The sequence below is a fragment of the uncultured Pigmentiphaga sp. genome, from assembly GCF_937950555.1.
In the GTDB taxonomy this organism is placed as follows: Bacteria; Pseudomonadota; Gammaproteobacteria; order Burkholderiales; family Burkholderiaceae_B; genus Pigmentiphaga.
On record NZ_CALFCW010000048.1, the window covers coordinates 1 to 55,607 of the forward strand.

At 64.6% G+C, this 55,607-nt stretch carries 57 protein-coding genes, 1 tRNA gene and 1 pseudogene (1 of these 59 running past the window's edge); 6 read left to right on the plus strand and 53 right to left on the minus strand.

The window, feature by feature from the left end; genetic code table 11:
• Both Q0319_RS12820 and Q0319_RS12825 read left to right on the plus strand, forming a co-directional pair.
• Nucleotides 1-394, plus strand: a pseudogene (locus Q0319_RS12820) (hypothetical protein); the annotation flags it as partial.
• Between the two features lie 999 nt (nt 395-1,393).
• On the plus strand, nt 1,394-2,494 hold the full coding sequence (locus tag Q0319_RS12825; protein WP_299453110.1) for an Abi family protein: 1,101 nt from the start codon (nt 1,394-1,396) through the stop codon (nt 2,492-2,494).
• A 389-nt stretch (nt 2,495-2,883) separates the two neighbouring features.
• Here Q0319_RS12825 and Q0319_RS12830 read toward each other — a convergent pair.
• From Q0319_RS12830 to petA, 12 genes are all read right to left on the minus strand, one after another.
• Nucleotides 2,884-2,959 (minus strand) — tRNA-Thr (locus Q0319_RS12830).
• Nucleotides 2,960-3,005: 46 nt separating this feature from the next.
• Nucleotides 3,006-3,833: a rhodanese-like domain-containing protein gene (locus tag Q0319_RS12835; protein ID WP_299453111.1), complete on the minus strand. Its 828-nt coding sequence runs from the start codon at nt 3,831-3,833 to the stop codon at nt 3,006-3,008.
• An 11-nt stretch (nt 3,834-3,844) separates the two neighbouring features.
• Nucleotides 3,845-5,275 carry an MFS transporter gene (locus tag Q0319_RS12840; RefSeq protein WP_299453113.1) on the minus strand — a complete coding sequence of 477 codons (1,431 nt, stop codon included), beginning with the start codon at nt 5,273-5,275 and terminating at the stop codon, nt 3,845-3,847.
• A complete protein-coding gene (locus tag Q0319_RS12845) occupies nt 5,275-6,069 on the minus strand; it encodes an ATP-binding cassette domain-containing protein (protein WP_296467547.1) in 795 nt (264 codons plus the stop codon). The genes Q0319_RS12840 and Q0319_RS12845 overlap by 1 nt, the downstream gene beginning before the upstream one ends.
• Nucleotides 6,062-6,886 (minus strand): ABC transporter permease subunit, encoded by an 825-nt coding sequence (locus Q0319_RS12850; RefSeq protein WP_299453116.1) that lies wholly within the window; start codon nt 6,884-6,886, stop codon nt 6,062-6,064. Before Q0319_RS12850 ends, Q0319_RS12845 begins: the two co-directional genes overlap by 8 nt.
• The gene (locus Q0319_RS12855) at nt 6,879-7,907 is read right to left on the minus strand and encodes an ABC transporter substrate-binding protein (RefSeq protein WP_296467540.1); all 1,029 of its coding nucleotides are present in this window, start codon (nt 7,905-7,907) and stop codon (nt 6,879-6,881) included. Before Q0319_RS12855 ends, Q0319_RS12850 begins: the two co-directional genes overlap by 8 nt.
• Before the next feature lie 10 nt (nt 7,908-7,917).
• A complete protein-coding gene (locus tag Q0319_RS12860; RefSeq protein WP_296467537.1) occupies nt 7,918-8,835 on the minus strand; it encodes a TauD/TfdA family dioxygenase in 918 nt (305 codons plus the stop codon).
• A gap of 244 nt (nt 8,836-9,079) precedes the next feature.
• Nucleotides 9,080-9,604, minus strand: coding sequence for a ClpXP protease specificity-enhancing factor (locus Q0319_RS12865; protein WP_296467534.1), 525 nt, complete (start codon nt 9,602-9,604; stop codon nt 9,080-9,082).
• 88 nt (nt 9,605-9,692) lie between these two features.
• Nucleotides 9,693-10,304: a glutathione S-transferase N-terminal domain-containing protein gene (locus Q0319_RS12870; protein WP_296467531.1), complete on the minus strand. Its 612-nt coding sequence runs from the start codon at nt 10,302-10,304 to the stop codon at nt 9,693-9,695.
• An 84-nt stretch (nt 10,305-10,388) separates the two neighbouring features.
• The gene (locus Q0319_RS12875) at nt 10,389-11,219 is read right to left on the minus strand and encodes a cytochrome c1 (RefSeq protein WP_296467528.1); all 831 of its coding nucleotides are present in this window, start codon (nt 11,217-11,219) and stop codon (nt 10,389-10,391) included.
• 57 nt (nt 11,220-11,276) lie between these two features.
• Nucleotides 11,277-12,662, minus strand: coding sequence for a cytochrome bc complex cytochrome b subunit (locus Q0319_RS12880; protein WP_296467525.1), 1,386 nt, complete (start codon nt 12,660-12,662; stop codon nt 11,277-11,279).
• A gap of 118 nt (nt 12,663-12,780) precedes the next feature.
• Complete coding sequence (gene petA / locus Q0319_RS12885; RefSeq protein ID WP_296467521.1) at nt 12,781-13,389, minus strand: ubiquinol-cytochrome c reductase iron-sulfur subunit; 609 nt, start codon at nt 13,387-13,389, stop codon at nt 12,781-12,783.
• 224 nt (nt 13,390-13,613) lie between these two features.
• Here petA and mscL point away from each other — a divergent pair, with 224 nt between their 5' ends.
• Nucleotides 13,614-14,054, plus strand: a complete 441-nt coding sequence (mscL, locus tag Q0319_RS12890) for a large conductance mechanosensitive channel protein MscL (protein ID WP_296470151.1) — start codon at nt 13,614-13,616, stop codon at nt 14,052-14,054.
• A 100-nt stretch (nt 14,055-14,154) separates the two neighbouring features.
• Here mscL and Q0319_RS12895 read toward each other — a convergent pair whose 3' ends face one another.
• Nucleotides 14,155-14,979, minus strand: coding sequence for a Nif3-like dinuclear metal center hexameric protein (locus Q0319_RS12895; protein WP_296470149.1), 825 nt, complete (start codon nt 14,977-14,979; stop codon nt 14,155-14,157).
• Between the two features lie 37 nt (nt 14,980-15,016).
• On the opposite strand from Q0319_RS12895, the gene Q0319_RS12900 reads away from it, so the two are divergent.
• Entirely contained in the window at nt 15,017-16,192 is a 1,176-nt protein-coding gene (locus Q0319_RS12900) for a Do family serine endopeptidase (protein ID WP_296470145.1), read from the plus strand.
• Between the two features lie 9 nt (nt 16,193-16,201).
• On the opposite strand, the gene Q0319_RS12905 is transcribed toward Q0319_RS12900, so the two are convergent.
• The 28 genes from Q0319_RS12905 to Q0319_RS13040 all read right to left on the minus strand — a co-directional run bounded on the left by Q0319_RS12905 (nt 16,202) and on the right by Q0319_RS13040 (nt 44,601).
• The gene (locus Q0319_RS12905; RefSeq protein ID WP_296470142.1) at nt 16,202-16,945 is read right to left on the minus strand and encodes an ABC transporter ATP-binding protein; all 744 of its coding nucleotides are present in this window, start codon (nt 16,943-16,945) and stop codon (nt 16,202-16,204) included.
• Nucleotides 16,942-18,759, minus strand: coding sequence for a branched-chain amino acid ABC transporter ATP-binding protein/permease (locus Q0319_RS12910; RefSeq protein ID WP_299453200.1), 1,818 nt, complete (start codon nt 18,757-18,759; stop codon nt 16,942-16,944). Before Q0319_RS12910 ends, Q0319_RS12905 begins: the two co-directional genes overlap by 4 nt.
• Nucleotides 18,759-19,793, minus strand: coding sequence for a branched-chain amino acid ABC transporter permease (locus tag Q0319_RS12915; RefSeq protein ID WP_296468934.1), 1,035 nt, complete (start codon nt 19,791-19,793; stop codon nt 18,759-18,761). The genes Q0319_RS12910 and Q0319_RS12915 overlap by 1 nt, the downstream gene beginning before the upstream one ends.
• Nucleotides 19,794-20,066: 273 nt before the next feature.
• Nucleotides 20,067-21,215: an ABC transporter substrate-binding protein gene (locus Q0319_RS12920; protein WP_296468932.1), complete on the minus strand. Its 1,149-nt coding sequence runs from the start codon at nt 21,213-21,215 to the stop codon at nt 20,067-20,069.
• A gap of 80 nt (nt 21,216-21,295) precedes the next feature.
• Entirely contained in the window at nt 21,296-22,060 is a 765-nt protein-coding gene (gene tatC, locus Q0319_RS12925; protein WP_296468930.1) for a twin-arginine translocase subunit TatC, read from the minus strand.
• On the minus strand, nt 22,057-22,629 hold the full coding sequence (gene tatB / locus Q0319_RS12930) for a Sec-independent protein translocase protein TatB (protein WP_296468928.1): 573 nt from the start codon (nt 22,627-22,629) through the stop codon (nt 22,057-22,059). The genes tatC and tatB overlap by 4 nt, the downstream gene beginning before the upstream one ends.
• 209 nt (nt 22,630-22,838) lie before the next feature.
• Nucleotides 22,839-23,081, minus strand: a complete 243-nt coding sequence (tatA, locus tag Q0319_RS12935) for a Sec-independent protein translocase subunit TatA (protein WP_296468926.1) — start codon at nt 23,079-23,081, stop codon at nt 22,839-22,841.
• A 63-nt stretch (nt 23,082-23,144) separates the two neighbouring features.
• Entirely contained in the window at nt 23,145-23,498 is a 354-nt protein-coding gene (locus Q0319_RS12940; RefSeq protein ID WP_296468924.1) for a histidine triad nucleotide-binding protein, read from the minus strand.
• Nucleotides 23,495-23,842, minus strand: coding sequence for a phosphoribosyl-ATP diphosphatase (locus tag Q0319_RS12945; protein ID WP_296468922.1), 348 nt, complete (start codon nt 23,840-23,842; stop codon nt 23,495-23,497). The genes Q0319_RS12940 and Q0319_RS12945 overlap by 4 nt, the downstream gene beginning before the upstream one ends.
• Nucleotides 23,839-24,270 carry a phosphoribosyl-AMP cyclohydrolase gene (gene hisI, locus Q0319_RS12950; protein ID WP_296468921.1) on the minus strand — a complete coding sequence of 144 codons (432 nt, stop codon included), beginning with the start codon at nt 24,268-24,270 and terminating at the stop codon, nt 23,839-23,841. Before hisI ends, Q0319_RS12945 begins: the two co-directional genes overlap by 4 nt.
• The gene (gene hisF, locus Q0319_RS12955) at nt 24,267-25,046 is read right to left on the minus strand and encodes an imidazole glycerol phosphate synthase subunit HisF (RefSeq protein ID WP_296468919.1); all 780 of its coding nucleotides are present in this window, start codon (nt 25,044-25,046) and stop codon (nt 24,267-24,269) included. The genes hisI and hisF overlap by 4 nt, the downstream gene beginning before the upstream one ends.
• Before the next feature lie 352 nt (nt 25,047-25,398).
• Nucleotides 25,399-26,145 carry a 1-(5-phosphoribosyl)-5-[(5-phosphoribosylamino)methylideneamino]imidazole-4-carboxamide isomerase gene (gene hisA / locus Q0319_RS12960; RefSeq protein ID WP_296468917.1) on the minus strand — a complete coding sequence of 249 codons (747 nt, stop codon included), beginning with the start codon at nt 26,143-26,145 and terminating at the stop codon, nt 25,399-25,401.
• A gap of 83 nt (nt 26,146-26,228) precedes the next feature.
• Nucleotides 26,229-26,861 carry an imidazole glycerol phosphate synthase subunit HisH gene (gene hisH / locus Q0319_RS12965; protein WP_296468915.1) on the minus strand — a complete coding sequence of 211 codons (633 nt, stop codon included), beginning with the start codon at nt 26,859-26,861 and terminating at the stop codon, nt 26,229-26,231.
• Nucleotides 26,858-27,445, minus strand: coding sequence for an imidazoleglycerol-phosphate dehydratase HisB (hisB, locus tag Q0319_RS12970; protein WP_296468936.1), 588 nt, complete (start codon nt 27,443-27,445; stop codon nt 26,858-26,860). The genes hisH and hisB overlap by 4 nt, the downstream gene beginning before the upstream one ends.
• Nucleotides 27,446-27,486: 41 nt before the next feature.
• Nucleotides 27,487-28,824, minus strand: a complete 1,338-nt coding sequence (hisD, locus tag Q0319_RS12975) for a histidinol dehydrogenase (RefSeq protein ID WP_299453133.1) — start codon at nt 28,822-28,824, stop codon at nt 27,487-27,489.
• Nucleotides 28,825-28,951: 127 nt separating this feature from the next.
• Nucleotides 28,952-29,641 (minus strand): ATP phosphoribosyltransferase, encoded by a 690-nt coding sequence (gene hisG, locus Q0319_RS12980; protein WP_296470728.1) that lies wholly within the window; start codon nt 29,639-29,641, stop codon nt 28,952-28,954.
• Between the two features lie 37 nt (nt 29,642-29,678).
• Nucleotides 29,679-30,965 (minus strand): UDP-N-acetylglucosamine 1-carboxyvinyltransferase, encoded by a 1,287-nt coding sequence (gene murA / locus Q0319_RS12985; RefSeq protein WP_296470725.1) that lies wholly within the window; start codon nt 30,963-30,965, stop codon nt 29,679-29,681.
• Entirely contained in the window at nt 30,965-31,213 is a 249-nt protein-coding gene (locus tag Q0319_RS12990) for a BolA family protein (RefSeq protein WP_296470723.1), read from the minus strand. Before Q0319_RS12990 ends, murA begins: the two co-directional genes overlap by 1 nt.
• Before the next feature lie 17 nt (nt 31,214-31,230).
• Complete coding sequence (locus Q0319_RS12995; RefSeq protein ID WP_299453138.1) at nt 31,231-32,079, minus strand: ABC transporter permease; 849 nt, start codon at nt 32,077-32,079, stop codon at nt 31,231-31,233.
• A gap of 10 nt (nt 32,080-32,089) precedes the next feature.
• The gene (locus Q0319_RS13000; RefSeq protein WP_299453204.1) at nt 32,090-33,010 is read right to left on the minus strand and encodes an ABC transporter ATP-binding protein; all 921 of its coding nucleotides are present in this window, start codon (nt 33,008-33,010) and stop codon (nt 32,090-32,092) included.
• 243 nt (nt 33,011-33,253) lie between these two features.
• Nucleotides 33,254-33,931, minus strand: a complete 678-nt coding sequence (locus Q0319_RS13005; RefSeq protein WP_296467860.1) for an ABC transporter substrate-binding protein — start codon at nt 33,929-33,931, stop codon at nt 33,254-33,256.
• Nucleotides 33,932-33,936: 5 nt separating this feature from the next.
• Nucleotides 33,937-34,722: a VacJ family lipoprotein gene (locus tag Q0319_RS13010; RefSeq protein WP_296467862.1), complete on the minus strand. Its 786-nt coding sequence runs from the start codon at nt 34,720-34,722 to the stop codon at nt 33,937-33,939.
• A 21-nt stretch (nt 34,723-34,743) separates the two neighbouring features.
• Complete coding sequence (gene mlaD / locus Q0319_RS13015; protein WP_296467864.1) at nt 34,744-35,238, minus strand: outer membrane lipid asymmetry maintenance protein MlaD; 495 nt, start codon at nt 35,236-35,238, stop codon at nt 34,744-34,746.
• Nucleotides 35,239-35,327: 89 nt separating this feature from the next.
• Complete coding sequence (gene mlaE / locus Q0319_RS13020) at nt 35,328-36,113, minus strand: lipid asymmetry maintenance ABC transporter permease subunit MlaE (RefSeq protein WP_296467875.1); 786 nt, start codon at nt 36,111-36,113, stop codon at nt 35,328-35,330.
• Nucleotides 36,113-36,952, minus strand: coding sequence for an ABC transporter ATP-binding protein (locus Q0319_RS13025; protein ID WP_299453142.1), 840 nt, complete (start codon nt 36,950-36,952; stop codon nt 36,113-36,115). The genes mlaE and Q0319_RS13025 overlap by 1 nt, the downstream gene beginning before the upstream one ends.
• A gap of 365 nt (nt 36,953-37,317) precedes the next feature.
• Nucleotides 37,318-38,787, minus strand: a complete 1,470-nt coding sequence (locus tag Q0319_RS13030; RefSeq protein WP_299453144.1) for a glutamate synthase subunit beta — start codon at nt 38,785-38,787, stop codon at nt 37,318-37,320.
• 120 nt (nt 38,788-38,907) lie between these two features.
• Entirely contained in the window at nt 38,908-43,695 is a 4,788-nt protein-coding gene (locus Q0319_RS13035) for a glutamate synthase-related protein (protein WP_296467869.1), read from the minus strand.
• A gap of 177 nt (nt 43,696-43,872) precedes the next feature.
• Nucleotides 43,873-44,601 (minus strand): hypothetical protein, encoded by a 729-nt coding sequence (locus Q0319_RS13040; protein WP_299453148.1) that lies wholly within the window; start codon nt 44,599-44,601, stop codon nt 43,873-43,875.
• Nucleotides 44,602-44,869: 268 nt separating this feature from the next.
• On the opposite strand from Q0319_RS13040, the gene rpoH reads away from it, so the two are divergent.
• A complete protein-coding gene (rpoH, locus tag Q0319_RS13045) occupies nt 44,870-45,781 on the plus strand; it encodes an RNA polymerase sigma factor RpoH (protein ID WP_296464653.1) in 912 nt (303 codons plus the stop codon).
• Nucleotides 45,782-46,115: 334 nt separating this feature from the next.
• Here the strand turns inward: rpoH and Q0319_RS13050 are convergent, their stop codons facing one another.
• From Q0319_RS13050 to Q0319_RS13070, 5 genes are all read right to left on the minus strand, one after another.
• Entirely contained in the window at nt 46,116-46,718 is a 603-nt protein-coding gene (locus tag Q0319_RS13050) for an SCO family protein (protein ID WP_299453151.1), read from the minus strand.
• Nucleotides 46,719-46,794: 76 nt separating this feature from the next.
• Nucleotides 46,795-47,664 carry a heme o synthase gene (cyoE, locus tag Q0319_RS13055; protein ID WP_299453154.1) on the minus strand — a complete coding sequence of 290 codons (870 nt, stop codon included), beginning with the start codon at nt 47,662-47,664 and terminating at the stop codon, nt 46,795-46,797.
• 31 nt (nt 47,665-47,695) lie between these two features.
• Nucleotides 47,696-48,748, minus strand: coding sequence for a COX15/CtaA family protein (locus Q0319_RS13060; protein ID WP_296464662.1), 1,053 nt, complete (start codon nt 48,746-48,748; stop codon nt 47,696-47,698).
• A gap of 6 nt (nt 48,749-48,754) precedes the next feature.
• Nucleotides 48,755-49,396, minus strand: coding sequence for a hypothetical protein (locus Q0319_RS13065; RefSeq protein ID WP_296464665.1), 642 nt, complete (start codon nt 49,394-49,396; stop codon nt 48,755-48,757).
• Entirely contained in the window at nt 49,368-50,138 is a 771-nt protein-coding gene (locus tag Q0319_RS13070) for an SURF1 family protein (protein WP_299453157.1), read from the minus strand. The genes Q0319_RS13065 and Q0319_RS13070 overlap by 29 nt, the downstream gene beginning before the upstream one ends.
• A gap of 57 nt (nt 50,139-50,195) precedes the next feature.
• Here Q0319_RS13070 and Q0319_RS13075 point away from each other — a divergent pair, with 57 nt between their 5' ends.
• Complete coding sequence (locus Q0319_RS13075) at nt 50,196-50,396, plus strand: twin transmembrane helix small protein (RefSeq protein WP_296464671.1); 201 nt, start codon at nt 50,196-50,198, stop codon at nt 50,394-50,396.
• A gap of 165 nt (nt 50,397-50,561) precedes the next feature.
• On the opposite strand, the gene Q0319_RS13080 is transcribed toward Q0319_RS13075, so the two are convergent.
• The 7 genes from Q0319_RS13080 to Q0319_RS13110 all read right to left on the minus strand — a co-directional run.
• Complete coding sequence (locus Q0319_RS13080) at nt 50,562-51,437, minus strand: cytochrome c oxidase subunit 3 (RefSeq protein ID WP_296464673.1); 876 nt, start codon at nt 51,435-51,437, stop codon at nt 50,562-50,564.
• 70 nt (nt 51,438-51,507) lie between these two features.
• Nucleotides 51,508-51,723 carry a DUF2970 domain-containing protein gene (locus Q0319_RS13085; protein WP_296464674.1) on the minus strand — a complete coding sequence of 72 codons (216 nt, stop codon included), beginning with the start codon at nt 51,721-51,723 and terminating at the stop codon, nt 51,508-51,510.
• Nucleotides 51,720-52,298, minus strand: a complete 579-nt coding sequence (locus Q0319_RS13090; protein WP_299453160.1) for a cytochrome c oxidase assembly protein — start codon at nt 52,296-52,298, stop codon at nt 51,720-51,722. The genes Q0319_RS13085 and Q0319_RS13090 overlap by 4 nt, the downstream gene beginning before the upstream one ends.
• A gap of 69 nt (nt 52,299-52,367) precedes the next feature.
• Nucleotides 52,368-52,478, minus strand: a complete 111-nt coding sequence (locus Q0319_RS13095) for a cytochrome oxidase small assembly protein (protein WP_296464680.1) — start codon at nt 52,476-52,478, stop codon at nt 52,368-52,370.
• Nucleotides 52,479-54,080: a cytochrome c oxidase subunit I gene (ctaD, locus tag Q0319_RS13100; RefSeq protein WP_296464682.1), complete on the minus strand. Its 1,602-nt coding sequence runs from the start codon at nt 54,078-54,080 to the stop codon at nt 52,479-52,481.
• 110 nt (nt 54,081-54,190) lie between these two features.
• Entirely contained in the window at nt 54,191-55,351 is a 1,161-nt protein-coding gene (gene coxB / locus Q0319_RS13105) for a cytochrome c oxidase subunit II (RefSeq protein ID WP_296464685.1), read from the minus strand.
• A gap of 191 nt (nt 55,352-55,542) precedes the next feature.
• Nucleotides 55,543-55,607: the 3' end of a methyltransferase domain-containing protein gene (locus tag Q0319_RS13110; protein WP_296464688.1), read on the minus strand. 880 nt of this gene lie beyond the right edge of the window; the window shows 65 of its 945 coding nt (coding positions 881-945); its start codon lies beyond the right edge, outside the window — the gene reads right to left on this strand; it ends in the stop codon at nt 55,543-55,545.

The following is a 55,607-nucleotide window of genomic DNA, read 5'->3' on the forward strand; positions in this document are numbered from 1 at the left end:
CACGTACACGGGCGATATCTCGTGGCGGGCAGTCGTACCGGTAGAGCGCCTTCCGAAAGACCTCATGGAGCGGGTCTCGACGATTTGGTGCGGCCCCACCCGGCATGCGGTGATGTATTACCTGCGGGACGGCCGGCTGCTGAACTTCGGCGGTGCCGTCGCGCGGGAAAAACCCGCGGATGAATCGTGGACGTTGAAGCGCCCCTTCCATGCGAAATTAAAAAACGAACAGTCGCACGCCGACAGCACAGGAACGAAAGGTGCCAACGACGCCGCGCCTCTCAGACACAAAGGGTCGCCACAGATCTACCTGGTTGCGTCGAAGAAGGAGGAAAGAGAGAGTTGCCGTTCGCGGAAGACAGAAACCGGATTTGCCGCGGTGGCCATACAGTAAAGACCAAGCAAGAGTCTGCTCAAGTGCTATCGTGAGCTCCAAACCCAGGATGTTCGCGAGCAGTACGAGCGACAGATTAAGGAAATTGCAGAAGTCCCACGGCGAGGCCATGCTGGAGCTGCGTGCAAGAAGAAATTGCGGTCCCTGCTGAGCAAGGACTGAAAGTAATCGAGACGACCCTCAGGAACTGCTGGCCGAATCATCACTGTGGGCGTCTTGCCCGCACCTGTAGCCAACACCTGCGGGGCTCTCGGTTGCGATCGCGGGCGACCGCATTGGCGACGCGACGTATGGTCCGAGTCTAGTAGTCCGCTCGACGAGCTTAGAGTTACTCGTAGCCTTAGCAAACGGGACGATACGTCTCGCGCCGCGGAATTTTGAGTTCCGGTTCCGCCTTCTTTAGAACCGAAGACTGGTGTACCGAACCCTTGTGCGAAGGAGCGGCGTGAGAGGTCGGCGAACAAGGTGGACGCTGGGATGCGCACAGGCTCGGCTCCTCTATAGCGCGAGCCGCGCGCATCCGGCGCCCCTTGCCTGCGCTATACCCGGAGCTCATCGGCGGAGAGCCGAGACAGCTCCGCTCAACAGGAGGCGTGCACAGTGGCGCAAATTGGTGCGAAGGTGGAGGGAGGGCACTCGTACGAAGCTCGACTGCACAAGCAGGTTCCGCGCTCCATCAAGACAGTTCCCCGGGCCACCGGTAGCGATTCGGCAAGCTATGATAACGTCAGGTAAGCCCTGGCCGTGGTTTTGGGGCAATTACTAGATCTAGTGTGCAAAGACGTATCGGACCCTAGATGTTGTGTTTCGCGATCGATGCGGAGGTAACACGCGAAATTTACGGGCATTTTTTTGCGCGGGATTTGCCGTACTGAGAAATCTCGTAATAAAATTTGATTAACGCAACCCGCCACACTTGTTGTCTTCGGATAACGTGACCTTCTCGGAGGCAGTGTAAAAGGCGGGTTTTTTCATGTCTGGAATTTTTGTGCGACAAGAATGACCAACGAAGCACAGTCTGATCCAGGTGGAACCTCCGCGGAACAGGGTAGGAGAGGCGTATTTGACAAGCCGCACCTTGAGCCCAAGGACCTCGTTGAAAAGCTTCGGGGCCAAGGCATGACGGTAGAGGACGATGCGCTGCCCTACTTCCTGCAGGTCGGTGGGTACCGCATGAAGGGGTACTGGTTCAAATGGCTGGACCCAAGCACCAAACAGTTTCCCGCTGGGACGAACTATCGACAAGCAATCGAACGCTACGAGTTTGATCGGGAGTTGAGACAGATCACTATTGACCCGCTCGAGCGCATCGAAGTCATGCTTCGCGCCGCGATCTCGAACGTCATGAGCAAGCACGAGGGCCCGCATTGGTTCGAGCGGGATGAGCTTTTCGACCGCCGGCCCAAAACAGTTCGTCTACCGGATGGTTCGCAAAAGGTGATACCACCTTCGGAGCCGTTCCACGAACGGGTGTCCATGGCAGTGGATAAGTCGCAGCGACTGCCCATCGTCAGCTATTATCGCAGGAAGTACCGCGCGCCCCAGAATCCACCGAGTTGGATCGTCAGTGAGTGCCTAACGTTCGGAGATTGGTGCAAGGTTTATCCAAAAATTGCCAGCTACAACTATCGCCTGGAAATTGCTCGACGCTTTAAGGTTGAAGATCCGAAGGTATTTGCGAGCTGGATACACGCACTGTCCGTCCTTCGAAATACAGTTGCACATTACGGGCGCATCCTCGATGCTCAGTTGGGTGTCACTCCCGCCCGTTACACGCCGTGGGGATTGTGCTTTCCCCCTACACAAAATCGGACGTTCTACCAGATTGCTACGATCATCAGCTTTCTCTGCCAGGCGTGCGCTTTTCCGAATGTCCGCTGGAAGGAAGACTTATCCGCGCTATTCGGTCGCTACCCAAACATTTGCGTGCAAGATGAGCTTGGCTTTCCACCTGATTGGCATACGCGCCCTGGCTGGGCGCCCGTCAGGGACAAGCCGACCCGGCAGCGCCGAAAAGGTAGATACAGACCGCGCCGATCTGCTAATGCCTCGGAAACAGCCGGGGCGCTAGCGAGGAGCGCGCTTGTTCAGTCAAGCTAGGGACTGTAGCTCGTCAGCAGGCCGATTGAACGCGACAATCTCATAGCCTGGCGAAGGCGACCCGGTCACTTAGAAAAACCTTGACTGACCGACCGTTCGGGCCGCCGCAACCAGTCCCTGATCGACCGGCCATGAACGTGCCCTAACCAGGGAGACGGCTTTCATTGGCCGGTGTACCGAAGTGCTGGCCAGCTCGAGCGCTGCCTTAAACGGGTGCCCCATCCGTCCATGATGTGTGCTGGGATGTCAACGGGCATCCTGCCCAAAAATGCCGTTCCCCATAACGGTATGTCTATAGTCTTTGGCATACAGCGACAGACAACAAAAAGCCCGCAACGCTTAAACGATGCGGGCTGGGAAATTAATCTGGACCACCTAAAACAGGTAATTGGTGCCGGTGAAAGGAATCGAACCCTCGACCTTCTCATTACAAGTGAGCTGCTCTACCAACTGAGCTACACCGGCAGAAGGCCGGATTGTAATGGAAAATGCGCGGGCTCGGCCTCGGCCCTCAGGCCGCGGCGCTGGCCGCCAAGCGCGCCGGGTCGGCAGACCAGGCGCTCCATGACCCGGCGTACAAGGCGGGCTGGATGCCCAAGTCTTGCACGGCGGCGATGAGGTATGCGGCGGCGACGCCTGAGCCGCAGTAGGCGACGGCGGGTGGGGCGTCGGCGTCGAGCAGGCCGAGGCCGCGAGCCAGCTCGAGACGCCGCTCGCGCGGCAGCAGGCGCCCTTCGGCATCCTGCCATTGCCCGGCCGGGCTGTTGACCGCGCCGGGCAAGTGCGAGGGCTGCACGCCGTCGCCCGCATAGTTGGCCGCGGAACGCGCATCGATGAGCCGGAAGGCTTGGGGGTTGGCAGCGATCTCTTCGGTGCCGATGCCCTGCAGGGCGGGCAATGCGGCTGCGCTCTCCGGCTCGGTCTCGGCGACGGCGTCGCCCGCAGCACGCCAGGCCTTCAGGCCACCGTCGAGGATGCGCACCTTGGGCAGCCCCGCCCAGGTCAATACCCACCAGGCGCGGGCAGCCGCCGTGCCGTTTGCCGCGTCATAGACCACAATGCCGGCGTCGCGGTCTATCCCGGCCTGCGCAACCCAGGCCAGCACGGCTTCCCGGGACGGCAGGGGTAGCCGACCTTCAGCGGGGTTGCCGGGCGCCGCATAGTGCACGGGCAACGAGGTTTCCACCGATCCGGGAATCAATCCCGCCGGCGGTTGGGCATGCGCTTCGGCCGCAACGTACACGGGCGTGACGCGACGCTCCGGCGCGGCGAGCGCGACAACCAGTCGCGCGGCAGGGATGAAGGGAGAAGCGACGGTAGAAGCGGCTGCGACAGACATGGGTTGACTCCTTATCGATTGCGATCGCCTTGCAGCAAGTGCGCGCCGGCCTGGCGCGGCATGGCAAGCGTCATGCCCACACTGGCCAGTGCGATCGCGGCCAGCACGGCATAGGTCCATGGATAGGCTTGCCCGGGATTCAAGCTCCCGAGCGAAGCGCCGCCCTTGAGCAGCAGCGCCGCGGCAGCGACGCCGATGGCGACGGTGAGGTTTTGGATGGCGAGAAAGAAGCTCGTGGCGGCGGCGAGCTGCGGGCGTGCCACGTCGGCATAGGCCAAGGTGCCGTACGCGTTCATTTGCAGGGACCTTGCCCACCCAAACCCCAGCAGTGCCATCGCATAAAACCCCAACGCGCCCTGCGGCGGAATGATGCCCGCCAGCGCCAGGCAAGCGGCGGCGAGCACGCCATGCAGGAGCAACCCGTTGCGATATCCCATGCGCCGCAGGATGCGCGCGCTGAAGAATTTCATGGCGAATCCTCCCACGGCAGGCAGGAGCACGACCAGGCCGGCTTCGAGCGGGCTGTAGCCGTCGCGTTGCTGCAGGGTCACGGGCAACAGGAACGGCACGCCGCCCACCGCGATGCGGAAAACCGAGCCGCCGGCCATGGCGTCGCGGAAACTGCGCACCTTGAGCAGCGCCAGCGCGAGCACCGGTTCGGCCACGCGGCGCGCATGACGTACGTATACCGCCAGCGTCGCCACCCCGGCCGCGAGCGCGACGAGTGCCCAGTGCAGCGTGCCCCGCCCTTCGGCCAAGGTCACCAGGCCCCATGTCAGGCTGGCAAACCCTGCGCCCGTCAACAGTGCGCCGCGCACGTCGAAGCGTCCGCCCGGCTTGCCCTCGGTGGCCGGCAAGAAGCGCCACACCAACCACAGTGCCCCCAGGCACAGGGGGCCATTGATCCAGAATATCCAGCGCCACCCCACATAGGTGGTCAGCAGGCCGCCCAGGAATGGGCCCACCATAGGCGCGATCATCGCCAGGAGGATGACGAGGGCCATGGCTTCGACGATCTCGTGCTTGGCAGCGGTGCGCAGCACGATCAGGCGCCCGACAGGCGCCATCAAGGCCCCAGCCATGCCCTGGACGAAGCGCAATGCGATCAAGACGGCGGCGTTGGGCGCCAGGCCGCACGCGAGCGAGCTCAGGAGGAAGAGCCAGATCGCGCCGGAAAATACCTTCTTGTCGCCATAGCGGTCGGCCAAGCGGCCGCTGAGCGGAATGAGCAGCGTGAGCCCCAGCAGGTATGCCGTGATGGTCGCGCTCAAGGTGACGGCATCGCTGCCCAGGTCGACGGCCATGGCGGGCAGCGCCGAGGCCACGCTAGTGGCATCGAGCTGCTCGACGAAGAAGATGGAGGAAACGATCCACGCCGTGCGGCGCGTGAGCGGCGAAAGACTGGCGGCGCGCGCCTCGCCGGAAGCAACCGTGGACGACATCAGGCAGCCTTAGGCACTGCGGCCAAGCCACGCGCGGAAATGGGATCGTCCGCGCCACCGGCGATCAAGGTCCGCAGCATCTGCTTGACGGCCTGGCGCTGTGCCGGCGTTTCCCATTGGTGCTTGGCAAACTCGCCGGCGACGCGGCCGGGCCGGTCGAACACGAGGATGCGGTCGGCCATGCCCAGGGCTTCTTCGAGCGAGTGCGTAATCTGGAGCACGGTCTGCCCGTGGGCCTTGGCGATGCTCTGGAAATCGCTGCGCAGGGCGGCCGCCGTGACTTCGTCGAGCGCGCCGAAGGCTTCGTCCACGATCATGACCTCGGGCCGCGTGATCAAGGCACGCGCCAATGCCACGCGCTGGCGCATGCCCCCGGACAACTGCTGGGGATGCGCGTGCTCATAGCCCGCGAGCCCGACCTTGCGCAGCATCTCGACGGCGCTGGCCTCGGTCTGGGGCGACCGGCGGCGCAGGATTTCCAACGGCATGAGCACGTTTTCGAGGGCGGTGCGCCACGGCAGCAGGCGGTCAGTCTGGAATACGCAGCCTATGCGCCCGCGTAGCTCGTTGAAGTCCCGGTGGGGATCGACGCCCAATACGCGCACCAGGCCGGCCGTTGCCTGCGCCAGGCCCAGTACCAGGTTGGCAGTGGTCGATTTGCCGCAGCCCGTCCGGCCCACGATGCAGACGTGTTCGCCCGCCTCGACGGAGAAACTCAAGTCTGCGATCGCCGCTTCCTGGTGCCGCTTCGCGAAGCGCTTTTCCACGTGCACGAATTCAATGGCCTTAGACATCGCCGCGTACTCCGTCCTGGCCCCGGTACGACAGGAAATGCCGTTCGAAGCCGCTCAAGACCTGGTTGCTGAGGATCACGAACAACACCAGCACCGCCGTCCAGACAATGGTTTGGTCCATGCGGAACATCTCTTGCGAAACGCGCAGCTGGTGGCCGATGCCCGTCATGCCGCCCAGCAATTCGGCCATGATGGTGACGCGCGTGGCGTTGCCGATATTGATGCGCCATACGGTAAGCAACGATGGCAGGACGGCTGGCCACCACAGGATGCGCACCTTCTGCCAGACCGTGGGCCGCATGGATTGCACGAGGTCTACCCAGTCGCGAGGAATGCCGCGCAAGGCGTCGCGGGCTTGATAGAAGAATGCGGGCAAGGCCGAGGTGACCACCACGAAGGCGATCCGGGTCTCGGTATCCTGGAACCACAGGATCGCGAACAACACCCAGCACAGCGACGGAATGCCCTGCTTGAGTTCGACCAGCGGCACCAGGAAGCGCTCGACGTGCACGTTGCCCGCCACCGCCGCACCCAGCAGTGAAGACGCCAAGAACGACACCAGCAGGTAGGCCCATATGCGGCCGTAGGTGGTGACGATCGAGGACCAGCCCTCGGGCGACGAGAGCTGCTCTCCGGCCGTCTCCCAGATTTGGGCCAGCGAAGGGAAAAACATCAGCGTCGAATGACGCGACGCCCACTCCCAGGCGGCCAGCATGAGTGCAATGGCCAGCGCGCCCTCCCAGGGCACGGAAGCCCAGGGCGCGCCCTGGCGCGCGCGCTGCGGCGCAGGCGCGTTCGAGTGCGCAAGACTACTCATGTGCGGCTTCCACGTCGAAGTTCGAGACCAGGGAATCGAGCTCGGCATCGGTCAGCGGACGTGGCAGCTGGCCGCCTTCGGGCAAGAGCTTCTGCGTAAGCAAGGCCACCGTCTTGATGTGCTTGCGCAGCGGCTCGATGCGCATCAGGTCGCGATAGCGTTCGAGCACGGTTTGCAGGGCCGCGACGTCCACCTGCGCGTCCTTGGCCACCAGGCGGGCAGCTTCCGCGGGGTTGTCGCGGATGAAGGCGGCCGCATCGCGGTTGGCAGCGTAAAAGCGGCGCGCCAGATCCTGGTTGGCCTTCTGGGCAATCCAGTCGTTGGCCACGCCGAAGGTAATGGACGGCACGAAGTCGGTGCCTGCCGCTTTCTGCCACACCGCCTTGTCGAATACCGGCAGCGCATGCAGCGCGCCCTTGCCTTGCGCCACCGCTGCCGCACCCTCGGTAGGGTTCACCAGCAGCGCGTCAATGCGGCCAAGCTGAAGTTCGGCCAGGCCGGCGGCACCCCGCGCGCTCGATGACTTGATCTTCACTTTGCCGAGGTCGACACCGCGGGCCTGCAGGAACCACTTCGACAACGCCCAGCTACCGGTAATGGTGTCTGTCTGCAGCACCTTGCCCTCGAGCTGCTTGGGATCGTTGATGGCTGGGTCGCGCAGGACGATGTCAGACTCGAAATTGAAGATGTTCCACAACAAGGTGAAATTCCCGCCCTGCTGCTTGAAGCGGCTGACCGCGGCGATCGCGGCGCAGAAGCAGACCGGGTCCCTGCCCGTGGCGAAGTCCGTATAGGCAACGTTGGAGGGCTTGGGCGTCACCACAAGTTCGAAGCCGTGCTTGCGATCCAGCCCCGCGCGCTGGATCAGCGCGGGAATCCAGATGCTCTGCGAAGGCGGTGCGAATACCGTAACCGAGAGCTTGGGCAACGGCTCGGCAGCGTGTGCCGCAGGCGCCGATGCAACGGCGAGCCAACCCGCGGCGAATACAGCCGCGGCGCGTTTCAGCAAAACGTTTTTCATCTCTGTCCCTTCAATCCAGGACGGCGCGGTGCAGCAGCCGGTCCTGGCCGGCATAGTTGAAGATGCCTCGATGCTGGACGATGCGGTTGTCCCAGATCAGCGCGGCGCCCGTCTCCCAGCGGTACTCGGTGCAGACTTCGGGCGACTTGATGAACTCGAAAACAATGCCCAGCAGGTGGTCGCTGACCACGCGTGGCACGCCCAGCACACGCTGCGCATAGAGTTCGCAAGCAAAGAGCTGCTTGGCGCCCGTCTCGGGGTGCACGCGCACCAGCGGCACCTCCAGCGGTGGCGTCTCGTAGCGCGCCTGCGCCAACCGCTCGGGATCGGCGTACGACATCGACACGAGCCCCATCTGGTCCGCGTTGTGGATGATGGTCAAGGTCTCGAGGTAGGCCGCGAACTTGGGGTCGAGCAATCGATAGGCCGCGACCGCATTGGAAAACAGCGTGCCCCCGCCATGTTGGGGCGCCTTCAGCGCATAGAGCGCGGTGAACTTCTGCGGACGCTCGCGATACGCCTGGTCGATGTGCCAGATGTAATTGGTCCGCGTTTTCTTGCGGGCGGAGTCGATGGCATTGGTTTCGCCTACGGCGCGCGGCGCCTGGGGATTGCCGGCGAAACGCGGGGTGCCGAAGAGCGAGGCGAAGCGCTCGAAGTCCTCGGGCTCGATGGAACCCGGGGTGAAAGACAGAAACCCGTATTCGAGCAGGCTGCGGTAAAGAAAAGTCCGGACGTCATCCGGGGTGGGCGCGTCGGGCTGGAAGCGAAACCCCTCGACCACTCCCCCGACGACGGGCGAATACGGTTTGATGCGGATGTCGCCGTAGCGCACGTCGCCGTAGCGGTAGAGTTCGGGCTCGAGGATGCGCGGCTGGTGCAGCTCGGTATCCGCGGGCCGGTGCAGGGGCTTGAGCAAGGCGTTCATTGTCAGTCTTCTCACGAAAGAGAAGAGCAGGATAGCGACGCGCCCCGCTTCGGCTAACGAATATTTCCGAGTTTCCTTATGCGTCTATGCAAATCACTTGGGGTAATGGATGCGCTTGCCACCGCGGCAGCGGCGCAATGGAAAAGGAACCCTGGGGTGAACACGGGCTGGCGCCCGGCCCCCGCAAATGAAAACGGGGAGGAGCATCGCTCCTCCCCGCCTGGAAATACGCCAGCGGCCGGCCTTATTTGATGACCGTCAGCTTAGGACGGCCACGATCCGGGCCGGACGGCGTAGGATCGGTGTCCTCGGGCTTGCCTTCGGTGCCCGCACCTTCGCCCCCCGGCACCGCGGACAGCTGCGGACGCCCCGCCCCGCTTTCGGGCGCCGACGGCTCCGAGGCATCGTCGACGACCGGACTGTCAGGCGGCTGCCCCTGGCTGCCTGCCGGGACGCGTGGGCCGGCCTCGAAAGCCATGCCGTGGCCGGTTTCCCGCGCGTAAATGGCCGTGACCGCGTCCACGGGCACGGATATCTGCCTTGCCACCCCGCCGAAGCGCGCCTGGAACTCGATGTATTCGTTGCCCAGCTGTAGCTTGTGCGTAGCCAGGCGCCCGATGTTCAGCACGATTTCGCCGTTCTTGACGTGCTCCCGGGGCACGATGACCCGCTCATCGACCGTGACCGCGATGTGGGGCGTATAGCCGTTGTCGGTGCACCACTCGTGCAGCGCACGGATCAAGTAAGGCTTGGTGGATATTTCGCTCATGGTTACACCCCTGGTGCGGTGCGCCTCGCCGCCCTCGCGGCGCCGGCGGCCGGCCGGTCCGCGGCGGCCCTTGGCGCGCCGCCTGGCATCAGCGACGCATGACCTTTTCGGACGGCGTCAGCGCTTCGATATAAGCCGGGCGCGAAAAGATCCGCTCGGCGTACTTTTGCAGCGGAGCGGCGTTCTTCGGCAGCTCGATGCCGTAGTGGTCGAGGCGCCACAGCAGCGGCGCGATGGCCACGTCGAGCATCGAGAACTCTTCGCCCAGCATGTACTTGTTCTTCAGGAATACCGGCGCCAGCTGCGACAGCCGGTCCCGGATCTGCTGGCGGGCCTGCTCGAGGCTTTTCTCGTCGGCACGGCTTTCGCGGGCCTCCAGCGTCGAGACGTGGGTGAACAGTTCCTTCTCAAAGTTGAACAGGAACAAGCGGGCCCGGGCGCGCATCACCGGATCGGCCGGCATCAGCTGGGGATGCGGAAAACGTTCGTCGATGTACTCGTTGATGATGTTCGACTCGTACAGGACCAGGTCGCGTTCGACCAGGATGGGCACCTGGCCATAGGGGTTCATGACCGCGATGTCCTCGGGCTTGTTGTAGAGGTCCACGTCGCGGATTTCGAAATCCATCCCTTTTTCGAATAGCACGAACCGGCAGCGTTGGGAGAACGGACACGTGGTTCCGGAGTAAAGCACCATCATGGCGGGGTCTCCAGAGAGAGATAAAAACGTTAAAGGGCCAGCCATCCGAACGGATGCTGGCCCCGGAAAGGTAGTTCAAAAAAACTACTTGACGTCCTTCCAGTACACGGCGTTCAGACGCCAAGCGATGACCGTGAAGAATGCCAGGAAAATCAGCACCCACACCCCTAGACGCACGCGCTGCTGCTTGACAGGTTCCGCCATCCACGACATGAATGCGACCAAGTCGGCCACGTCGTTGTCGTACGCGGCGGCCCGGGCCGGATCCTTGGGCGTGAAGCGCGTTTCCACCGTTTCGTGGCCGTGGTACCCGGCCACTGGCTCGTGCTTGACGGTCGCCACGCCATTCACGTCGTAGGTAGTCGTCACGCGTTCCCAACCCTGCCCGCCTTTGTGCATGGCGACCATGGTGAGTTCGCGCGGACCCTGCAGCTCCCATAGGACGTGGGGCATGCCGACGTTCGGAAACACCAGGTTGTTCCAGCCGGTGGGCCGGGTTTCGTCGCGGTAGAACGTACGCAAATAGGTGTAGAGGTAATCGGCGCCGGACGGACCCGCATTGACGGATTTCGCCCTGGCTATGACCGATAGGTCGGGGGGTGCGGCGCCGAACCATTCCTTCGCCTCTTTGGCGTCCATGGCAACGGTCATCATGTCGCCGACTTTACCGCCCGTAAACAGCAGGTTGTCCTTGATCTGTTCGTCGGTCAGGCCGATGTCCCGGAGGCGATTGTACCGCATGGACGAGGCCGAATGACAGTTGAGGCAGTAGTTGACGAACAGCTTGGCCCCATTCTGCAGGGCGGCGAGATCGTTCAGACGGTCGGGCGCCTTCTCCAGGTGGTACCCGCCTTCGGCGGCCTGCACCCCCGTGCAGGCCAGCATCAACATCAGTACACCGAGCAGCTTCTTCATCTTGATATCCGTTAGTCTGTCGGGCCGGCGGGACGCCGCCGGCGCCGTTGGGCATCCTCAGTGGGCAGAAAAGGTCACGCGCTCGGGCACCGGCTTGAACGTACCGAGGCGGCTCCAGAGCGGCATCAGCAGGAAGAAGCCGAGGTACAGGAGCGTGCCGATCTGCGAGATGACGTTGAAAACCTCATTGGGCGGTTGCGTGCCCAGGTAGCCCAGCACCAGGAAGTTAACGATGAATACGCCGTAGATCCACTTGTGCCAGCCCGGCCGATAGCGGATGGACTTGACCGGCGAGCGGTCCAGCCAGGGCAGGAAGAACAGGATGACCACCGCGCCGCCCATGGTGACCACGCCCCAGAACTTGGCGTCCCAGACGCGCAGCAGCACGGCCACGGCCACCAGCACGACCGCCGTGACGATCCGGCCGGTTGCGCCCAGGCCGCTCTTGAAGAGCGCCCAGAGGGCCGCCACCACCGCGAAGAACGCCAGGACCCAGGTGAAATCGTCCGTGCAGGCGCGCAGCATCGAATAGAACGGCGTGAAGTACCAGACCGGGGCGATGTGCGGCGGCGTCTTGAGCGGATCGGCCGGGATGAAGTTGTTGTACTCCAGGAAGTAGCCGCCCATCTCGGGCGCAAAGAACACGATGGCGCTGAAGACCATGAGGAAAATGGCCACGCCGAAGAGGTCATGCACCGAGTAGTAGGGATGGAACGGGATACCGTCGAGCGGCACGCCGTTGGCGTCTTTCTTCTCCTTGATCTCGATGCCGTCGGGGTTGTTCGAGCCGACTTCGTGCAGCGCGATGATGTGGGCAACGACTAGGCCAAGCAGCACCAGCGGCACAGCGATGACGTGGAACGAGAAGAAACGGTTCAGCGTCGCGTCGGACACGACGTAGTCGCCGCGGATCAGGATGGCGAGGTCAGGGCCGATGAAGGGGATGGCCGAGAACAGGTTCACGATGACCTGGGCGCCCCAGTAGGACATTTGGCCCCAGGGCAACAGGTAGCCCATGAAGGCCTCGGCCATCAGGCACAGGAATATGGCGACGCCGAAGATCCAGACCAGCTCGCGGGGCTTGCGGTACGACCCGTAGAACAGCCCCCGCAGCATGTGGAGGTAGACCACGACGAAGAACATCGAGGCGCCGGTGGAGTGCATGTAGCGGATCAGCCACCCCCAGGGCACTTCGCGCATGATGTATTCGACCGACTGGAAGGCGCGTTCGGCGTCGGGCTTGTAGTGCATGACCAGGAAAATCCCGGTCACGATCTGGATGACCAGCACCAATAGCGCCAGCGATCCGAAGAAGTACCAGAAATTGAAGTTCTTCGGCGCGTAATACTCGGACAGATGCGCTTTCCAAGTCGAAGTGAGCGGAAAGCGGGCGTCGATCCAGCCCAGGAGGCCGGTAGTCTCGACATTCTTCTCGCCAGCCATGGCTGCTGCTCCTTTTGCTCGGCGGGTTCAGCGCTGCATGCCTCGCAACGCCTACATTTTTCGATGGCTTGTTGTAACTGGGCGCGGCTCGTGCCTGCGCCGCCGCGATGACTGAAACTCAGGCCTTGTTCTTCTCGTCGACACCGACCAGGATCTTGGTGTCGGAGATGAACTCGTACGGAGGGATCGTCAGGTTGTCCGGCGACGGTTTGTTCTTGAACACCCGGCCGGCCATGTCGAAGGTGGAACCGTGGCAAGGGCAGAGGAAACCGCCGTGCCAATCGGCCGGCAAATTGGGTTGTGGCCCGGTAGCGAAACGGGCGGTAGGCGAGCAGCCGAGGTGCGGGCAGATACCCACCGCGACGAAGTACTCGGGCTTGATCGAACGGTATTCGTTGCGCGCGTATTCCGGGGTGATTTCGTCCGGATTGCGCTCAGACTTGGGATCGGCGAGCTCGCCTTCGACTTCCTTCAGCGAAGCGAGCTGCTCGGGCGTGCGACGGATGATCCAGACCGGCTTGCCGCGCCACTCGACGGTGCGCATCTCCCCGGGCTGCATATCTCCGACTTCGACCTCCACCGGGGCGCCCGCCGCTTTCGCACGCTCGGAAGGCGCGAAAGTGCTGACGAAAGGGACGGCCACGCCGACAGCCGCGACTCCCCCTACGGCACAGGTGGTTCCGACCCAAAATCGGCGGTCGGCGTCTACCACTTTGTCCTCACTCATTTAGGAAACCCTCAAGATTACTTCTTTTGTTTTAAAGCACTTGAAAGCAAACGGCGCTCTTGACAGCCGGCGCCTTATCGTAACCTTCGAGTATACCGCAATGCTTGGAGCGCCTGACAGACTTCGTAGCACATTCGCCCTGGCCGGCATCCGACAAAGCCCCGGAAAACAAAAAAATAAGAGATACTTCGCGCGCTACAAACAAAACAGGCAGGGAGGTGCCTATGAGCGTCATCAAAGAGTTTCGCGACTTCGCCATGCGCGGCAACGTCATCGATCTCGCCGTCGGCGTGATCATCGGCGGGGCCTTCGGCAAGATCGTCGATTCCGTCGTGAAAGACCTGATCATGCCCTTGGTCAATTTCTTGGTGGGTGGCCGGGTCGACTTCAGCAACAAATTCATCGTCCTGCGGGCGCCAGCCGATTACACCGGGCCACAGACCTACGACGCGCTCAGCAAGGCGGGTGCCACCCTGCTCGGCTGGGGCAACTTCCTGACCATCTTCATCAACTTCGTCCTGCTGGCCTTCGTCATCTTCTGGATGATCAAGCTGATGAACCGGGCCAAGGCCTCGTTCGAGCGCGACACGCCGCCTCCGCCCCCCGCCCCGACGCCGGAAGACATCCAGCTGCTGCGGGAGATCCGGGACCTGCTTAAGAAATAAGCAGAAAGCGCCCTGCGGCGTTCGCGTGCCGCGCGGCGCAGGCCGCGCTCGAGTGCGATGAGATCCGGGCGCATGCGGGCCGCTTCCGCGGCCCGCCCGGTCAGACCGGATTGTCGATATCGACGAAATCGACCCGGATGCCGAAGCGCTCGGCGATGGCGCGCCCCACCGCCTGGACGCCATAGCGCTCCGTGGCGTGATGGCCCGCCGCGAAAAAGGCGGTGCCGGATTCCCGGGCCAGATGGACGGTGGGCTCGGAGATCTCCCCGGTGATGTAGGTCTGGGCGCCCGCGTCGATGGCGTCCTGGAGCAGGCTTTGCGCCGCCCCGGTGCACCAGGCGACCCGGCCGACCGGCCGGGAAGGATCGCCAATCAGGAGCGGAGCCCGCCCCAGGCGCTCGGTGATGCGCGCGGCCAGCTCGCCCACGGTGGAGACGCCCGCCGCTTGGCCGAGCCAGATGAGGCGGTCCGGCCCGGCCGACTGGGCCACGCCGTCCACGAGGTGCGGGACGAGGCCCAATACTTCCGCCAGCTGCGCGTTGTTGCCCCACGTGGGGTGGGCATCCAGCGGAAGGTGGTAAGCGAACAGGTTGAGGTCATGCCCCAGCACCAAGGACAGCCTGGTGCGCCGGGTACCCCGCACGCGCGGGTCTTCGTTCTTCCAGAACCAGCCGTGATGGACCAACAGCGCGTCGGCGCCCGCATCGATCGCATGGCGGATGGCAGCCTCGGATGCCGTGACCGCGGCGATAATATGCCGCACCACCGGGCGGCCTTCCACCTGCAAGCCGTTCGGGCAGTAGTCGCGGAACTTGTCGACCTGAAGCTCGGCCGCCAGCCACGATGCGAGTTCTTCGGCGGCCACGCCGCCGGCGCCCGGGTTGGGCGTACCGGTTTGCCTTGGGGCCCGCCCGCCTGCGATCATTGTTCAATCTCCTACGCTAGGGATAAGTACTTTGCAAATGCGCCGACTATGGCTGATCTTTGCCCAGACCACGACGGTGTGCCTGGCCATTTTATTCATCGTCGCGACCTTGCGTCCCGAGTGGCTGCCCCGCCGCGGCGGGCCGGGCGCCAATAACGCCATTGTCGTGCCCTTCTTCGAAGCGACGCCCGGCCGTGCGGGTGAAGGCAGGGCGGTCGCTTCCTACGCCGCTGCCACCCAGAAGGCGGCGCCGGCAGTGGTCAATATCTTCACCAGCAAGGAAACGCCCCAGCTGCCGACCTACCCGTTCTCGGACGATCCCGTATTCCGGCACTTCTTCGGCGAACCGGACTTGAACCCCGAACCGGTATCCAGCCTCGGATCCGGCGTGATCGTCAGCCCTGAGGGCTACATCCTGACCAACAACCACGTCATCGAGGCGGCGGACGAAATCGAGGTCGCACTGGCCGACGGCCGCAAAGGCAAGGCCTCCCTGGTGGGCTCCGACCCCGAAACCGACCTCGCCGTCCTCAAGCTGGACATGCCCAACCTGCCCGCGGTGACCTTCGGCCGGGCGGAGGACTTGCAGGTCGGGGACGTGGTGCTGGCAATCGGCAACCCCTTCGGCGTGGGGCAAACCACCACCATGGGCATCGTCTCGGCACTGGGCCGTACCCACCTGGGCATCAATACGTTCGAGAACTTCATCCAGACCGATGCCGCCATCAACCCCGGCAACTCCGGCGGCGCCTTGATCGACGCGCAGGGGAACCTGGTCGGCATCAACACGGCCATCTACTCGCGCACCGGCGGGTCGCTCGGCATCGGCTTCGCCATCCCGGTGAGCACCGCGCGGCAGGTCATGGAGCAGCTCATCACTACCGGCACGGTCACGCGCGGCTACATCGGCGTAGAACCCCAAGACCTGACCGCCGAGCTGGCCGACGCCTTCAAGCTCTCGCGCAGGGAAGGCGTGATCATTGCCGGCGTGGTGCGCGGCGGCCCCGCCGCCAAGGCCGGCATCCGCACCGGGGACATCGTGATCTCGGTCGATGGCAAACCCATTGCGGACACCACGACCATGCTCAACGCCATCGCCCAACTGCCGCCCGGCCAGAAAGTGGCCATCCGGATCGTCCGTGGCGGGCAGGAAATGGAAGTCTCCGTCACGGTGGGCACGCGCCCCCGCCCGCGCCGCGATGGGCGCCCGTAGCGGCTCGCCCTAGCGCTTGCCCAGGCCGAGGTAGCTTTCGACGACGCGCGGGTCGTCCGCGAGCTGCCGGGCCGGGCCCGACAGCACGACCTGCCCGGTTTCCAGCACGTAGGCGTAGTCCGCCGTCTGCAGCGCAGCCCGGGCGTTCTGCTCCACCAGCAGGATCGCGACGCCGCGCCGCCGCAGCTCGGCGATGATGAGGAAAATCTCCTTGACGATACGCGGCGCCAGGCCCAAAGAGGGCTCGTCCAGCAGCAACAGCCGGGGCTTGGCCATTAAGGCCCGGCCCAGGGCAAGCATTTGGCGTTCCCCGCCCGACAAGGTGGCGGCCAGCTGGCGGCGACGCTCCTTGAGCCGGGGAAACAGCGCATAGACCTCCTCCATCGAGGCAGCCTGGTCGCGATGGCCGCGGCGGTAGCGCTGGAACCCGCCCAGCAAGAGGTTGTCCTCCACGCTCATTTCGCCGAACAGCTCCCGTTTTTCAGGCACGAGGTTCAGGCCGGCCGAGACCATGTGCTCGATGTCGACGCGCCGCTGCGGCTCGCCGTCGACGCGCACCGCGCCGCGGGCGGGCAGCAGTCCCATGATCGCGGATAGCAGCGTGGTCTTGCCGGCGCCGTTGGGGCCGATCACGGTCACGATGGTGCCGGCCGGCACCGTCAGGTCCACGCCATGCAGCGCCTCGACCTTGCCGTAGGAAACGGACAGGCCCGAGACTTCGAGCAATGGCGAAGATGCAGCCGGGCTGCTCATTCCACACCTCCCAGATAGGCTTCGAGCACCCGCGGATCGCGCTGTACTTCCTCGGGCAGGCCTTCGGCGATTTTTTCGCCAAACTCCATGACCACCACGCGGTCCGCCAAGCCCATGACGAAATCCATATCGTGCTCAACCAGCAGGATGGCCATGCCCTCGGCGCGCAACGCGCGCAAAGTTTCAGCCAGCGCCTGTTTCTCCAGATAACGCAGGCCCGCAGCCGGCTCATCCAGGAGCAGCAAGCACGGATCCGCACAGAGCGCCCGGGCGATTTCGAGCATGCGCTGCTTGCCCAGGGGCAGCGAACCCGCCGGCAGGTCGAGCACATCGCCCAACCCCACGCGGCGCGCCTGGCGAGCCGCCTCGGCCAGCAGGCGGGCTTCTTCACTGCGCTCCAGGTGCAGGGCGCCGCGCACCAACCCCGACAGCAACCCTTTGCGCTCGCGCAGATGAGCGCCCAGGGCGATGTTTTCGAGCACGCTCATCTGCGGCAAGAGCCGCACGTGCTGGAAGGTGCGGCCCATGCCCAGCGCGGCGATCGTCCGCGACGGCTGGCCCGTCACATCCCGGCCGCGGAAGATGACGCGTCCGGCGGTCGGATCGTCCACGCCCGATAGCAAGTTGAACATCGTGCTCTTGCCTGCGCCATTCGGTCCGATCAGGGCCAGTACTTCGCCGGCCGGAACGGAAAAACTGATGTTGTTGTTGGCGACGAGGCCGCCGAAGCGCTTGGTCAAGCCCTGGGCCTCGAGCACGATTTCGCCGTGGGCCGGCTGCGTGCGGCGCGACAGCGGCGCGGCCTGTTCGTCGATGACCCGCGCATCGCGCGCCAGCGGCAAGTAGCGGCGCGCCAGGCGAACCACGACAGGCCACAGGCCATCCGGCGCACGCTGCAGCGCAATCACCAGCAGGATGCCGAAAACGATGCTCTCGAAATTGCCCGAGGCGCCAAGCAAGGCCGGGAGCAAATCTTGCAGCCATTGCTTGAGCATGGTGACCAGGCCGGCTCCCACCAGTGCGCCCCAGACGTATCCTGCGCCGCCGATCACGGCCATGAACAAGTACTCGATGCCGATATGCAGGCCGAAGGGCGTGGGATTCACGAAACGCTGCATATGTGCGTACAGCCAGCCCGACACACAGGCAAGCAGCGCAGCGATCATGAAGATGGCGATGCGGGAGCGGGCCGTATCCACGCCCATCGACTCGGCCATCACCATGCCGCCCTTCAGGGCCCGGATGGCACGCCCTTCCCGCGAATCGAGCAGATTGCTGACCACGAGCATGGCGAGCAACAACACCGCCCAGATGAGCCAAAAGAGGTCCCGCCCCCTGGACAAATCGAGCCCGAACAGGGAAATCGAAGGCAGCCCCGACAATCCCGTATGGCCGCCGAGGAAATCCAGGGTGCCGAACAGGTAATACAGGCTAAGGCCCCAGGCGATGGTGCCCAGCGGCAGGTAGTGCCCGGACAGGCGCAACGCGATCGCGCCCAGCACCCAGGCGGCGAAGGCCGTCACGATCAACCCGGCGACGAGGCCGATCCAGGGCGATGCGCCCAGCCAGGCGAAGGCCGGCGGAAGCGTGGCGATGGACAGCCAGGCGCTGGTATAGGCGCCCAGCCCCACGAACGCCGCCTGCCCGAACGAGGTCAGCCCGCCGACCCCCGTGAGCAGCACCAGCCCCAACGCCACCAGTGCGTACAGGCCGATGTAGTTGAGCAGCGTGACCGTAAATTCCGACATGCCCAGCCCCGCCGCCGCCAGCAGCGCGAGGCCGACGCCGATGATCCAGATGGAGCGCAGGCGCATCATTCCTCCTCCACGTGGCGGGAAGCGAGCGAGCGCCAGATCAGCACGGGGATGATCAGCGTGAACACAATGACTTCCTTGTAAGCGCTGGCCGCAAATGAGGAGAAAGCTTCGAGCAGGCCGACCAGCACGGCGCCGGCCGCAGCCAGCGGATAGCTCGCCAGGCCGGCAATGATCGCAGCCACGAACCCCTTCAGCCCAATGAGGAAACCGGTGTCGTAGTAGATGGTGGTGATGGGCGCGATGAGGATGCCGGAGAAGGCACCGATCAACGCACACAGCAAGAAGCTGAGCTTGCCGGCAAGGCTGGTCGGTATGCCCATGAGCCGCGCGCCCACCCGGTTTACCGCCGTGGCGCGCAAGGCCTTGCCATAGAGCGTGCGCCCGAATACCACGGTAAGAATGAAAATGAGCACGATGGAGCAGCCCACGACCCACATGGTCTGCGCCGAGATGGGTATGCCGCCGAGCTCGAAGCTCCCCTCGGAGAAGGGCGGTGTGCGCGACCCCTCCGCACCGAAGAACAGCAGGCCCAGCCCCACCATCGCAACGTGCACGGCCACCGATACGATCAGCAAGACCAGCACGCTGCTTTCGGCCACGGGCTGGAAAGCCAGCCGCCACACCATGGGCCCCATGGGCACCACCGCCAGCAAGGCGAATACGATCTGGACTGCGAGCGGCAGCGCCTGGAAATCGACGAAGCGCGCAATCGCGAAGACGACGGCGGGATACAGCAGATTCCAGCCTGCCGCGCGCGGGATGTGCCGCCAATCCCGGTCGCGCCACGCGCTCCAAAGCTCGACGAGCATGACGGCGCAGCCGCCGATGAGCAACAGCCACACCGTGCCCGGCAGCTTGCCGGCTTGCAAGGCGGCCAAGGTCAGCGCGCCCCAGGAGACAAACTCGCCTTGGGGAATGAACACCACGCGCGTGACCGTGAAAGCCAGGACGAGCGCCAAGCCAAGCAGCGCATATATGGCGCCGTTGACGACGCCGTCCTGGACGAGGAAAAGGGCGATCTGTAGATCCATGTCAGCTCCGCCGGGCGGCCCCGCAGGGCCGATGCGCCCCGCCCGGGGCAGCGAAATCGAAAAACAACATAAAAAAGCCGCGCGCCCATCATGGCGCGACGGCGTTTCCCCAACGGGATGCTTCCGGCTTGGAGCCGCCCGGCAGACGCGCTCCAGGGTGCCGGTCGTTCACTACGATGCGCGGCCGAACGTTGCCGGTTCGCCGACGCCGCCCGAAGCATACCGGACGGCAGGGCATCTGGCGCGCATGCCTTCGAATACCTTGACTGCCTTTTACTTGAGCAGCTTCCAGGCGCCGTTCTCGATGGTCACCATCACGCGGGAACGGTTGTCCAACCCGACGTGATCGGAGGCGCTCATGTTGAACACGCCATGGGCGCCGGCCACGTTCTTGGCGTTTTCCAGGGCGTCGCGCAACGCAGCGCGGAACTCCGGCGTACCCGGCTTCGCCTTCTGGAGCGCAACCGGCACCGCCGCTTCGATCAGCTTGCCGGCGTCCCAGGCATGGGCGCCAAAGGTAGAGACAGAACCCTTGCCGTAGGCAGCTTCGTATTTCTGCACGTATTCCGTGGCCGAAGCCTTGACGGGATGGTCGGCAGGCAGCTGTTCAGACACCAGCACCGGGCCGGCAGGAAGGAACGTGCCTTCCATGTCCTTGCCGCCGACACGCAGGAAGTCGTTGTTGGCCACGCCGTGGGTCTGGTAGTACTTACCGCGGTACCCGCGCTCCTTGAGCGTTTTCTGGGGCAGCGCGGCGGGGGTGCCGGCCGCGCCGATCAGCACCGCATCGGGCTTGGCCGCGATCATCTTCAGTACCTGTCCCGTGACGGAAGTGTCGGTGCGGTTATAGCGTTCGTTGGTCAGCACCTTGATGCCCGCGGCCTGCGCCACCTTGACGAACTCCTGGTACCAACCTTCGCCGTATGCGTCGGCAAAGCCGATGAAGGCGACCGTCTTGACCTGCTGGGCCTGCATGTGCTCGACGATGGCCTTGGCCATCTCGGCATCGTTTTGCGGCGTCTTGAAGGCCCACCGCTTCTTGGCGTCCTGGGGTTCGACGATGATGGCCGAGGCCGCCATCGAGATGACCGGCGTGCCGGTTTCGGCGGCGATGTCGACCATGGCCAGCGAGTTCGGGGTGATGGTGGATCCCACCATCACGTCGACCTTGTCTTCAGTCACGAAGCGGCGCGCATTCTTGACCGCGGTGGTCGTGTCGCTCGCGTCGTCCAAGACGATGTAATTGACTTTTTGGCCCGCGATGGTCTTGGGCATCAACGAAAACGTGTTCTTCTCGGGTATGCCCAGGGAAGCGGCCGGACCGGTGGCGGAGACGTTGACGCCCACGGTGATGTCGGCCTGAGCGGCCACGGCGAAGACGGCAAGGCCCACGGCCACGCCCAGTTTGCTGATGGAAAACATGGAAGTCCCCACTTGTTGTTTCGATTCTGGATTGGAAGTTCCGCCCCGCCGCGCGGGCGGCGTGCCGGAAAGAGCCGGATTCAAGCCTCTTCGATCGCAGTCGATTCCGACTCCCGCTTCTTGATCATGCGCGCCGCCAGCAGGCCCACTTCATAAAGCAGGCATAAAGGTACTGCCAACATGAACTGGCTGACAACGTCGGGCGGCGTGACGATGGCCGCCACGACGAAGGCCCCGACCACCACGTAGCCGCGCGCCGCCGCCAGCTTGGCGACGGTCGTAATCCCCGTCTTGACCAGCAGCACCACGGCCACCGGTACCTCGAACGTCAGGCCAAAGGCCAGGAACATCGTCATCACGAAGTTCAGATAGGCCTCGATGTCGGGCGCCGGCGTAATGGATTGCGGGGCGAAGGTCGCGATGAAGTGGAAAACGGTCTTGAAAACCACGAAATAACAAAACGCCATGCCCGCCAGGAACAACACCGTGCTGGAGACGATGAGCGGCAGTGCCAGGCGCTTTTCGTGCTGGTACAAGCCCGGCGCGACGAAGGCCCACGCCTGGTACAGCACGTAAGGCAGGGCAATCACGAAGGAGGCCAGCAGCGTGACCTTGACCGGCACCATGAACGGCGTGATGACCCCGGTGGCGATCATGCGGGTGCCCTCCGGGAGCGTGGCAAGCATGGGCTGCGCCAACACGTCGTAGATGGCCGACGCGCCGGGATAGAAAAACAGCACGATGAACACCGCGACCACGGCGATGATGGCCCTGAGCAGCCGGTCGCGCAGCTCCACCAGGTGAGAGATGAAGCTGTCCTCTGGCAAAGTTTCTTTGTCTGTCACGTTTTTTCGCTTTCGCGTACCGTCGGGGCCCCGGCCGGTTGGCCGGCAGCGGGTTGATGGACAGCGGGCGGCAGCAGGTCGGCCGGAAACAGCGATCCCTGGACGAGGTCGTCGCCCGGCTCGCTCCCGGCGGCGGGCGGCGTCGTGGGGGCCGTTTCAGCCGCATGCGCCGGTTCGGCGCCCGCCGCAGGGTGAGGCCCGCCCGCAGCGTCGCCGGTAGGTTCCGCGGCCGGCCCCGGCAAGGGCTCCGACGACGCCGCCTGGACCTCCCGCGCGGCTTCTTCGACCGTATGCTGGACCTCGCTGAGCCCTTTGTTCAGGTCGTCGACGTTGGTCCGGATCGTGGTTTCGAGCGAGCGCGCCGCATCTTCCATTTCCTTGCGCAGGTGGCGCAGCTCGTCGAGCTCCATTTCCCGCCGGATGTCGCTCTTGACGTCGCTGACGTAACGCTGCGCCCGCCCCAGCAGGTGGCCGACGGTGCGGGCCACCTTGGGCAGCCGCTCGGGGCCGATGACGATCAGCGCCACCACCCCGATGGTGAGAAGCTCGGTAAAACTGACGTCGAACATTCAGCGCCCTGTATCGGCGCCAGGCGCCATCGTTTTAGTCATGGATCAAGAACCCGGCAAAAAAGCGCGATGGGACGCAGCCGGCGGCTCGTCCCAGGTTGCGAAGGAAATCGCCCCATGCGGGAGATCATGCGGCCGGGAACCGAATGCCCCGGCCCGGCCGGCGAACTGCCTCCCATGCCCCCGGGCCGGCGCCCGGGCTGGCTCGCTCAACGCGCGGGAGGCGCCTTCTCCTTCGCTTCGACATCGATGGTTTCGGCCGCCACGCGCTTCGGATCGCCTTCGGCGGCAGTCGAGGCCGAGGTCGTATCGCTGCCTTCCTTCATGCCCTCCTTGAAGCCTTTCACGGCGCCACCGAGATCCTGCCCGAGGTTCTTCAGCTTCTTGGTGCCGAAGATCAGCACCACGATCAGAAGAACTACCAGCCAGTGCCAAATGCTAAAGCTACCCATTCCATGCTCCACGCCTTGCGGCGGATGATCGTCCAGTCGTTACGGGCGGAAACCGCCGGTGGTTCAGTTGCGCTTCCAGGGCCGCGGGCCGCCTATGACGTGATAGTGCAAGTGCGGCACCTCTTGCCCGCCGTCCGCGCCGTTGTTGACCATCAGGCGGAATCCCCCTTCCGGCCCGGGGCGACAGCCCTGCTCCAGCGCCAGACGGGGAATCAGAACTTGCATTCTACCCAAGAGCGGCGCGTCGCTTTCCGTGATCTCCTGCAGCGAGGTGATGTGCCGCTTGGGGATGACCAGGAAATGTACGGGCGCAATGGGATTGATGTCGTGGAAAGCGAAGATTTCGTCGTCTTCGTAGACCTTGCGGGACGGGATTTCCCCGCGCGTGATCTTGCAGAATATGCAGTTGTCGCTCATTTCGTTTGGTTCGTGGCGTTGCCGCTGCGCGCGGCTTTTTCATCCAAACCCGACACGCCCTCGCGCCTCGCAAGCTCGGCGACGACCTGTTCGGGACGCAAACCGTAATACTCCAGCATGACGAGACAATGAAACCAAAGATCAGCGGTCTCGTAAATGATCTTTTCCGGCACGCCGTCCTTGGCCGCCATGACCGTCTCGGTCGCCTCTTCCCCGATTTTCTTCAGGATGCCGTCCGGCCCCTTGCTGAAGAGGCGAGCCACGTAAGAGGAGTCGGGGGAGCCGCCCCGTTCGGGCCTGCGGCTGGCGATCGTATCTGCCAGCCGCGCCAGGAAATCGTTCATTTGTAAATGCTCTCCGGATCCTTGAGGACGGGGTCGGTCTCCACCCAGCGCACGCCGCCCTCGCCTTCGGTTTCCAGGCGGCGGTAGAAACACCGCTCGCGCCCGGTGTGGCAGGCAATGCCGCCGACCTGCTCGACGCGCAGCAGCACCACATCGCCGTCGCAATCGAGCCGGATTTCGCGCACCCGCTGCACATGGCCAGACTCCTCGCCCTTGCGCCAGAGGCGCTTGCGCGAGCGCGACCAGTAGGTGGCATTGCCGGTACGCAGCGTCTCGCGCAGCGACTCACGGTTCAGGTAGGCGAACATGATGACCTTGTTCGTCGTGACCTCCTGGGCAATGCCAGGCACGAGCCCGTGCTCGTCGTAGACGATGGCATCGAGCCAGGCTTCCTGGTCCGCAGGCAAAACGTCGCGCTCGGTGCTCATGCTCTATCCAACCTTACGCTGATGCCGCGCTCGGCCATGAAACGCTTGGCCTCCTGCACGGTGTGCTGCCCATAGTGGAAAATGCTCGCGGCCAACACGGCATCGGCATGGCCTTCGGTGATGCCATCGGCCAGGTCCTGCAACGACCCCACCCCGCCGGAAGCAATGACCGGGATCGGCACCGCGTCCGACACCGCGCGGGTGAGCTGGAGGTCGAAGCCCGAGCGCGTGCCATCGCGGTCCATGCTGGTAAGCAGGATCTCGCCGGCGCCGTACTCAGCCATCTTGCGCGCCCACTGCACGGCATCCAGGCCGGTAGCGTTGCGCCCGCCGTGGGTGAACACCTCCCAGCGCGGCGGTTCGCCTTCGGCCGAGACGCGCTTGGCGTCGATCGCGACCACGATGCACTGCGACCCGTAGCGCCCCGAAGCCTCGCGCACCAGCTCGGGATGGGTGACGGCCGACGTATTGATGCCGACCTTGTCCGCGCCGGCGTTCAGGAGCCGGCGCACGTCCGAAACCTGGCGCACCCCGCCGCCCACGGTGAGCGGGATGAAAACCTGTGCCGCCACCTGCTCGATCACCGACAGGATGATGTCGCGCTGATCGCTAGAAGCGGTGATGTCGAGGAAGGTGAGCTCGTCCGCCCCCTGCTCGTCGTAGCGGCGCGCGATCTCTACCGGATCGCCGGCATCGACCAGGTTCACGAAATTGACGCCCTTGACGACGCGGCCGGCGGTCACGTCCAGGCAGGGAATGATGCGACGTGTGAGCATGCCTACCCCTTACGCGCGCCGCGCGCAGGGGAACGCGCCCCGGTGTGTGCGCGCGGCAGCCCCTCGGAGGTGCAGAATGCCGCGGCGGCGCGGACCGGACCAGCCGGCGCCGCGTTGCCCCGGGAGGGGGCGCGGAGTGCTGTTGCAACCATGAATGACTCGATAAGCAAATGTTCAAAATGCCCGGCCTGGGTTGCCGGAGCGGAAGGCCTGCGGCGAAGCGGAGGCCCCGCAAGCCTTTAGCGTACCGCGAATCGGGCGGCGGACCGTAGGGACAGCCAGGAGCCGCGGGCGAGCCGGCGGCGCGCGGTGGGACCGGGGAACCGCCTCTTCCCCCTGGCTTCTTTAATCGTTAATGCGAGCCGCTCAGTTCGTCCGCCAGGGCCTGGGCGGCCTGGAAGTCCAGCGTGCCCTCGTAGATGCTGCGGCCCAGGATCGCACCTTCGATGCCCTCGTCTTCCACCTCACAAAGTTTCTCGATATCGGTGAGGTTGGCGATGCCGCCCGAGGCGATGACCGGGATGCGGACATGCTGGGCCAGCTTGACCGTGGCTTCGACGTTGACACCCGAGAGCATGCCGTCACGGCCGATGTCCGTGTAGATGATGGATGCGCAGCCGTAGTCTTCGAACTTCTTTGCCAAGTCCGTGACGTCGTGCCCGGTCAGCTTGCTCCAGCCGTCGGTGGCGACCTTGCCGTCCTTGGCGTCGAGGCCGACGATGATCTGGCCCGGGAAGGCGCTGCAGGCATCGTGCAGGAAGCCCGGGTTCTTGACCGCGGCAGTGCCAATGATGACGTAGGAGATGCCGCTGTCCAGGTACCGCTCGATGGTGTCGAGGTCGCGGATGCCGCCGCCGATCTGCACTGGGATTTCGTCTCCCAGGGCATCCACGATGGCCTTGATGGAGGCCTCGTTCTTGGGCTTGCCGGCAACCGCACCGTTCAGGTCCACGAGGTGCAGGCGGCGCGCCCCCTGGTCCAGCCAATGGGTGGCCATGGCGGCGGGTTCTTCGGAGAACACGGTGGCATCGTCGAGATCGCCCTGGCGCAGGCGGACACAACGACCGTCTTTGAGATCAATCGCGGGAATGAGAAGCATGGCGAATCGGAGCGTCGTTCGTATCGGGAAGCACTAACTGGGCGACTAGGCGAAAAGACCGGCCGGATCCCGGCTGGCGGAATTCATGGATTCCATCTCACGAAATTCCGATAAATGCGCAAGCCCGCAGCGGCGCTTTTTTCGGGGTGGAACTGAGTTGCGAAAATGTTATCTCTGGCTACTGCGCAGGTAAAGGCGACCCCGTAATCGGATTGACCGGCAATTACCCCAATATCGGCGGGAACCACGTAATAACTGTGGACAAAATAGAAGTAGGTGCCGTCGTCCACGCCTTCCCAGAGCGGGTGCTCCATCGTCTGGCGGACCTGGTTCCAACCCATGTGCGGCACCTTCAGGCGGTCCGGGCCTTCGAAGGCAGGGCCGGCGAAACGAATCACCTCGCCCTCGAACAGCCCCAGGCCGTCGGCCGGGCCTTCCTCACTGCGTTGGAACAGCATTTGCTCCCCGACGCACACGCCCAGCAGCGGCTTGGTGCGCGAAGCCTCGATCACGGCGTCGCGCAGGCCGGTTTCGGCCAGGTTGCGCATGCAGTCGGGCATGGCGCCCTGCCCCGGAAACACGACGCGATCGGCCGCGCGTACGCCCTCTGCATCACTGCAGATGCGCACGTCGGCCTCGGGCGCCACGTGTTCCAGCGCCCGGGCCACCGAGCGCAAGTTGCCCATGCCGTAATCGACCACCGCGATGCGGGTCATAGCACCCCCTTGGTGGACGGCACGGCGCCGCCGGCGCGCGGGTCGACCTCGAGCGCCATGCGCAGGGCGCGGCCAAAGGCCTTGAATACCGTCTCGCATTGATGGTGGGCGTTGACGCCCCGCAAATTGTCGATGTGCAGGGTTACCAGCGCGTGGTTCACGAAGCCCTGGAAGAACTCGCGCGTCAGGTCCACGTCGAACTGGCCGATCATCGCCCGCGTGAACGGCACGTGGAATTCCAGGCCCGGGCGGCCCGAGAAATCCACGACCACCCGCGACAGCGCCTCGTCCAGCGGCACGTAGGCATGGCCATAGCGGCGGATGCCAGCCTTGTTGCCGACCGCCTTGGCCACGGCCTGCCCGAGGGTAATGCCGACATCTTCGACCGTATGGTGGGCGTCGATGTGCAGGTCGCCCTCGGCGACCAGGTCGATGTCGATCAGGCCGTGGCGCACGACCTGGTCAAGCATGTGATCCAGGAACGGAACGCCGGTCTGCAGGTTCTGCTTGCCGGTGCCGTCGAGGTTGACGACCGCGCGTATGCGCGTCTCGTTGGTATTGCGGGTGATCTCGGCGGTGCGCATGATCGTTTCGGGATAGTCGGGTTGATAGGGCTGCGTCGGCATTATGACGAAGCATCCGGCCGCGCTGGGGCAGCCGCGGCCTCGTCCAGGCGGTACTCGGCGCTGTGCGCGTGGGCCTGCAGCCCCTCTCCGTACGCCAGCGTCGCGGCGATGCGTCCGAGGGTCTGGGCCCCCGCGCCCGACACCTTGATCAGGCTGGACCGCTTCTGGAAATCGTACACGCCCAAGGGCGACGAAAAACGCGCGGTCCGGGACGTCGGCAGCACGTGGTTGGGGCCGGCGCAATAATCGCCCAGCGACTCGGAACTGTGCGGCCCCATGAAAATGGCGCCGGCGTGGCGGATGCGATCGGCCCACCGCTCGGGATCGACGGTCGAGATCTCCAGGTGCTCGGGGGCGATCTCATTGGCGATGGCGCACGCTTCCTCGAGGTCCCGCACCAGGATCAGCGCCCCGCGGTGGGCCAGGCTGGCGCGGATGATCTCGGCGCGCGGCATGGCGGGCAACAGCCGGGCAATGGCGGCTTCGACGGCCTCGAGGTAGGCGGCATCGGGGCACAGCAGGATGGCCTGGGCCAGCTCGTCGTGCTCGGCTTGGGAGAAGAGATCCATGGCGATCCAGTCAGCCGGCGTCTTGCCGTCGCAGATCACGAGGATCTCGCTCGGGCCGGCAATCATGTCGATGCCGACCGTGCCGTAAACCCGTCGCTTGGCGGCCGCGACATACGCGTTGCCGGGGCCCACGATTTTGTCCACGGGGGCGATGGAGGCCGTGCCGTAGGCCAACGCGCCCACGGCCTGGGCACCGCCGATGGCAATGGCGCGATCCACCCCGGCGATGGCCGCCGCGGCCAGCACCATGGGGTTGCGCACGCCGTCCGGCGTAGGCGTGACCATGACCACTTCGGCCACGCCCGCCACCTTCGCGGGAATGGCGTTCATCAGCAGCGAGGACGGATAGGCCGCCTTGCCTCCGGGCACGTACAGCCCTACCCGGTCGAGCGGCGTGATTTTTTGCCCGAGCACCGTGCCGTCGGCTTCGGTGTAGGTCCAGCTCTCGGCGCGCTGGCGCTCGTGGTAGGCACGAATGCGCTCGGCCGCCGCTTCCAGGGCCCGGCGCTGGTCCACGGCCAAGGCGTCGAGGGCCGCGGCCCAATCGGCGCGGGGGATCTCCAGCTCCTCGACGGACGACGCCTGGACGCGGTCGAAGCGGCGGGTGTACTCCAGCACGGCTTCGTCGCCGCGGGCGCGGACATCCCGCAGGATCTCGGCCACCGCCTGTTCGATGGAAGCATCTTCGGACGCTTCAAAGGCCAGCAGCGAGCGCAAGCGCGTGCGGAAATCGTCGCTACGGGTATCGAGTCGGTTGATCAGGGACATATCTCACTCTGCAGAATCGGTTTCACAAGGCCGCCCGGCCGTGCTCCCGGGGGCACGGCGGCAATGGACAACGCAGCCTCTTGATGGAGCGGGGGCGAGCCGCGGCAGCGCTCCCGCGTGCGCCGGATCAGCCGGGCATGGCCAGGCTGGCGCGCGCGAAAGCGTTGATCAGAGGCTGCAACCGGTGTCGCTTCGTTTTCAGGGCGGCCTGGTTGACGACCAGGCGCGACGATATGTCCATGATATCTTCGACCGCGACCAGGTTGTTGGCGCGCAACGTCCCGCCGGTCGAGACCAGGTCGACGATCACGTCGGCCAGGCCGACCAGCGGCGCAAGCTCCATCGAGCCGTACAGCTTGATCAAGTCCACGTGCACGCCCTTGGCCGCGAAGTGCTCGCGCGCCGCCTGCACGTACTTGGTCGCCACCCGCAGGCGGGCGCCCTGGCGCACGGCGCTGGCATAGTCGAATCCGTTCGGCACGGCCACGCACAACCGGCATTTGCCGATGCGCAGGTCCACCGGCTGATACAGCACGCCGGGATGTTGGGCCGTGTGCTCGATCAGCACGTCCTTGCCTGCCACGCCCAGGTCGGCCGCGCCATACTGGACATAGGTGGGAACGTCCGATGCCCGCACGATGATGATGCGCACGCCGGGATCGCTGGTCGGAAGAATGAGCTTGCGCGACTTTTCCGGATCTTCGGCCACGGTGATGCCGGCCTCGGCCAGCAGCGGCATGGTCTCGGTGAAGATGCGTCCCTTCGACAGCGCCAGGGTGATGGGCGCGGCGGGGTCAGCCGGGGCGAAGGCGCTCATCGCCTACCCTCCCGCGATCCGGAAACGATACGTGCCCTCATGCCTGCCCCCTGCCGTCGCTCACGCGACGAATGTCGGCGCCCAATAGCGAAAGTTTGCGCTCCATGTGCTCGTAGCCGCGATCCAGGTGATAGATGCGATCGATGATGGTCTCTCCGTCGGCGATGAGCCCCGCGATGACCAAGCCGGCCGACGCCCGCAGGTCGGTCGCCATGACCGCGGCCCCGGACAGCCGGGGGACGCCCTTGACCACGGCCGTATGCCCGTCGATCTCGATGTTCGCGCCCAGGCGGCGCAGCTCCTGGACGTGCATGTAACGGTTCTCGAAAATGGTTTCGGTGATGACCGCCGTGCCGTCGGCGATGGTGTTCAGGGCCATCAATTGCGCCTGCATGTCGGTGGCAAAGCCTGGGTACTCGAGCGTGCGGAAACCCACGGCCTTCGGCCGGCCGCGCATGCCGGCCTGCACCCAATCCGGGCCGCATTCGATCGACACGCCGGCCTCGGCGAGCTTGTCGAGCGTCGCGCCCATGCTGGAAGGGTCGGCGTTGCGGAGCACGATTTCTCCGCCCACGGCCCCCACTGCGCACAGGAACGTACCTGCCTCGATGCGGTCGGGTATGACGCGGTGGGTCGCGCCGTGCAGCCGCGGGACCCCTTCCACCACGATCCGGTCCGTGCCGTGTCCGCTGATGCGGGCCCCCATCTTGATGAGCAACTCTGCCAGGTCGACGATCTCGGGCTCGCGCGCCGCGTTCTCGAGCACGGTCAGCCCTTCGGCGAGCACGGCCGCCATCAGCAGGTTCTCGGTGCCGGTCACGGTCACCATGTCGGTGCGTATGGTGGCGCCCTTCAGGCGCTTGGCGCGCGCCACCACGAATCCATGCTCGATGCGGATCTCGGCTCCCATGGCCGCCAGCCCCTTGATGTGCTGGTCGATGGGGCGCTGGCCTATGGCACAGCCGCCGGGCAAGCTGACCCGGGCTTCCCCGAAGCGGGTCAGCAGCGGCCCCAGCACGAGAATCGACGCGCGCATGGTCTTGACCAGCTCGTAGGGCGCCTCGAGCGCCTCGACTTGGTCGGCGTGGAGCGTCACGTTGCCGCCCGAATCGCCGGCGGCGCCATGGCGCTCGGCCTTGACCCCCATGCGGCGCAGCAGCCGCAGCGTGGTGCCAATGTCGTTGAGCTGTGGGACGTTCTCGAGCGTGACGGGATCAGAAGTCAGGAGCGAGGCGCAAAGACAAGGCAGCGCGGCGTTTTTCGCCCCCGACACTTCCACTTCCCCGCGCAAGGGGCGACCGCCGGTGATCTGCAACTTATCCATTAATCGCCCACCTTGAATTCCTGGGGAGTCAGGGTACGCATGGACAACGCGTGGATTTCTTCGCGCATGCGCTCGCCCAAGGCGGCATACACCATCTGGTGCCGGGCGATGAGGCGCTTGCCGTCAAATGCCGAACTAACGATGAGCGCTTCGAAATGCTGGCCGTCGCCCTGCACTTCGACGTGCTCGCAAGGCAATCCGTCGAGAATGTACTGCCGGACCTGCTCGGGAGTGGGAAGCATCGCCATCCTCTGGGCTCGTCCTTTCAATAGCGAAGTTTGTAGCCGGTAGACAACAGCCGCAACGCGAACGAGGCTACCAGCAGGAAAGTGCCCGCGACGACCGCCAGGCTATGCCACGGCGAAACGTCGGCGACGCCGAAAAACCCGTAGCGGAAGCCGTCTATGGTGTAGAAGATCGGGTTCCAGTGCGACACGGCCTGCCAGAACGGCGGCAGCGAATGCACCGAATAGAATACCCCCGACAAAAAGGTGGCGGGCATGATCAGGAAGTTCTGGAACGCCGCCATCTGGTCGAACTTCTCGGCCCAGATGCCGGCGATCACGCCGAGCACGCCCATGATGCCGCTGCCGAGCACGCCGAACACCAAGATCCACCAAGGTTCGGCCAGGCGCGGCTCGGCGAAGAACAGCGACACGGCGAAAATCCCCAGCCCGACACAGATGGCGCGCGCGATCGCGGCCAGCACATAGGCCCAGAAAAACTCCCAGTGGGTCAGCGGCGGCAGCAGCACGAACACCAGGTTGCCGGTGACGCGGCTTTGCATCAGCGACGACGAGGAGTTCGCAAAGGCGTTCTGGAGCATGCTCATCATCATGAGCCCGGGGATCAGGAACACCGTGTACGAGACCGAGTCGTAGACCGTCACGCGCCCTTCCAGCACGTGCACGAAGATCAGCAGGTACAGCAGCGCCGTCACCACCGGCGCGGCGATGGTCTGGAAAGCGACCTTCCAGAACCGCAGCATTTCCTTGCAAAACAGCGTCCAAAAGCCGGAACCCGCGTTCAGGTTCGGCTGCAGGCCGATGAAGCCGGCCGGCTTGGCGGCCTCGTCGGACGGAGTTGGACGCTCGGTAGGATGGACCGCGCTCATTGCATTGCCCTCACGCCGCCTTCTCCAATGCCGTCGTTGCCGAAGCGCCGTGCATGATGTTCAGGAACGCGTCTTCGAGATCGGCAGGCAGCACTTCGATTCCTTCGATGACGCCGCCGGCCGTGCGCACCTGCGCCAGCAGCGATTCCAATTCAGTACTGTTTTCCAGGCGGAGCACCGCCCGGCGTTGCTGGTAATCGACCAGCCGTTCATCCAGCACCCGGCTCTTGCCTTGCGGCCAGCCGGACGCGCCCATGTGCAGCACCAGGCGCGAACCGCCTACCTTGGCGAGCAGCGCCCGGGTCGTATCGAGCGCCACGATCCGCCCCGCCTTCAGCATGGCGATGCGGCCGCAGAGCTCCTCCGCCTCTTCCAGGTAGTGCGTGGTCAGCAGAATGGTATGGCCCATCTGGTTCAAGCGCGAGATGAACTGCCAAAGCGTGCGGCGCAGGTCGACGTCCACGCCCGCGGTCGGCTCGTCCAGCACAATCACCGGCGGCCGGTGCACCAGCGCCTGGGCCACGAGCACCCGGCGCTTCATGCCGCCGGACAGCGCACGCATGTTTTCGTCGGCCTTCGACGTCAGCCCCAGGTTCTCGAGGATCTCATCGATCCAGTCGTCATTCTTGCGCAGGCCGAAATAGCCCGACTGGATGCGCAGCGTCTCCCGCACCGTGAAAAACGGGTCGAACACCAACTCCTGCGGCACGACGCCCAGCGCGCGGCGCGCGGCCCGGAACTGGGCCTGGACGTCGTACCCGCAGATAGACACCCGGCCGGTCGTGGGCCGGGACAGCCCCGCCAGGATTGCGATCAGCGAAGTCTTGCCGGCTCCGTTGGGCCCAAGCAGGCCGAAGAACTCGCCCGGCTGGATCTCGAGATTGACATCGTTGAGTGCCTGGAACCCTTCGACGGGCGCGTCCGCGCCCATGCGCCGCCACAAGCTCGTTTGCTTGGGATAAATCTTGGAAACGTGTTCGATACGGACGGCGGGAGACATGACTCGAGTGAAAAACGCTAGCGTGCCCACAAGCCGCACCGGCGGCGGGCACTGGCGCGCACGGGTGCCTCAAAAAGCACAATCCCGGCAAATGCCGGGCAATCCGTCATTATAAGGCAACGGTGGGGGGTGTCCTGCGCCGCGCCGTCTCCTGCCCCCGGGCGGCGCCCGGCCCTAGTTCTCGAACTGGCGATTGCGTTCCGCGAGGGACTTGATCAGGCCGTCGATGCCGCCCTGGCTGATCTGCTGCGAGAACTGGTTGCGATAGTTCTCGATCAGCCAGACGCCGAGCACGTTGACGTCGTAGATCTTCCAGCCTTGGCCGTCTTTCTCCATCCGATAATCCACGGGCACGGGATCGCCGGAGGGCTGCTTGATGACCGTTCTTACGACCACGTCGGTCGCATCGGCCGGATAGCGCGAGGGCAGCAACTCCACCGCGGTCTGCTGCTTGACGGCAGACACGGCGCCGCTATAGGTGCGGACCAACGTGGTGCGAAACTCCTTCACCAAGGCTTGCTGCTGCTCCGGGGTGGCCTGGCGCCAATAGCGCCCCGCTGCCAGCCGGGTGGTTTTCTCGAAATTGACGTACGGCAGGATTTTCTCGTCCACCAGCTGCAGCAGGCGCCGCGGATTGCCCGACTGCACGGCGGGATCGGATTTGATGGCGTTCAAGACGTCGTCGGTCACTTTCTTGACCAGCGCTTCCGGCGAACCCGGCGCCTGGGCATGGGCGGCACCCGCGCAAGCCATTGCCAACGCCAGCAACGACGCGGCCAGCCACCCGAACCCGCGGCGGAACGTACTCAGCGCGATCACTTGTTTATCCAAACAAACCATGGGGAGCCTCATCTCTCTTATTGTTTCGGCTTGCCGGACGCCGAAGCGGCATCGGCAGGCTCGTCGTCATCTTCGTAATCAGGCAGCGAGTAATCCGGCAGCTCGGCGTCTTCCGAACGCGCGCCCCGGATCAGGCTCGCCCGCCGCTGCAAGTAGGCATCGCGGGTGAAAGCATACGGGTCGAGCGCAACCTGGTCGAGCAGGTTGCCCACCTCCAGCAGGTTGGCGCGCGCATTGACGATGCGCAGCCCATAGACCGAATTGCGCACCGGAACGTTGTCGATGTTCCGCACGGCCACCGGGTCCGCCAGGAAATCGACGGCGGTACCGCCCGCGTCGCGGATGGTGCTTGGCCCCAGGAACGGCAGCACCAGATAGGGGCCCGAGCCCACGCCCCATACCCCCAGCGTCTGGCCGAAGTCGGCCCGGTTGCGCGGCAGGCCGTTCTCGGTGGCGAGATCGAAGCAGCCGAACACGCCCATCGTGGTGTTGAACAATACGCGGAAAGTCGTGTTGATGCCGTCGTGCGCCCGGTTCTGCAGGAAGCTGTTGAGCGCGGACATGACGTCGCCCACGTTGGCGAAGATGTTGCGCACGCAGCTGCGGACGGGAGACGGCACGACGTTCACGTAGCCCTGTGCCACGGGCTTGAGCACGGCGCGATCGACCGTGTCGTTGAACTTGTACACGCTGCGGTTGAAGCCTTCGAGCGGATCCCGCGGATCGGGAGGCGCCCCCTCGGGCACGGACGCGCAGGCGGTCAGGCCCGCCGCCAAGACCAGCGCCAAAATATTCTTGTTCATGTTCGTTCGCCTACCCTGTAATCATTTCGCGGCGTCGCCGGCCTGCGAAGAACTGCCCCCTTCGGCCGCCTTGCTATAGAGGAACTGGCTGATCAGATTCTCCAGCACGACCGCGCTCTGGGTGTATCGGATCTTGTCGCCGGCGACGAAATTCTTCTCGTCCCCGCCGGGTTCTATGCCGATGTACTGTTCGCCGAGCAAGCCCGAGGTCAGGATCTTGGCGGAAGAATCGACCGGAAACTGATAGCGGGAATCCAGTTCCATGGTCACCACCCCCTGGTACATCTTGTCATCGAACGTAATGCTCGAGACGCGGCCCACGACGACGCCCGCGCTCTTGACGGGAGCGCGCGGCTTCAGGCCGCCGATGTTGTCGAAATTGGCCGTCACCGTATAGGTGTTGCCGACTGCCAGCACATTGAGCAGGTTGCCCGCCTTCAATGCCAGGAACACCAGGGCGAGCGCGCCGATGAGCACGAAAATTCCCACCCAGAGATCGACTTTCTCTCGCGACATTGCGTATTTCCTCCGGACCGCGCCCCCACGGCGCGTCGTCCCTTGCCAGTTGTCCATCGGCGCCCGGCCGCGGGCGCCGCGTCATTTCATCAGCCGCCGAACATCGAGGCGGTGAGCAGGAAGTCCAGGCCCAGCACCGCCAGGGAGCCCGCCACCACCGTACGCGTCGTGGCCCGCGATACGCCTTCCGGGGTGGGCGTCGCCTGGTAGCCCTGGTAGAGCGCGATCAAAGTCACCGCGACGCCGAAGACCAGGCTCTTGATCACGCCGTTGCCCACGTCCTGCCAAACGTCGACGCCATTCTGCATCTGCGCCCAAAAGGCGCCTTCATCCACCCCGATCAGCTGGACGCCCACGCCCCAGCCGCCCAATATGCCCACGGCCGAGAACACGGCCGCCAGCAAGGGCATGGCGATGACCCCGCCCCAGAAGCGCGGCACCAAGACGCGCCGGACCGGATCGACGGCCATGACCTCCATGGCCGCCAGCTGCTCGCCGGCCTTCATCAACCCGATTTCCGCCGTGAGCGAGGTGCCGGCCCGCCCGGCGAAAAGCAGCGCCGTCACCACCGGACCCAGTTCGCGGACCAGGCTGAGCGCGACGAGCAGCCCCAGCGCCTGCTCCGAACCGTAGCGGTTGAGGGTGTAATACCCCTGTAGCCCAAGCACGAAGCCGACGAACAGCCCGGATACGGCAATGATGACCAATGAATAGTTGCCGATGAAATGGATCTGCTGCACGACCAGGCGCGGACGCCGCAACGCCGTGCCGCTCTTGAGGAGCAGCTGCGCGAAAAAGCGGGCGAACGTGCCGAGCCCCGTTATCGTGCTTCGCGTGCCGGCGCCAAGCGCTATCAGAAACCGCGTGAGCGCCATCACCGGGCCCTCCTCTGCCGCTCGAGCCACGACCGGTAGGCGGGCGTCTCGGGATATTGGAAGGTCACCGGACCGTCCGGCTCGCCGTGGAGGAATTGATGCACGAAGGGATCCTGCGAGGCGGACAGCTCGTCCGGCGTCCCGCTCGCCACGATGGAGCCGCGCCCCAACAAATAGACTTGGTCCACGATACGGAAAGACTCCTGCACATCGTGCGTGATCAGCACCGAGGCGCAGCCCAGTTGATCCGTCATGGTCCGTATCAGCTGCGCGGTCACGCCCATCGAGATGGGGTCCAGGCCGGCAAACGGCTCGTCATAAAGAATGAGCTCGGGCTCCAAGACCACGGCGCGGGCCAGGGCGACGCGCCGTGCCATGCCGCCCGAGATCTCGGACGTGCGCAGGAAAGCGGCGGCCTTGAGCCCGACCGCGTCCAGCTTTGACAATACCCGCTCGAGGATTTCGGCCTCGCTCATGGCCGTGTGCTCGCGCAGCGGAAATGCGACGTTTTCGTAGACGTCCAGGTCGGTGAACAGCGCTCCCTGCTGGAACAACACCCCCATGCGCTTGCGCAGCGCAAAGAGGCGGTCGCCAGACAGGCGGGAGATATCTTCGCCCAAGGCGACCACCCGCCCGGCCTTGGCCGCGAGCTGGCCCGTCGCGGCACGCAGCAAGGTGGTCTTGCCCGAGCCGGAGCCTCCCATGATGGCAACCACCTGGCCCCGCCTGACCTGCATGTTGATGTCTTGCAGGATCGTGCGATCGCCATAGCCGACGGTCAAGCGGTCGAAGACCAACGCGACATCGGAAGGGGAAATAGGTGGTGCCGAATCGGGCATGTAAACGGAGGAGTCGGAAAGATGGGCGGAGCTCGACGAAACTTTCAACGAATTCGCGGGATATCTGCCGCCGATTCTAACAGCAGCATGCGGCGCCACCGGGCTTACCCTTAAATGACGGGGGGACTTTCCCGACGCATGAAAGCCGCCGGTCGCCAGCTCATCCTTATTCGGCCGCCCATGAGGAAAGCGCTGCGGCGAGACGACGCCATGGCCGCAGCGCCGCGCCGGAGTTACGTTTTTACAACAAACCCCGGGGGGCTGTGCAAATCATACTCTTGGAGGAGGCGGCAAAGGGAATTTCCGCCGGAGGAAGAATCGCGCACCCGGTCGCCGCTGGGGCGGCCCGGGCGCGCGTGCAGCGGTCAGCGCGGCAGCTCGGTCGCGCCCATCAAGTAACCGTCCACCGCGGCGGCGCACTGGCGGCCTTCGCGGATGGCCCACACGACCAGCGACTGGCCACGCCGCATGTCGCCCGCGGCAAAGACCTTATCCACGTTGGTCCGGTAGTCATCCGTGTTGGCACGGGCGTTGCCGCGCGCATCGCGCTCGACGCCGAACGCATCCAGGACCTGCTGCACGGGCGAGACAAACCCCATGGCAAACAGCACCAGGTCGGCCGGGATTTCGAACTCGGAGCCCTCTACCTCGACCATTTTCATCTGCCCGTTGTCGCCCCGCTTCCACTCGACGCGGCACGCCACCAGCGAAGTCACCTTGCCATTCTTGCCCTTGAACGCCTTGGTGGACACCGCCCAGTCGCGCTTGACGCCCTCCTCGTGGGACGACGAGGTGCGCAGCTTGAGCGGCCAATAGGGCCAGGTCAGGGCCTTGTTTTCCGAGGCGGGCGGCTGGGGCATCAGCTCGAACTGGGTCACCGAGGCCGCGCCGTGGCGGTTGCTGGTGCCGACGCAGTCCGAGCCCGTATCGCCGCCGCCGATCACGACCACGTGCTTGCCGGTCGCAAGAATCTGGTCCTTGATCTTGTCGCCCGCCACGACCTTGTTCTGTTGCCGCAGGAAGTCCATCGCGAAATGGACGCCTTGCAATTCGCGTCCCGGCACCTTGAGGTCGCGGGGCGTTTCCGCGCCACCCGCGATTACGATGGCGTCGAACTCAGCCTTGAGCTCGTCCGGCGACTTGACGGTGGCCGAAATGCCGAGCGCCTTGGCATCTTCCGGGCGGCCGATGAAAGTGGAGGGACGGAACACCACCCCTTCCTGCTCCATTTGCGCCATGCGGCGGTCGATCTGCCACTTTTCGAGCTTGAAGTCCGGGATGCCGTAGCGCAGCAGGCCGCCGATGCGGTCGTTCTTCTCGAACACCGTTACGTCGTGGCCGGCGCGCGCCAGCTGCTGGGCGCAGGCCAGGCCCGCCGGGCCCGACCCGACCACGGCGACCTTCTTGCCGGTCTTGGCCTTGGGAGGCCGCGGCGCGACCCAGCCTTGTTCCCAGCCGTGATCGATGATGGCGTGCTCGATCGACTTGATGCCGACGGGATCGTTGTTGATGTTGAGCGTGCACGCGGCTTCGCAAGGCGCGGGGCAGATGCGGCCGGTGAACTCCGGAAAATTATTGGTCGAGTGCAATACGTCCAGCGCCTGCTTCCAGTGCTGGCGATACACCAGGTCATTCCAGTCGGGAATGATGTTGTTGACCGGACAGCCGTTGGTGCAGAACGGAATACCGCAATCCATGCAGCGCGCGCCCTGCTGCTTCGCCTCTTCGTCATTCAGCCGAATGACGAACTCTTTCCAGTGCTTGACCCGCACCTCCGGCGCTTCGGCGGCTTCCTGCAGGCGCTGGTATTCCAGAAATCCGGTGACCTTACCCATGACTCTTTCCTGACAATCCTGTTTGATGCCGGGGGCTTGCGTGCCGTGCCCCGGCGTCCAATTCGTTACTGTTGGCCCGTCGCGGCCGGCGCGCCAGGCACGGCGCGCCGCGCGCAGCCCCTACGCAGCCAGCTTCGCCGGATTCTGGGCGTCCCACAGTTCGCCCAGCGCGCGCCGATACTCGACCGGCATGACCTTGACGAACTTGGAGCGGGAGGTCTCCCAACTGTCCATGATGTCGCGGGCGCGGAAGCTCCCGGTATAGCGGAAGTGGTTCTCTACCAGGCGGCGCAGGATGACCTCGTCGGTCTCGCGCTCTCCGCCGCGGGTCATGCTGTGCCACAGGCGCGGCGAGCCATCGCGCTCCTGCTGGGCCGAAGGCAGCACGGCCTCCAGCTCGACCATCGCCAGGTTGGCGCGCTGCCGGAACGTGCCGTCCGGGTCGTATACGTAAGCCACGCCTCCCGACATGCCGGCGGCAAAGTTGCGACCGGTTTCGCCCAGCACCACGACGGTACCGCCCGTCATGTATTCGCAACCGTGGTCGCCCACGCCTTCCACCACGGCCGCGGCGCCGGAATTACGTACCGCAAACCGCTCGCCGGCAACGCCGTTGAAGTAGGCCTCGCCCGAGAGGGCGCCGTACAAGACCGTGTTGCCCACGATGATGTGCTCGGGCCCGTGGCCGCGGAAGTCGTTGGGCGAGCGGACGATGATGCGCCCGCCGGACAAGCCCTTGCCCACGTAGTCGTTACCGTCGCCCACCAGGTCCAGGGTAATGCCGTGTGCCAGGAACGCGCCGAAGCTCTGGCCGGCCGTGCCGTTGCACTGGATGTGGATGGTGTCGTCGGGCAGGCCTTCGTAGCCGTACTTGCGGGCGACCACGCCCGACAGCATCGCGCCGATGGTGCGGTTGACGTTGCGCACCGTGGTGATGAACGAGACTTTCTCGCCGCGCTCCAAGGCAGGCTTGGCGCGTTCGATCAGCTGATGGTCGAGCGCCTTGGCCAAGCCGTGGTCCTGCTCTTCCGAGTGGCGGCGCGCCACTTCGGCCGGTACCGCGGGCTGGTAGAACACGCGGCTGAAATCCAGGCCACGGGCCTTCCAGTGATCGATGCCGGCGCGCGTGTCGAGCAGGTCGGAGCGGCCGATGAGGTCGTCGAACTTGCGGATGCCCAACTGGGCCATCAGCTCGCGCACTTCCTCGGCAACGAAGAAGAAATAGTTCACCACGTGCTCGGGCTTGCCCTGGAACTTGGCCCGCAACACCGGATCCTGCGTGGCCACGCCGACCGGACAAGTGTTCAGGTGACACTTGCGCATCATGATGCAGCCTTCCACAACCAGCGGGGCGGTCGCGAAGCCGAACTCGTCGGCCCCCAGCAACGCGGCGATCACCACGTCGCGGCCGGTCTTCATCTGGCCATCGGCCTGGACGCGGATGCGGCCGCGCAGGTGATTGAGCACAAGCGTTTGCTGGGTTTCCGCCAGGCCCAACTCCCAGGGCGTGCCGGCGTGCTTGATGGACGACACGGGCGAAGCGCCGGTGCCGCCGTCGTGGCCGGCGATCACCACGTGGTCGGCCTTGGCCTTGGCCACGCCTGCGGCCACCGTGCCGACGCCCACTTCGGACACCAGCTTGACCGAGATCGACGCCTGGGGATTGACGTTCTTCAGGTCGTGGATGAGCTGGGCCAGGTCCTCGATGGAGTAGATATCGTGGTGCGGCGGGGGCGAGATCAGGCCCACGCCCGGCACCGAGAAGCGCAGCTTGGCGATGTACTCGGACACTTTATGGCCCGGCAACTGCCCGCCTTCGCCCGGCTTGGCACCCTGCGCCATCTTGATCTGGATTTGGTCCGCGCTGGCCAGGTATTCGGAGGAAACGCCGAAACGGCCGGAAGCGACCTGCTTGATGCGCGAGCGCAGCGAGTCGCCACTCTTCAGCGGTACGTCGGCCACCACGCGCTCCGCACCCAACACGGACGCCAGCGTGTCGCCGTCCTTGATGCCAGACTTGCCGTGCTTGAGCTCGGCCCGGTAGCGCAGCTCGTCCTCGCCCCCTTCGCCGGTATTGGACTTGCCGCCGATGCGGTTCATGGCGATGGCCAGCACGGAATGCGCCTCCGTGGAGATCGAGCCCAGCGACATGGCGCCGGTCGCAAAGCGCTTGACGATCTCCTTGGCTGGCTCGACTTCATCCAGCGGAATGGCGTTGGCTGGATCGAACTTGAATTCGAACAGGCCGCGCAGGGTCATGTGGCGCTTGCTCTGGTCGTTGATGATCTGCGCATATTCCTTATAGGTGCGGTAGCTGTCCGACCGGGTGGAATGCTGCAGCTTGGCGATGGCGTCCGGCGTCCACATGTGCTCTTCGCCGCGGATGCGGAAGGCGTATTCGCCGCCTTCGTCCAGCGCATTCTCGAGCAACGGGTCGTTGCCGAAGGCCGCCTTGTGCATGCGCAGGGCCTCCTCGGCAACCTCGAAAATGCCGATGCCTTCGATGTTGCTGGCCGTGCCAGGGAAGTACTGGTCCACCAGCGCGCGGTTCAGGCCGACCGCCTCGAAGATCTGGGCACCGGTGTAAGACATGTAGGTCGAGATGCCCATCTTGGACATGACCTTCTGCAAGCCCTTGCCGATGGCCTTCACGTAATTGGCGATGGCCTTTTCGGGCGGCACCTTCTGGTCGTGCTCATGCTCCTTGACCAGGGCTTCCATCGCCAGGTACGGATGCACGGCCTCGGCGCCGTAGCCGCCCAGCAGGGCGAAGTGGTGCACTTCGCGCGCCGAACCGGTCTCCACGACCAAGCCGGTGCTCGTGCGCAGGCCGGCGCGGATCAGGTGCTGGTGCACGGCAGAGGTCGCAAGCAGGGCCGGGATGGGCACGCGCGTGGCGTCGACCTGGCGGTCGGACACGATCAGGATGTTGTAGCCGCTCTTGACGGCGTCGACCGCCTGGGCGCAGAGCGCGGCGATGCGCGCCTGCACGCCTTCCTTGCCCCAGGCGACCGGGTAGGTGATGTCGAGCTCGAAGCTCTTGAACTTGCCGTTAGTGACCCGCTCGATGCGGCGGATTTGCGCCATGTCGGCGAAGTCGAGCACGGGCTGCGCGACTTCCAGCCGCAGCGGCGGGTTGACGTTGTTGATGTCCAGCAGGTTGGGCTTGGGCCCGATGAACGACACCAGGGACATGACCAGATTCTCGCGGATCGGGTCGATCGGCGGGTTGGTCACCTGGGCGAAGAGCTGCCGGAAGTAGTTGTAAAGGCTCTTGTTCTTGTTGGACAACACGGCCAGCGGCGCGTCGTTGCCCATGGAGCCCGTGGCCTCCTCGCCAAGCGTGGCCATGGGCCGAAGGATGAACTTATAGTCTTCCTGCGTCCAGCCAAAGGCCTGCTGGCGGTCCAGCATGGGCACTGGGGAACGGCTTTCCTCGATTTCTTCCTTCGCCGGCTCGGGCAGCGTATCGAGCTTGATGCGGATGCGCTCGATCCACTGGCGGTAAGGCTTGCTGTTGGCGAGCTGATCCTTGAGCTCCTTGTCGTCGATGATGCGGCCCAGTTCCAGGTCGATGAGGAACATCTTGCCCGGCTGCAGGCGCCATTTCTTGACGATCTTGCTCTGGGGAACGGGCAGTACGCCGGATTCCGACGCCATGATGACGAGATCGTCGTCAGTGACGATGTAGCGTGCCGGCCGCAGGCCGTTGCGGTCGAGCGTGGCGCCAATCTGGCGGCCGTCGGTGAAGGCGATGGCCGCCGGGCCGTCCCACGGCTCCATCATGGCGGCGTGATATTCATAGAAGGCGCGGCGGGCTTCGTCCATCTCGGCGTGCTGCTCCCACGCCTCGGGGATCATCATCATCATCGCGTGCGCGATGGGGTAGCCCGCCATGACCAGCAGCTCGAGGCAGTTGTCGAAGGTGGCCGTATCGGACTGCCCTTCGTAGACGATGGGGTACAGCTTCTTGAGATCCTCGCCCAGCACCGGCGACTGCATCACGCCTTCGCGCGCGCGCAGCCAGTTGAAGTTGCCCTTGACCGTGTTGATCTCGCCGTTGTGGGCGATGAGGCGGTACGGATGGGCCAGCGGCCAGGCCGGGAAGGTGTTGGTGGAGAAGCGCTGGTGCACCAGCGCCAGCGCCGTCACGGCGCGGGGGTCTGCCAGGTCGCGATAGTAGCGGCCGACCTGGTCGGCCAGCAGCAGGCCCTTGTAGACCACCGTGCGGGTGGAAATGGACGGGACGAAATATTCCTTGCCGTGCTTGAGCTGCATCTTCTGGATCGCGTGCGAAGCCATCTTGCGGATGACGTACAGCTTGCGCTCCAGGGCGTCCGGCACCATGACGTCGCCACTGCGGCCGATGAAAAGCTGGCGGATGACCGGCTCCATCTGCTTGACCTTGGGCGACATCGGCATGTCTTTGTCGATGGGCACGTCGCGCCAGCCCAGCACGACCTGCCCTTCGGCGCGCACGGCGCGCTCCAGTTCGGCCTCACAGGCGAGGCGCGAGCCCATCTCCTGCGGCAGGAAAACCATGGCGACGCCATACTCGCCAGGCGCGGGCAGCTCGACGCCCTGGGCCGCCATTTCCTCACGGTAGAGCTGGTCGGGGATCTGGATCAGGATGCCGGCCCCGTCGCCCATCAGCGGATCGGCCCCCACCGCGCCGCGGTGGTCCAGGTTCTCGAGGATCTTGAGGCCTTGCTGGATGATGGAGTGGCTCTTTTTGCCCTTGATGTGGGCGACGAAGCCCACGCCACAGGCGTCGTGTTCGTTGGCCGGGTTGTACAAGCCCTGGGCCTTGGGCGCTTGGCCAGGCGCGGGCAGGCCGATGCGGGAGGCGTCGATGACGGCCGTTTGCGGCGCCGGGGCCGAATGGAGTTCCTGGCTGGATTGGGGCATGGTGCGCTCCGCTGGGGGATTCGCCGAGGACGAACCCGGGTACTGGGACATCGAAATGGCGGCGCGCGCACGCAGGCACGCCGCGGGTTCCTGACAATACTGCGGCGCACCACCCTGCGCAAGAAAAATAAAAAGGGGAGCGTCCCCAATTATTTTTAGGGGCCCGAAACAGCAAAATTAAATTGGGGACGCACCACTATCGTGCGGATCTGCGCCACGTCCGCGGTCCGCGGGCTGCTTGCGGGGCCGACCGCGCTTGCCGGCGACCGGCCGACGGCTACTGATGCCCGCCAGGCCCTGCACGAACGCCAGCCCGCCCAATGCCCATTGGCCGTAGAGGGCCTGTTCGATCTGGGCCATCTTGGCCCCCGGCAGCCCCTCCAGCACCAGGGCACGATAGTTGGCCTGGCGATCAAACGGCGTATTGCCGCACCTCCAATAATCCATATGGTCCTGCAACGCCCCGGCCGGGGCGGCCCCCATGTGGGCGGGCGCCGAGGACCAGCGCCAAAGCTCGGCGTCAGCCGCCAGCCCCTGCCGCACTGGAATGGTTTCGAGCCAGACGAGGCTGGGCAGCACCCAGGCGCCGGGCTCGACCAGGGTGGACCGGAAGCGCCCGGCGAACACCCGCCCAATCTGGAGCCTCGCCGCCAGCCGGCGCCCAAGCGACTGGATCAGGCTGGAGATCCCGTTCGGCCCCGAAGGTGTCGCCAGGATCACAAGTTGGTCGAAAGTGAGCGTCCACCCATGGAGTGCCACGCTGTAATGGCGCGCATCGCCGGTCAGCCAAGCAATGACTTGATCCAACATGGCCCCGCCCTCACCCCCCGCCGACAACGGCACGGCGAACCGGGCCTGGGCCAGGTGGGGAAGGTCAGGGGCATACAAACGGGGAAGGCGGGCCATATTAAATTAGGGACGCATTACGCGCGGGGATGGGAATTGCTGGATTTCCGCGAACGATACGCCGATTTCGCGGTCTATGCAGCATGGAGATCACGATTGGGTCGCGTCGGGGCCCGGCGCCGGGCGCGACACTTGAACGCTTCGCCTGGGCGCCGTCCGGCCTGCTGCACTGCAGCGTCATCAACCCCGTCAATCGACGCGATCAAAAAGACCGATTAGCACTCTTTAGCCCAGAGTGCTAACCTTCAGATATGGAGGTAAGCCGTTTATGAAACGTTCGTCGAATCAGTCCAACGCTCTCGTGCCCGCCACAAGCGGCCCCGGTGCGCTGGCGCTCGCCATCGCCAACCCCGGCGCGCTTGGTACGATCGAAGCTTATATCGGCGCCGTCAACCGCCTGCCGGTGCTCACCGCCGAGCAGGAATACGAGCTGGCCCAGCGCTACCAACAAAAGCAGGATCTGAACGCCGCCCGCGAACTGGTGCTGTCGCACCTGCGCCTGGTCGTGGCCATTGCCCGGCAGTACCTGGGCTACGGGCTGCCACATGCCGACCTCATCCAAGAGGGCAACGTCGGCTTGATGAAGGCCGTCAAGCGCTTCGACCCCACCCGCGGGGTGCGGCTGGTGTCGTTTGCGATTCACTGGATCAAGGCTGAGATCCATGAATACATCCTCAAGAACTGGCGCTTGGTCAAGGTGGCGACCACCAAGGCCCAGCGCAAGCTTTTCTTCAACCTGCGCAGCCTGAAATCGGACAACCACGCCCTGACGCCCGAGCAGGTGGAAGAAATCGCCACCAGCCTGAACGTTCGGCCGCAAGACGTGGCGGAAATGGAAGTCCGGCTCTCCGGCCAGGACATGGCGCTCGAAGCCCGGACCGATGACAGCGAAGCGGAGTTCGCGCCGATTGCTTACCTGTCGGATGAAGGCCAGCACGAGCCGAGCACCATCCTGGAAGAGCGCCGCCGTGACGAACTACACGGCCACGGCCTGCAACAGGCGCTGGAAAGCTTGGACGAACGCTCCCGCCGCATCATCGAAGCACGGTGGCTGAAGGACGAAGGCGGTGCGACCCTGCAGGAGTTGGCCGACGAGTTCGGCGTCTCGGCAGAACGGATCCGCCAGATCGAAGCACGCGCGATGACCAAGATGCGGGGGGCCCTCGCCGCCTACGCCTGACCGCGCATTGCGGCACCCCGGGGCGGCGGGCCTATGCCTAGCCGCCTTTTTTTGGCCGCCGCCAGGCGCGTCACATTCCGTTACGCATCTGGCGGAAATTTACCGACAATACGCCGCACGCATTGAACTTCCAGCGCCCAGCCTAGCCTAACCATCAGGTGGGACGCGCTTGGTGCAACGCCTTGCGTGTCGGAATGCCGGGCTCCCCCCGCCGTCGGCATTCCTGTCGGCCTCGCCGATACCAACCGATGCATCCGCCTCGTTTTTCTCCTCCCTCCCCCATCTGAGGCGGATAGGTTGACGGGACACCTCACGGTGTCCCGTTTTTTTATCCTCACAACAATTGCTTGATATCGCTCGCGAGCGCGTCCACGCCGGTATTGTGGCGGGCCAAAAGGCGCAGCCGGCCTTCCGGGTCATAGATGTAGATGCCCGCGGTATGGTCCATGGTGTAGGAGCCGGGTTCCTTGCCGGGCACCTTGGCATAGAACACGCGGAAGGATTTGGCCACGCGGGCGGTAGCCTCGGGATCGCCCCGCAGGCCCAAGAAGCTGGGGTCGAACTGGGTCACATACGCCTTCAGGATTTCCGGCGTGTCGCGCTCCGGGTCGACCGTGACGAACACGACCTGCAGACGATCCCCGTCCGGACCGAGCTGCGCCTTCACCTGCGCCAGGTCGGCCAGCGTCGTGGGACACACGTCGGGGCACTGCACGAAGCCGAAGAACACCACCAGTACCTTGCCTTTGAAGTCCTGGAGGGCACGGGGACGGCCGTCGAAATCGGGCAGCGACAAATCGGCACCAAGGTCTGCGCCGCTGACGTCGGTGCTATGGAACGAGGGTGCTTTTTCACAAGCGGCGAGCGCCAACGAAGCCACGGCGGCGACGCCGGCGCGCAGGAAAAATCGTCGAAAAACGGAAAAATCGGCAACCATCGCGAACCTTTGGAGAAAAACCCATCCGCCGCCACGCCGGCGACGGGACGGGCACACATGGGCGCCGTAAGGCTCCTTACACCCAGTGATCGACCAGCAGCGCCGCAAACAACAGGGCCAGGTATAGGACAGAAAACTTGAACAGCTTGCGCGCCAGCTCATCGCTGTACGCTCGGTAAAGCTTCCACGCGTACCCGACGAAGACCGCGCCCAAGGCCACGGCGCATGCGAGGTAAACCACCCCGCTCATGCGGATGACGAAAGGCAGCAGCGTCGTCGCGAACAGGGCCACCGAATACAGCAGGATGTGCAGCCGCGTGATTTGCTGGCCGTGGGTGACCGGCAGCATGGGCAGGCCGGCGTTCTCGTAGTCTTTCTTGCGATAAAGGGCCAACGCCCAGAAATGCGGCGGCGTCCAGATGAAGATGATCAGCACCAGCAGCCAGGCCTCGGCCGGCACGCTATTGGCCACCGCCGCCCACCCCAGCGCAGGAGGCATGGCGCCCGACAGCCCGCCGATGACGATGTTCTGCGGCGTGCGCGGCTTCAGGATGACGGTATAGATGATGGCGTAGCCGACGAAGGTGAAGAAGGTCAGCCACATGGTAAGCGGGTTGACGAGGGTATAGAGCACCAGCATGCCCAACCCGCCTACCACGCCTGACATCACGATGATCTGCAGGGCGCCGATGTCGCCCCGGGCCGTGGGCCGGTGCGCCGTCCGCGCCATCCGGGCGTCGACCTGCTCTTCGATCAGGCAATTGATGGCGAACGCAGCCGCCGCGAGCAGCCATATGCCGATCGTCGCCGCGATCACGGTACGCCAGGGCGGTACCGTGGGCGTCGCCAGAAACATGCCGATCACCGCGCAGAACACGGCCAGCTGCGTCACCCTGGGTTTGGTGAGCACCCAATATTGCCGAAGACGCAGACCGACGGTAGACACCCTGACACCATCCATGGAAAAACCCGTAACCTCAAGACGAACGCGGCTGGGCCGCAGACGCGCCCGGGACCCGCGACAACCTGACCAGAAGCGTAACGCACAAAAGGGTCAGGACGGCGGCGCCGCCATTGTGCAGGACGGCGATCACTATAGGCCATTGCAGGAAAATGCTGGTCAGGCCCGTCAGCAGCTGTACCGCCAGCATGGCCAGCAATGCGTGCGAAGGCCCCTGCAGGCCGGCGTGGCGCCGCAGCTTGAGTGCGAGCCATGCGAAATAGAGCAGCACGACGAAGGCGAAGTTGCGGTGGGTCCAGTGGATCGCCGTCAGCGCGTCTTGCGAGATGAGCTCGCCAGAAGGCAATTCACCCAAGCCCCGCATGACCGAGTACCCACTCCGGAAATCCATTTCCGGCAGCCACTGGCCATGGCAGGTGGGAAAATCCATGCAAGCCAGCGCAGCATAGTTGGTGCTGACCCAGCCCCCCAGCGCCAACTGCACGTAAAGCAGTACCAGGCCCAGTGCGACGTATGGACGCCACCTACGCACCCCGGCCGGGATCTCTGGCAGCACTTTCTGCCGGGCGGACAGCCACGTCAGCAGGGCCAGCAGGCTCATGCCGCCCAGCAAGTGCGCCGTCACGACGGCCGGCATGAGTTGATGGGTGACCGTCCAAGCCCCGAACGCGCCTTGCAGGCACACGGCCGGCAGGATCACCGTCGCCAGCCACGGCGACTGCGCCAGCACCTTGCGGTACCTCCACGCCGCCACCGTGATCGCGATGATGAGCAGGCCCAGCAGGGCGCCTACGTAGCGGTGGATCATCTCTATCCACGCCTTGGGCAGCGTGACCGGCCCCTCAGGCAACGCGGAGGCAGCCGCACGTATGTCGTCCAATGCCCCCAGCGGCGTGATCTGGCCATAACAGCCCGGCCAATCCGGGCAGCCCAACCCCGAATCGGTGAGCCGCACGAAGGCACCGAACATGATCAGGTCGAACGTCAGGAACATGGTGACCGCCACCAGCTTCGCGTAGCGTGCACGGATGCGATCGGTCCGGCCCGCGGCCGGCTGTGCCGTATTCATAACTGCCTACCCTACACGCGAAGCGTGCAGCAATTTGCCGATGTCCCCGCGAATACGCGTGGGATCGGGGTTTTCGGGAAAGCGCATCATTTGGTTACCCAGCGGATCAACCAACCAGATGTGCTGCCGCAGCGCCTGTGCAGTGGGACTCACGCCCGGGGGCAAGGCCAGGAAGCGCGCCACCTGCTCGGCGTTCGCCCGTACCATGTGCGTGCCCTCGTACGCGCGGATCACCACGGTAGGCACCGGCTCATCGTCGAGGATCAGCCACACGCGCTCCAGGCGGGTCACGTTCTTGCCCGTGCTGGCATGGGTCTGCCGCATGATGAACAGCTTCTTGGCGCACTCGTCCCCACAATCGCCGCTGTCTGCGGCAAGCATGACCCACTTTCCTTTCAAGCTGCGCAGGTCAAAGGGCGTGCCGTCGAGATCGGTCAACTGCAATTCCACCGCCTCCGGCACGGGGCGCTGCGGTTCGACGAGGTCCCCATAGTTGGTGGCGCCGGGACGCCATTCGAAGAAATAGGCCAGCGCCGCCGCCACGACGGGCGCAGCGCACACGGCGAGCACCGCATATAGCGAAAACAGGGAGCGCCGGCGGCGCTCGGGTCGCCTTGGGTCAGTGTGTCGAGCGGAAAGTTCGGACAAGGACAACTCCAAATGCGATGGCGGCTATCGCCGCAAAAGAAAACCACTGCAACGCGTATCCGCGGTGCGTATCCACATTCGCCGGGGGGCCTGCCCAGTCGCGGCCCAGCCCGTCCGGCGCTGCATCGGTCTGCTCCAGCACGACGGGCAGCAACGCCAGGCCTGCCGCGTGCCCGTAGGCAGCGAGGTCCAGGTTTTGCAGCCGCGGCGGCTCGCCCTTCGAACGGGGCCACTCGCTTGGCAAATCCTGCGCGCGCCCGCCGAATCGGGCGAGATCGAGCAGGCGCGGAATTTGCGAAAGTAGCACCCCGCGGACGGTGACTTCCCCCGCAGGCGTCTCGACCGCTACCGGCCCGTCGGGCATGGGCCTCGGCAGCCAACCACGCAGCACAGCGACTGCAGCACCGGAATCCAAGGCCAAGGGGGTCACCACCCAAAACCCTGGGCGGGAGCCGGACATGCGGTTTTCCAGCAGCACCGTGCGATCTGCCAGCCAATGCCCCGACGCCTCGGCCTGGCGCCAAGGCTTGAGATCGGCCGGACTCGAAGCGGACGAGAGGCGAAGCGGCGGCATCTGCCGTCCTGCTTCCTCCTGCTCCAGCAACGCTTGCTTCTCTTCGGCGCGGTTCAGCTGCCAGCGCCCCAGCGATGCCGTCACGGCGACCGCCATCGCGAGCAACACCAGCGCCGCCCAGGCCTTGCGCCGACCGGCCCGGGACGCCTCGAAGCGGGATGCCGTCAAAACTGCCTCCGTCACCGCCCCCCGCCTGCGATAATGGCAGGCAGAAGGAGAAATACGATGCGCTTCGTGGTCGCCATAGCCTTCATCGGCATTCTTTACAGTCTGGGTTCGGCAGTCGTTTTTCTGATGAAGGACACCGGCAACAGTAAACGCATGGCTTATGCGCTCACCGCGCGCATCAGCCTGTCCGTCCTGCTGTTCCTGTTCGTGCTGTTCGCCCACTGGATGGGCTGGATACAGGCGACCGGCTTCAATTGATCGACGAAGGCTGGCGCCGGGCGCCCGGAAACGAGGCGGAACCGCGAGACGCGCGCCGCGAACTGAAAGCATGGGCTTTCCGCCCACTATTTTGCCGTACCCACAAGGGAATGTGAGTACGGCAAAACGTCGCACCCCACCCGTCGCGGGCGGGGCGGATACGGATCAGAACCAGTAGACGAACAGGTACAGGCCGAGCCAGACCACGTCGACGAAGTGCCAATACCAGGCGGCGCCTTCGAAACCGAAGTGGTTCGTAGGCGTGAAATCGCCCCGGATCAGCCGGCGCAGCATCACCGCCAGCATGATGGCGCCCATGGTGACGTGGAACCCGTGGAAGCCCGTCAGCATGTAGAAGGTCGACCCGAAGGCGCCGGAGCTGAGCTTGAGGTTCAGGTCGGTGTAGGCATGGATGTACTCATAGGCCTGGCATCCCATGAATATTGCACCCAACACGATGGTGATGAACAGCCACAGCGCCGCGCGGGACCGATGGTTGGCGAGCAGCGCATGGTGCGAGATCGTCAGCGTGACGCCGGAGGTGAGCAGCAGCGCGGTGTTGATGGTGGGAATCCAGAACGGCCCCATCGCGGTGAAGGGCTCGATCACGCCGGCCGGGCCGGTATTGGGCCAGGCGCCGGTGAAGTCCGGCCAAAGCAGCATGCGGTGGTCGAGGTCGGCCAACCACGGCGTGGTGTAGACCCGGGCATAGAACAGCGCGCCGAAGAAGGCCGCGAAGAACATGACTTCCGAAAAGATGAACCAGCTCATGCTCCAGCGGTAAGACACGTCGACGCGCTTGCTGTAGAGCCCGCCGTTGGACTCGGCGATTGCGTCCCCGAACCAGCGGTAGAGCACGAACAGGAAGCCGAGCACGCCGGCCAGCACGCACCACGGCCCGACTCCCACCCCGTTCACCCACAAGGCCATGCCCAGCAAGAAGAACAACAGCGACAAGCTCGCCGTGACCGGGTGCATGGACGGGGCAGGCACGAAGTAATAGGGTGCCTCCTTGCCGGAAACCGAGTGACTTGCACTCATCTCAACTCTCCTTCGCGAATTCCACAAAACCGCATGATTTGGAGACGGCCTTGGGGCCGTCCTTGTTCTTCTAGCTGACGACCGACTTGACGATCAGCAGCAACACCACGACAAACACCACCGCCATCAGCACCCCGGCGATGATGACGTAAACAGGATTGAGCTTTTCAGCATCGGCGCGATAGTCCGCGCCGCGCCGCAAGCCCGTGAACGACCACAGCACGGCCCCGAGCGTCTGGAAGAAATTGAGCTTGCGGCCTGCGGCCGACTTCAGGTCGTCGCTCAACTCCGGTCCTCCTCGCCTGCCGGACGTACGCCCGCAGACCGCCCACCCACTTCGAAGAAGGTGTACGACAGCGTGATCGTATGCACGTCTTTGGGCAACTTGGGATCCACCACGAACACCACCGGGAACTCACGCGTCTCACGCGCCTTCAGATCCTGCTGCGAAAAGCAGAAGCATTCGAGCTTCTTGAAATACTGCGCCGCCTGCATGGGCGCGTAGCTCGGAATGGCCTGCCCCGCCATTTCGCGATCCTGCTGGTTGGCGATCTCGTACACGATGGTGGCCAGCTCGCCAGGATGGACTTCCATCGAGCTCTGCACCGGGCGGAAACGCCACGGCCCCTGGATGTTCGCATCGAAGACGATCTTGATCGTGCGGCTGGTGTCGACCTGCGTGTTGCGGGCGAAGCGTGCGGCATCCTCGTCGACCTTGGTCAGCACGTTGATGCCGGTGACTTCGCAGATGGCCCGATAAAGCGGTACCAAGGCGTAACCGAAGCCGAACATCAGCACGATGATGACGGCCAGCTTGGCCAACATCCGGCGATTGTCCATTCCCCGACCCGACTTTTCCATAAGCACCTGCCCTCTACCCAACGCCCCCTACGCTCCGGCAAGCCCTGCCTCCGGAACGCGGGAGCATGCCTACCCCATCCAGACCTTGCGCAGGACTACCGCCAGAAAGAACAAGGCGGCCAGCAGTGCCAGCGCGAGGCCGGTGCGCCGGTTGCGCCGGCGCTGTTCGGGGGTCTGCATTCACTTGACCACGGGCGGCGTTTCGAACGAATGGTACGGAGCCGGCGAAGGCAGCGTCCATTCGAGGCCGCCGTCTTCCGCACCCCAGGGGTTGGCCGGAGCCGGTTCGCCTTTGCCGCGATAGGCCTTGACCACGATATAGAGGAACAGCAGCTGCGACAGGCCAAACCAGAACGCACCAATGGTGGAGATCTGGTGGAAGTCGGTGAACTGCGCGGCGTAGTCGGCGTAGCGGCGCGGCATGCCGGCCAGGCCCAGGAAGTGCATGGGGAAGAACGTGACGTTGAACGAAATCAGCGAAGACCAGAAGTGGAGCTTGCCCAGCTTCTCGTCATACATGACGCCCGTCCACTTCGGCAGCCAGAAGTACGTGCCCCCAAACAGGGCGAACAGCGAGCCCGCCACCAGCACGTAGTGGAAATGCGCCACCACGTAGTAGGTGTCCTGAACCTGGATGTCGATCGGCGCCACGGCCAGGATCAGGCCGGTGAACCCGCCCATGGTGAACACGAAGATAAACCCGATGGCGAACAGCATCGGGGTCTCGAAGGTCATCGCCCCGCGCCACATCGTGGCCAGCCAGTTGAAGATCTTCACGCCCGTGGGCACGGCGATCAGCATGGTGGCATACATGAAGAACAGCTGGCCGGTGACGGGCATGCCGGTCGTGAACATGTGGTGGGCCCACACGATGAACGACAGGATGGCGATCGACGCAGTGGCATACACCATCGAGGCATAGCCGAACAGGCGCTTGCGGGCGAACACCGGCACGATCGACGAAATGATGCCGAACGCCGGCAGAATCATGATGTAGACCTCGGGGTGCCCGAAGAACCAGAAAATGTGCTGGTACATGACCGGATCACCGCCGCCTGCGGCATTGAAGAACGACGTGCCAAAGTGACGGTCGGTCAGCACCATGGTGATGGCGCCGGCGAGGACGGGCATCACCGCGATGAGCAGGTAGGCGGTGATGAGCCAGGTCCAGCAGAACAGCGGCATCTTCATCAGCGTCATGCCCGGAGCGCGCATGTTCAGGATCGTGACGATGATGTTGATCGCGCCCATGATGGACGAGGCGCCCATGATGTGGACTGCGAAGATCGCGAAGTCCATGCCGGGTCCCATCTGCACGGACAGCGGCGCATAGAGCGTCCAGCCTGCGGCCGTGGCGCCGCCCGGGACGAAGAACGAGATCGTCAGCAGGATCGCGGCGACCGGCAGCAGCCAGAAGCTGAAGTTGTTCATGCGCGCGAACGCCATGTCGGACGCACCGATCTGCAATGGGATCATCCAGTTCGCGAAGCCCACGAACGCAGGCATGATCGCGCCGAACACCATGATCAGCCCATGCATGGTGGTGAACTGGTTGAACAGCTCCGGCTGGAAGAACTGGATGCCGGGCTCGAACAACTCGGTACGCAACAATAGCGCGAGCAATCCTCCTTCCAGCAGCATCGCGAAGGAGAAGATCAAATACATCGTACCGATGTCTTTGTGGTTCGTGGCGAACAGCCAGCGCCGCCAGCCGGTCGGATGGGCGTGGGCGTGGTCGTCATGATCGTGCCCGTGGGCGTGATCGATCGCGGTGCTGCTCATGATGGCTCCTTGCTGCTCCGTACTACCGTCTTCGCTATCCTGACGAAGGCATCAATTGTGAAAACTGAACCGGTACTGCGTGGGCCGCCCGAGGCGGCCGCGCGAGATTCTCAGCGGGCGGATTTCACGTCCACCGGCTGCACGACGGGGTCTTCGCCCTTGCCCGCGTTGCTCCAGGCATGGCGGGTATAGGTGATGACGGCGGCGATTTCCACGTCTGACAGGTGGGCGAACGAAGCCATGGCGGTGCCGGGACGCCCCTTGAGGACGGTCTCGATCTGGGGGCCCTTGGGGCCCAACACGACCTGGGCGGCATCCAGCGGCGCGAAAGTACCGGGCACGCCCTTGCCGTTGGCCTGGTGGCAGGCCACGCAGTTGGACGCATACACTTTCTCGCCCCGGGTGCGCAACTCATCCGCCGTCCAGGTCTTGTTGGGATCGTCTGCCTCCGCGGCCATCTTGGCCTTCTGCTCCTCGACCCATTTACTATAGTCTTCCTGCGACACCACCTTCACCACGATGGGCATGTAGGCGTGGTCCTTGCCGCAGAGCTCCGCGCACTGCCCCCGGAACTCGCCGATTTTCTCGGCACGGAACCAGGTGTCGCGCACGAATCCGGGAATGGCGTCCTGCTTCACGCCGAAGGCCGGCACCATCCAGGCATGGATGACGTCGTTGGCGGTCGTAATGACGCGAACTTTCTTGTTGACCGGCACCACGAGGGGGTTGTCGACCTCCAGCAGGTAGTTGTCGCCGGGGGGCTCGGCACCGATGCGCTGCGCCATCGGGGTGGTCAGGTTGGACAGGAAGGAGATCCCCTCGCCCTCGCCGTTCAAGTAGTCGTAGCCCCATTTCCACTGGTACCCCGTGGCCTTGACGGTGAGGTCGGCGTTGGAGGTGTCCTTCATCTCGACCACGGTCTTGGTGGCGGGCAGGGCCATGCCGATGACGATCAGGAAAGGAATGACCGTCCAGGTGATTTCCACCCCTATGCTTTCATGGAACGAGGCCGGCTTGGCGCCGCGGGACTTCCGGTGAGCCCAGATGGAATAAAACATCACCGAAAACACGCCGACGAAGATGACTAGGCAGATGCCCAGCATCATCCAGTGCAGCCACTCGATTTGCGCGGCGATGCTGGTGACGGGCTCGTGCAGGTTGAGCTGATTGACTTTCGGACCGCCGGGACTGTCATTGACGGCAAGCGCAGCGCCGCTGGCCAGCACGTTGACCATCATCGCCCCCAACGACCCAACCAACCACTTCTTCATGTCCGACCTCGAAGAACAGCGTTAGTGTTATTCAGGCGGCCGAAACCGTGCGCGGTTTGCGCGGGTCCCCTTCCGCCACAAAACTCCTCGACCATGCGCCATTGGAAAATAATTATGTTGCGAGCGCATAGAATCGCAGGATTATACGGGTTGCCCAGCACCGCCAGCAACTTGCATTGCTTTGAGCTCGATCAAAGCGCTCTGCCGCGGCCGATCGACGAGATCGCGATGCGCGTCTCGCCCGGCGCCGCGCGGT

What these genes read in the sequence shown, in the direction of transcription:
- hisB (WP_296468936.1), bottom strand. Translation starts at nt 27,445, where the DNA reads ATGCGCACCGCCGAGATCACCCGCAATACCAACGAGACGCGCATACGC.
- Q0319_RS12825 (WP_299453110.1), top strand. Translation starts at nt 1,394, where the DNA reads ATGACCAACGAAGCACAGTCTGATCCAGGTGGAACCTCCGCGGAACAG.
- Q0319_RS12850 (WP_299453116.1), bottom strand. Translation starts at nt 6,886, where the DNA reads ATGAGTAGTCTTGCGCACTCGAACGCGCCTGCGCCGCAGCGCGCGCGC.
- Q0319_RS12835 (WP_299453111.1), bottom strand. Translation starts at nt 3,833, where the DNA reads ATGTCTGTCGCAGCCGCTTCTACCGTCGCTTCTCCCTTCATCCCTGCC.
- Q0319_RS13040 (WP_299453148.1), bottom strand. Translation starts at nt 44,601, where the DNA reads ATGGCCCGCCTTCCCCGTTTGTATGCCCCTGACCTTCCCCACCTGGCC.
- Q0319_RS12905 (WP_296470142.1), bottom strand. Translation starts at nt 16,945, where the DNA reads ATGAGCAGCCCGGCTGCATCTTCGCCATTGCTCGAAGTCTCGGGCCTG.
- Q0319_RS13000 (WP_299453204.1), bottom strand. Translation starts at nt 33,010, where the DNA reads ATGGGCGCGGACGCGCCCGTCGAAGGGTTCCAGGCACTCAACGATGTC.
- hisG (WP_296470728.1), bottom strand. Translation starts at nt 29,641, where the DNA reads ATGAGCGCCTTCGCCCCGGCTGACCCCGCCGCGCCCATCACCCTGGCG.
- Q0319_RS12940 (WP_296468924.1), bottom strand. Translation starts at nt 23,498, where the DNA reads ATGAGCGACAACTGCATATTCTGCAAGATCACGCGCGGGGAAATCCCG.
- tatB (WP_296468928.1), bottom strand. Translation starts at nt 22,629, where the DNA reads ATGTTCGACGTCAGTTTTACCGAGCTTCTCACCATCGGGGTGGTGGCG.
- Q0319_RS12900 (WP_296470145.1), top strand. Translation starts at nt 15,017, where the DNA reads ATGCGCCGACTATGGCTGATCTTTGCCCAGACCACGACGGTGTGCCTG.
- Q0319_RS12990 (WP_296470723.1), bottom strand. Translation starts at nt 31,213, where the DNA reads ATGGCGATGCTTCCCACTCCCGAGCAGGTCCGGCAGTACATTCTCGAC.
- mscL (WP_296470151.1), top strand. Translation starts at nt 13,614, where the DNA reads ATGAGCGTCATCAAAGAGTTTCGCGACTTCGCCATGCGCGGCAACGTC.
- ctaD (WP_296464682.1), bottom strand. Translation starts at nt 54,080, where the DNA reads ATGAGCAGCACCGCGATCGATCACGCCCACGGGCACGATCATGACGAC.
- hisF (WP_296468919.1), bottom strand. Translation starts at nt 25,046, where the DNA reads ATGCTCACACGTCGCATCATTCCCTGCCTGGACGTGACCGCCGGCCGC.
- tatA (WP_296468926.1), bottom strand. Translation starts at nt 23,081, where the DNA reads ATGGGTAGCTTTAGCATTTGGCACTGGCTGGTAGTTCTTCTGATCGTG.
- Q0319_RS12995 (WP_299453138.1), bottom strand. Translation starts at nt 32,079, where the DNA reads ATGAGCGCGGTCCATCCTACCGAGCGTCCAACTCCGTCCGACGAGGCC.
- hisA (WP_296468917.1), bottom strand. Translation starts at nt 26,145, where the DNA reads ATGCTTCTCATTCCCGCGATTGATCTCAAAGACGGTCGTTGTGTCCGC.
- Q0319_RS13075 (WP_296464671.1), top strand. Translation starts at nt 50,196, where the DNA reads ATGCGCTTCGTGGTCGCCATAGCCTTCATCGGCATTCTTTACAGTCTG.
- Q0319_RS13005 (WP_296467860.1), bottom strand. Translation starts at nt 33,931, where the DNA reads ATGAGGCTCCCCATGGTTTGTTTGGATAAACAAGTGATCGCGCTGAGT.
- hisD (WP_299453133.1), bottom strand. Translation starts at nt 28,824, where the DNA reads ATGTCCCTGATCAACCGACTCGATACCCGTAGCGACGATTTCCGCACG.
- Q0319_RS13030 (WP_299453144.1), bottom strand. Translation starts at nt 38,787, where the DNA reads ATGGGTAAGGTCACCGGATTTCTGGAATACCAGCGCCTGCAGGAAGCC.
- Q0319_RS13090 (WP_299453160.1), bottom strand. Translation starts at nt 52,298, where the DNA reads ATGGAAAAGTCGGGTCGGGGAATGGACAATCGCCGGATGTTGGCCAAG.
- Q0319_RS12910 (WP_299453200.1), bottom strand. Translation starts at nt 18,759, where the DNA reads ATGCGCCTGCGCTCCATCTGGATCATCGGCGTCGGCCTCGCGCTGCTG.
- Q0319_RS13080 (WP_296464673.1), bottom strand. Translation starts at nt 51,437, where the DNA reads ATGAGTGCAAGTCACTCGGTTTCCGGCAAGGAGGCACCCTATTACTTC.
- coxB (WP_296464685.1), bottom strand. Translation starts at nt 55,351, where the DNA reads ATGAAGAAGTGGTTGGTTGGGTCGTTGGGGGCGATGATGGTCAACGTG.
- hisH (WP_296468915.1), bottom strand. Translation starts at nt 26,861, where the DNA reads ATGACCCGCATCGCGGTGGTCGATTACGGCATGGGCAACTTGCGCTCG.
- mlaE (WP_296467875.1), bottom strand. Translation starts at nt 36,113, where the DNA reads ATGGCGCTCACGCGGTTTCTGATAGCGCTTGGCGCCGGCACGCGAAGC.
- mlaD (WP_296467864.1), bottom strand. Translation starts at nt 35,238, where the DNA reads ATGTCGCGAGAGAAAGTCGATCTCTGGGTGGGAATTTTCGTGCTCATC.
- Q0319_RS13060 (WP_296464662.1), bottom strand. Translation starts at nt 48,748, where the DNA reads ATGAATACGGCACAGCCGGCCGCGGGCCGGACCGATCGCATCCGTGCA.
- Q0319_RS12855 (WP_296467540.1), bottom strand. Translation starts at nt 7,907, where the DNA reads ATGAAAAACGTTTTGCTGAAACGCGCCGCGGCTGTATTCGCCGCGGGT.
- Q0319_RS12840 (WP_299453113.1), bottom strand. Translation starts at nt 5,275, where the DNA reads ATGTCGTCCACGGTTGCTTCCGGCGAGGCGCGCGCCGCCAGTCTTTCG.
- Q0319_RS12945 (WP_296468922.1), bottom strand. Translation starts at nt 23,842, where the DNA reads ATGAACGATTTCCTGGCGCGGCTGGCAGATACGATCGCCAGCCGCAGG.
- Q0319_RS13035 (WP_296467869.1), bottom strand. Translation starts at nt 43,695, where the DNA reads ATGCCCCAATCCAGCCAGGAACTCCATTCGGCCCCGGCGCCGCAAACG.
- Q0319_RS13050 (WP_299453151.1), bottom strand. Translation starts at nt 46,718, where the DNA reads ATGGTTGCCGATTTTTCCGTTTTTCGACGATTTTTCCTGCGCGCCGGC.
- Q0319_RS12895 (WP_296470149.1), bottom strand. Translation starts at nt 14,979, where the DNA reads ATGATCGCAGGCGGGCGGGCCCCAAGGCAAACCGGTACGCCCAACCCG.
- Q0319_RS13095 (WP_296464680.1), bottom strand. Translation starts at nt 52,478, where the DNA reads ATGCAGACCCCCGAACAGCGCCGGCGCAACCGGCGCACCGGCCTCGCG.
- Q0319_RS12860 (WP_296467537.1), bottom strand. Translation starts at nt 8,835, where the DNA reads ATGAACGCCTTGCTCAAGCCCCTGCACCGGCCCGCGGATACCGAGCTG.
- Q0319_RS12880 (WP_296467525.1), bottom strand. Translation starts at nt 12,662, where the DNA reads ATGGCTGGCGAGAAGAATGTCGAGACTACCGGCCTCCTGGGCTGGATC.
- Q0319_RS13010 (WP_296467862.1), bottom strand. Translation starts at nt 34,722, where the DNA reads ATGAACAAGAATATTTTGGCGCTGGTCTTGGCGGCGGGCCTGACCGCC.
- hisI (WP_296468921.1), bottom strand. Translation starts at nt 24,270, where the DNA reads ATGAGCACCGAGCGCGACGTTTTGCCTGCGGACCAGGAAGCCTGGCTC.
- Q0319_RS12920 (WP_296468932.1), bottom strand. Translation starts at nt 21,215, where the DNA reads ATGTTTTCCATCAGCAAACTGGGCGTGGCCGTGGGCCTTGCCGTCTTC.
- Q0319_RS12865 (WP_296467534.1), bottom strand. Translation starts at nt 9,604, where the DNA reads ATGAGCGAAATATCCACCAAGCCTTACTTGATCCGTGCGCTGCACGAG.
- rpoH (WP_296464653.1), top strand. Translation starts at nt 44,870, where the DNA reads ATGAAACGTTCGTCGAATCAGTCCAACGCTCTCGTGCCCGCCACAAGC.
- Q0319_RS12915 (WP_296468934.1), bottom strand. Translation starts at nt 19,793, where the DNA reads ATGGATCTACAGATCGCCCTTTTCCTCGTCCAGGACGGCGTCGTCAAC.
- Q0319_RS13025 (WP_299453142.1), bottom strand. Translation starts at nt 36,952, where the DNA reads ATGCCCGATTCGGCACCACCTATTTCCCCTTCCGATGTCGCGTTGGTC.
- Q0319_RS12875 (WP_296467528.1), bottom strand. Translation starts at nt 11,219, where the DNA reads ATGAAGAAGCTGCTCGGTGTACTGATGTTGATGCTGGCCTGCACGGGG.
- murA (WP_296470725.1), bottom strand. Translation starts at nt 30,965, where the DNA reads ATGGATAAGTTGCAGATCACCGGCGGTCGCCCCTTGCGCGGGGAAGTG.
- Q0319_RS12870 (WP_296467531.1), bottom strand. Translation starts at nt 10,304, where the DNA reads ATGATGGTGCTTTACTCCGGAACCACGTGTCCGTTCTCCCAACGCTGC.
- Q0319_RS12845 (WP_296467547.1), bottom strand. Translation starts at nt 6,069, where the DNA reads ATGTCTAAGGCCATTGAATTCGTGCACGTGGAAAAGCGCTTCGCGAAG.
- petA (WP_296467521.1), bottom strand. Translation starts at nt 13,389, where the DNA reads ATGAGTGAGGACAAAGTGGTAGACGCCGACCGCCGATTTTGGGTCGGA.